The following is a 57,671-nucleotide window of genomic DNA, read 5'->3' on the forward strand; positions in this document are numbered from 1 at the left end:
GTATAGGATTCGACATTTTGGGTAAATCCAGAGAGTAATTGAAAATGAATATAAGCCACTTTATCTGGGTAAATTAATCGACATTTCGTGATGGGACGCAAATCCCCCACTATTAGCTGTTCAAAATGATGCCGATGTAAATTTTGTTGATAGCGATCTATTAATACATTTTCTATATTATCTGAATCGATACTTTTAATTGTAGTGTTTTTTGTTTCTTTATATAAAAAACATGCTTCAAAATTATTTTGTGTCATATTATTAGTTTGTAATAAAATATAACCACTTTCCTCCTCGGCGCTAAACAATGTATATACGCCCCGCTGGTGCGCAAATTTAAGGAGACGCCCCTCACTATGTACGACTAACGACTTATTATTTATTTTTGACTGTTCTTGTATACGGCTAAAATTACCGAGAATGATGGCTAATTTATCTAAATAAAAATAATATAAACGTGCTGATAATTGTGTTTCATGCATCACGCTTGTGGTGTTTTTATAATTTAAGACAGATGATAATACACGCTTTAATACGTCTATTTTTTTATAGCTTTTCATAGAAAATACAGTATGACATTGGCTACATTTTTTACGTTGAGTACCCGACGAGGTAAAACCATGTAGTTTTGATGTGACAGGTTTATTTAAAAAATAATAAGGATGACATTTGGGGCACCCTATTAATTTACGACCAAAGTGTAATTGAATTTTTTCTTTTAAAACTTGACTAACCAGATCATTGTTTATCCATGGGGAATAGCTACCGCAAAGTGCACAACCCGTTGAAACATAACCCAACCTCTCACTTTTGTAACTGTATTCAACATTTCCCGTTTTGCCTAAATTTGCACATCCCACTGTTTTACAACAATTGAAATCTTTTCTAAAGTTTATCAAAGTGATTACCTATCGATTGGTTTCAATAACAAGATACTTAGCCTCTATTTAGACAAAGATTATCATCAATTTCACAAGATTCAATAACCCCGCAAAGAACTTAACCCCCTCCCGAAAAAACACCAACATATTATGTAAACAACCCTAAAATATTATTAATATATCACAAACAAATGTGCTAAATCACACTTTCTTATTTATTTCCTTAATAAAATCGATGCGATAAAATGTGTAATATAAATAACCTTGCCTTTTTATAGAATAAAAAAATAATAAAACTCATTAAATCCCCCCCTTAACTAAGGGTATTAAAGAAGCTTAATATATGAAAAACAATTTAAAAGAAATAATTTCCAGCACCACTAATGCGCGGCATAGGATCCGTTTACTGGCAATTTATCATTTTAATAGTGGTAAAAATCGCACGCAAATCGCACAATATTTACAAGTAAGTAGACATAGTGTTAATGGCTGGGTTAAAAAATATTTAGAACAGGGCCTAACGGCATTAGAAGAAAAAAAGCATCCAGGAAGACCCAATAAATTAAATGAAAAACAAAAAGAAGATATGCTTAATTTTATTGCGGCACTGCAACAAAATCACATCAAAAAGAGCATACAAGCCGATGAAATAAGACTCTTTCTGTTAGAAAAATATTCTGTTCTTTATCAAAAAAGTAATATTTATAAATTACTTCAATAAACAATTTATATAAACAAGTGCGATACCCTTTATAAGGTAACTGATTACACTTTTTACTCAAAAAAAACCTAAATTTAACGCTACCGATTGCACTCAGCACCGAATCTCTTTATGATTGCGCTCAAAAGTTAGATCACTTATTTAACGGATTAAACAAAATATAAACAGAGCAACATATTTTGTTAACGCAAGTTTGAATATGTAACTAAATAGTGTTCTATAGCGTTTGATCACACTTTAGAGTTTACTTAATAATTAGAATTCCATGCGCTAAATAGGCAGTAATGATGATTGTTTTTAATATTGATAATCAATTAAAATGTAACTTGTTATTAACATTGAAAAACTTATGCATATCATTTATCGACAGGTTTTGTTAATGACCTTTAATCTTTAAAATGTCATTAACGAAACTACGTTTAAATGTCATCATGCCTATTAAAGAAATATTATAGCGCCAAGAATCTATTTTTATAAATATAAAATTTTACTAACAACTAAGAATAATGATAAAAATTTTTCTTTAATCAAAAACCAAAATGGAGAGTTAAATATGCAAATTGTTATGGGTTTCGTCGGGATCCTATCCTTAATTTTAATTGCAGTGATATTTTCAAGTAACCGAAAAGCAATCAAGTTAAGAACAGTCTTTGGTGCTTTTTCTATCCAAGCAGCCATTGCGGCTTTTGTAATGCTAACAGATTCAGGCGCTAGTGTTTTAAATAACTTTTCGGGTGGTGTTCAAGCGGTTATTGACAGTGCCAATACAGGAATTGGCTTTCTTTTTGGTGGCCTAGTTTCACCAAAAATGTTTGAACTCTTTGGTGGTGGCGGATTTATCTTTGCCTTTAATGTACTGCCTATCATTATCTTTTTCGCCTCGTTAATGTCTGTTCTTTATTATATAGGCGTGATGCAAATTGTCATCAAAGTTTTCGGCGGAGCATTACAAAAAGCATTAGGTACTAGCCGTACTGAGTCTATGTCAGCAGCTGCCAATATATTCGTAGGTCAAACCGAAGCACCTCTTGTTGTCAAACCGTTCTTACGTTCAATGACACGTTCTGAATTATTTGCAGTAATGGCCGGCGGACTATCATCGGTTGCAGGAGCCGTACTTGTAGGTTATGCATCTTTAGGTATTAGTTTAGATTATCTTATTGCAGCATCCTTTATGGCGGCACCTGGTGGTCTATTAATGGCTAAATTACTAGAGCCTGAAACTGAGACTCCTAAAGATAGTATGAGTCAATTAGATGACGAAGATCTTGTTAATGATTCAGAAGAAAAACCTGTTAATGTTATTGATGCAGCCGCGTCAGGTGCAGCAGCTGGTCTACAATTATCTCTAAATGTTGGTGCGATGTTAATTGCTTTTATCGCGTTGATTGCCCTTATTAACACTTTATTAGGCAGTGTTGGTGGTATCTTTGGTGCAGACGAACTAACGTTACAACTTTTACTTGGTTACATATTTGCCCCCGTTGCCTTCTTAATTGGTGTGCCTTGGTCTGAAGCACTACAAGCAGGTAGCTTACTAGGTCAAAAATTAGTCGTTAATGAATTTGTTGCCTATGTCGATTTTGTAACCTTTAAAGAAACACTATCTGCAAGCACACAAGTAATTATTACTGTTGCACTGTGTGGTTTTGCTAACTTATCTTCCATGGCAATTCTTCTTGGTGGCCTTGGTGTTATGGCGCCTTCACGTCGTAAAGAAATAGCTCAAATGGGTCTTAAAGCTGTATTGGCTGGGACTTTATCTAACTTTATGAGTGCAGCTTTAGTTGGTCTGTTCTTCGCAATGAACTTAGCTTAAATTATATTTCTGCACCTATAGCTTCTATAGGTGCTTTTAACCCCCACAACTATTCAGCAGATACCTGTGCATAATCTCCCCCTTAAACACACAGAAATTGCTTAAAATTATAACGACCTGAGTAGCTTAATAACAAAGGATCAACATAATGACAGATTTAAAAATCGCTTCTAAGCAAGGTATCCAATTTATGGATTTAACCACATTAAATGATGATGACACGGATCAAAAAGTGATCAAGCTTTGCCATAAAGCTAAAACGGTGGCAGGTAATACTGCTGCGGTTTGTATCTACCCTCGTTTTATTCCTATTGCTCGTAAAGCATTAAAAGAGCAAGGCACCCCTGACATTAAAATTGCAACTGTTACAAACTTCCCTCACGGTAATGATGATTTAGAGATTGCACTCGCAGAAACGCGCGCTGCAGTGGCTTATGGCGCTGACGAAATAGATGTTGTTTTCCCATACCGCGCATTAATTGCTGGTAATAGCGAAATTGGTAAAACAATGATCCAAGCGTGCAGAAAAATTTGTGGTACAGACGTCACTTTAAAAGTGATCATTGAATCTGGCGAATTAAAAACAGATGCATTAATCCAACAAGCCAGCGAAATTTGTATTAACGCAGGTGCAGATTTTATCAAAACATCAACGGGTAAAGTACCTGTTAATGCAACACTTGAAGCCACTAAAGTGATGATAGAGGCGATTAAAGCTTCTAATAAAAATGTAGGTTTTAAAGCGGCTGGAGGCGTAAAAGACGCTCAAGCCGCGAATGATTATATGCAACTTGCGCGCTCTATCATGGGTGAGGACTGGGTTGATGTTGCACACTTTCGCTTTGGAGCATCAAGCTTGTTAGTGGGTTTATTAAAAGAGCTAAATTTAACTGAACAAAAAATCGAACAAGGATCTTACTAATGAAACGCACCGTTATCTTATTACTCGATTCTTTTGGTATCGGAGCAACCGATGATGCAGATAAATTTGTCGGCTCGCTTGCAGATGGCAGTACATTTAATGATGTAGGTGCAAATACACTTGCACATATCGCAGAACGTTGTGCGAATGGCGATGCGAATAAAGGGCGCAATGGCCCACTGTCTTTACCAAACATGAATAAACTAGGTCTTGGCCAAGCGTGTTTTGAAAGCTCTGGTATTTTCCCCCTCGGACTTGATGCGGATATTATACCAAGCGCCGCTTTTGGACATGCGAAAGAATTATCTACCGCCAAAGATACATCTAGTGGACACTGGGAAATTACAGGTGTACCCGTTTTATTTGATTGGGGCTATTTCACTAAAAAAGAAAATAGCTTTCCGCAATCTTTACTCGATGAATTAGTTAAACGAGCAGATTTACCAGGTTACTTAGGTAATTGTCACTCTTCTGGTACCGTCATTTTAGAAGAACTCGGCGAAGAGCACATGAAAACAGGCAAGCCTATTTTCTATACCTCTGCAGATAGTGTTTTCCAAATTGCCTGCCATGAAGAAAGCTTCGGTTTAGAACGACTTTATAAACTGTGTGCACTCGCCCGTGAATTAGTTGATGAATACAATATTGGTCGAGTTATTGCTCGCCCTTTTAGTGGCACACATAAACACAATTTTGCACGTACGCCTAATCGCCATGATTACTCTGTACTACCACCGAGCCCAACATTACTTGATAAAATGAAAGCAAGTGGTGGCAACGTTATCAGCATTGGAAAAATCTCTGATATTTTTGCGACACAAGGTATTACTAAAGCGGTTAAAGCAAACGGAATTGAAGCTCTGTTTAATGCCAGTTTGGAAGAGCTTAAAAATGCAAAAGATCAAACCATTATATTTACTAACTTTGTCAACTTTGATGCAGACTTTGGCCATCGCCGTGATATTTCAGGCTATGCCGCAGCTTTAGAGTACTTTGACAAACGTTTACCTGAAATCATCGCGATTTTAGGCAAAGATGATTTACTTATTCTAACCGCAGATCATGGTTGCGACCCTACATGGAAAGGCACAGATCATACGCGTGAACATATCCCACTTATATTTGTTGGTGATAGTGTAAAAGCGGGATCGGTGGGGTTACGAAATACTTTTGCCGATATTGGCCAAACTATTGCAGAGCATCATCAACTGCCCGATTTAGAATACGGAAAATCTATTTTCAAATAATAAACGCCGTTATGGCTTTAACACTTAGTTTAGAGCCATACATAAAATCATTAAATATACTTACAATCTTCAAGTGTATTTATAAAGGAGTATGACATTATGGCAACACCACATATTAACGCAGTCGATGGTGCATTCGCTGAAACAGTCTTAATGCCTGGCGACCCACTACGTGCAAAATATATCGCAGAAAATTTTTTAGATGATGCAGTTGAAATAACCAATGTCCGTAATATGCTAGGTTTCACAGGAACTTATAAAGGTATTCGCGTCTCTGTAATGGGAAGTGGCATGGGTATTCCATCTTGCTCTATTTATGCGACAGAATTATTTCGTGAATATGGTGTAAAAAATATTATTCGTGTCGGAAGTTGTGGTGCAATTAGCAATGACGTCAAAGTTCGTGATGTTATTATTGGGATGGGCGCTTCAACTGATTCAAAAGCTAACCGTATTCGCTTTGCAGGCCATGACTTTGCAGCTATCGCAAGCTATGAGTTACTTGAAAAATCAGTGACGGCAGCAAAAGCCCTCAATATAAAAATACGTATTGGTAATATTTTCTCTGCTGATACTTTTTACACTCCAGAGCCTGCTGTTTTTGACACTCTCGAAAAATACAATATTCTAGGCGTCGAAATGGAAGCTGCGGGCTTATACGGCGTAGCGGCAGAAGAAGGTGCCAATGCACTTTGTATTTTAACGGTATCTGATCATATACGCACAGGTGAAAAATTAAGCTCAGATGAACGTCAAACGAGCTTTAATGAAATGTTAATTATTGCACTAGATGTAGCGATAGCGACTTAAGTTTGGAAAACGACCTAAATGTAATTTAGGTCGTTTTTATAACGACTACCAAGGAAGATACAATGAAAAAGTCTCTTGTAGCACTTAGCGTGCTAGCATTAACATCCGCATCAACTTTTGCTGCGGATTACAGCGACGGTGATATTCATAAGAACGATTACAATTGGATGCAATTTAATTACATGTATTCACTGAATGAATTACCACACGCTAAAAATGCAGACAATAAAGCGCATGATTATTTAGAAATGGAATTTGGTGGTCGTTCAGGGATTTTTGATCTGTATGGATATGTTGATATTTTCAACTTAGCCACCAAAGATGATACCGATAAAGATAATGATTCATCAAAAATGTTTATGAAATTTGCGCCTCGCATATCTCTTGATGCCTTAACGGGTAAAGATTTATCTTTTGGTCCTATCCAAGAAGTGTACATTGCAACCCTTTTTAATTGGGGTGGTGGCTCGCGTGGTGATGTCAACAATAGTTTCTGGGGGCTAGGCTCTGATATTATGGTGCCTTGGCTTGGAAAAGTTGGTTTGAATGTTTATGGACTATACGATCTCAATAAAAAAGATTGGAATGGCTATCAAGTATCAACGAACTGGTTTAAACCTTTTTACTTTTTTGAAAATGGCTCTTTTATCTCATACCAAGGTTACATTGATTACCAATTTGGCATGAATGAATACTCAACCAAAAGTGCCGGTGGTGTTATGTTTAATGGTATTTATTGGCATTCTGATCGTTTTGCAGTGGGTTATGGCTTAAAAGCATACAGCAATGTATATGGCATAAGCGACGGTGAAGATTGGGGTGGAAGTGCCGATTCTTCTGGGCTTAGCCACTACGTATCAGTGAGTTACAAGTTCTAAAGTCGATAATATTAAGTAGTCTCGTTTCTCTGGGCTACTTTCATCCAAGTGATACAGTTCACAATTACCAACCTATAAGTCGTCTACTACTTCCCTATGATTTTTAGCAATTCTTATCCCACAAAATTGCACGCTAGACAATATATTTGTCAGTATAAATAAAATACGGAGTTAAATAATGATATTACTACCGCAAGAAATCATTCGCAGTAAACGTGATGGAAAAACCTTAACTAAACAAGAAATAGATTATTTTATTCAAGGTGTGACTAACAACAGCATAACCGAAAGTCAAATTGCAGCCTTTGCAATGGCAGTGTATTTTCAAGATATGAGCATGGACGAACGCGTTCTATTAGTATCTGCCATGCGCGATTCAGGAATGACTATTGATTGGTCCCATTTACATTTAGATGGACCTATTGTCGATAAACATTCCACTGGTGGCGTCGGCGATGTAACCTCATTAATGCTTGGACCTATGATTGCCGCATGTGGGGGTTACGTTCCCATGATATCAGGCCGAGGCTTAGGTCATACCGGTGGCACGCTAGACAAATTAGATGCTATTCCCGGTTACCAAACAACCCCTGAAAGCACCGATCAATTTCTTAAAATTGTACAAGATGTTGGGGTCGCTATTATTGCACCAACAGGTGATTTAGCCCCTGCAGATAAACGTATTTATGCTACACGCGACATAACCGCAACCGTTGAATCAATTCCTTTGATCACAGCATCTATTTTATCTAAAAAACTAGCATCAGGCCTTGAATCACTTGTTATGGATGTCAAAGCGGGTAGTGGTGCTTTTATGCCTACTTTTGAGAAATCAGAAGAATTAGCTAAGAGTATTGTGGCAACTGCTAATGGTGCGGGTTGTAAAACAACCGCATTAATAACAAACATGAACCAAGTACTCGCAAGCTCTGCAGGCAACGCCCTTGAAGTGCGTGAAGCGGTACAATTTTTAACGGGTGAATATGTCAACCCTCGCTTGCATGAAGTTACCATGGCACTTTGTTCTGAAATGCTACAATTAAGTGGGCTGGCACAAGATGCTCAAGATGCAGAGCAAAAACTACAAGCGGTACTCGATAACGGTAAAGCCGCAGAGGTTTTTGGTAAAATGGTCAGCGCTTTAGGTGGACCCACTGATTTCGTTGAAAATTATGACACTTATCTCCAAAAGTCAGCCATTATCCGCCCTGTTTATGCCTTACAAACAGGCTTTGTACAAAGTATGGATACTCGCGCACTAGGTATGGCCATAGTAAATATGGGTGGTGGACGCTTAAAATCATCAGACAGTATCGATTATGCCGTTGGCTTTAATCAATTTGTATCTTTAGGCGATACAATAACAAAAGACAAACCTCTGGCGATGATACACGTTCAAAATGAAGCTCAATTTAGCCATGCAGAGCGTGCGATACAGCAAGCTATCCATTGCGGTGATAAAAAATATGCAGCTGAACCACAAGTCTATTCGCACATTCGCTTAGACGATATATAATATTAGAAGGTTAGCTTCTTCTATACGAGATTTATTATGGGCTTTGATTGGGTTGAATGGTTTGGGTATCTTGCATCACTCGTTGTATTAGTATCACTTACGATGAAATCCATTGTGAAATTAAGGGTGATCAACTTTATTGGTTGTTTACTCTTTGCATGCTTTGCCTATTTTATAAATTCATGGCCGACCATCGTGATGAACTTAAGCATTGCCTCAGTTAACGTTTATTATTTATATAATATCTACCACAGCAAAGAGAATATTAAAATTTTAAATGCCTCCATGGATTCTGAATATTTTCAACATTTCTTAAGTGTGCATAAAAGCGATATTGCATTACAAATAACACAAAAAGCACTTCTCGAAGCAAATACCGCAATGTATCTGCTTCGCGACAATAATATTGCTGGCATTTTAGTCGGCAACATCGATGCAAAAGGTACCTTTACCATTCTTATTGATTACATCACTCATTCACATCGTAGTTTTCAATTACATTTAAATGATGTTAATGAGCTCTCAAAAGTCCTACAAGAAAAAGGATTTAAAGAACTAAAAATCGAAGCTAGAAATCGTAAACATGCATCTCATCTTCAAAAAGTTGGCTTTACAAAACACACAAAAAATCAGTCTACTTTTTATATAAAAACATTATAAGGTAAAAAAAATGAACTACTTTAATGAATTAAAAACACTGCTCGATTGCTCTTCAGCACCCTATTCCGGATTTAACGTAGCCTCTATCGTTGTCACCAAAAATGGGGCTGTTTTCAAAGGGGTAAATGTAGAATCTGCCGCTTATCCAACCACTAACTGCGCAGAGCGTAACGCATTACAAACCGCTATAACTGAAGGTACTAAATCAGGCGAAATACAAGAAGTGCATGTTCTGGCTCGTAATGCAGAAAAAACATTAGTAAAAGCTTACCCTTGTGGATCATGCCGACAAGTTATTGCAGAGTTATCCGCCAATGAGGCCATGGTCTTTTGCTATGTTTCTGCAACAGAATTTACAACGCACAGCATTGCAGAGCTACTTCCAAATGCATTTTTAGGCGCTGAACTATAATTTATTAATTAACGGTAGAAAGACTTAAGCATGATGATTTAAGCCTTTCTACTATTTATTGCCTCATTCTAATCGCTATACCTATAACGACTAGAATTGCTTTTTTGAACTTTGCCTTACGCCAAAATAAAAAAGGACAATCTATGCTAGAAATTTTTAATATCATCAACGGTTTTTTATGGGGAAAGTTACTTGTCTATTTATTGATTGGTACTGGCGTTTACTTCACCATTCGTCTTGGATTTATTCAAATTAGACATTTTTTACACACATTTACCGTTATGCGTAATAGTCGAAAATCAGATAAAGAAGGCATTTCTTCTTTTCAGGCCCTATCAACCAGTCTTGCTGCACGTGTTGGCACCGGTAATTTAGCGGGTGTCGCAATTGCTATTAGCGTTGGGGGCCCTGGTGCTATTTTTTGGATGTGGGTGATTGCACTTCTTGGAATGGCAACAAGCTTTGCTGAAAGTACTTTAGCCCAAGCCTACAAAGTACATGATGATGATGGCAATTTCCGCGGTGGTCCTGCTTATTATATGGAGAGAGGCTTAAATGCTCGCTGGATGGGCAGTTTATTCGCTGTATTATTAATTATTGCTTTTGGCTTGGTTTTTAATGCCGTTCAAGCAAACTCTATTGCAGCCGCGCTGCATGAATCATTCGGCCTCAATAAAATCAATATCGGCATTACACTTTTTGTCGTCTCTGGTGTCATTATCTTCACCGGTATTCGTGGTATTGCCAGAATATCAGAGAAAATAGTTCCCATTATGGCATTAAGCTATTTGTTAATTGCCCTGTGTGTTGTATTGATGAATTTAAATCAAATTCCTGCAATCTTAAGTTTAATTTTTGATTCTGCATTTGGTTGGAAAGAAGCAACGGGAGGAGCATTTGGTGCCATGGTTATGACAGGTGTACAACGAGGTTTATTCTCTAATGAAGCAGGTATGGGCAGTGCAGCAAATGCAGCCGCTACAGCATCTCCTTATCCACCTCATCCGGCATCACAAGGCTATGTACAAATGTTAGGTGTTTTTATTGACACTATCGTTATCTGCACGGCAACAGCGTCGATAATTTTATTATCGGGGGGAGTTGAATCCTTCACTAATATGGGCGGCGTTGAAATAACGCAGCGAGCATTAGCATCTCAAGTTGGTGATTGGGGGGGGCAATTTGTTGCTATCGCATTAATGTTCTTTGCCTTTACATCCATTATTGCAAACTATTCTTATGCAGAAACAAATTTAATGTTCTTACAACATAAACATTCTCATGGCGTCAATACGTTACGAGTCACTGTTTTAGGGATGATAATGTTTGGTGCGACACAAAGTAATGAGGTTATTTGGGCATTAGCCGATGTTTCTATGGGGTTGATGGCGATAGTCAATTTAATTGCTATTTTATTACTTTCAAATGAAGTCGTTAAACTTGCTAAAGATTATAATCAACAATTAAACGCAGGTAAATTACCGACATTTGATAGAACCAAGATCCCTGAACTCGATAGGAAAATTGCACCCGGCATCTGGGAAAAAAATAAGATTAACGTTTAATAAAAAACAATAAAATGCATAGGGGAAATGTGCGATGCATTTTATTGTTTTTGTATTTGTAACTTAGCGCATTAACAAAGAAATTCTGTAAAAAAATACAAAAATATTCATTAATATCAATAGACCAAATGCAAATCAAAACAGCACAGAAACCTTTAAATGTTTTTTAACGGCTCTCAATACATTCTAATCAATACGTTTAAATAACAAGTCCCAAACACCATGACCTAAACGATGGCCTCTGCTTTCAAATTTTGTTAACGGACGCCAATCAGGTCGTTCTATATAATTGCTTTCACTACAATTTTCAAAACCAGAGCTGGCTGACATAACTTCTAGCATATGCTCCGCATACTCTTCCCAATCCGTCGCCATGTGAATTTTACCACCAAGAATCAATTTCGGACGCATATCGTCAATAAAACTAGTTTGCACTAGTCGACGTTTATTATGGCGCGCTTTATGCCAAGGATCAGGAAAATAAAGTTGGAAAGTAGCCATGCTATTTTCAGGGATCATAAATTCGAGCACTTCAACCGCATCATGATTCATCAAACGCAAATTAGTTAGCCCAGCATCAGCTGCATCTGCAAGGCACGCACCTACACCAGGACCATGCACTTCAATACCAATAAAGTCTTTCTCCGGAGCATTAAGAGCCATCTCAATTAAAGATTTACCCATACCAAAACCAATTTCTAAAACAACCGAAGATTTACGACCAAAAACATCATTAAAATCTAATAGTTCCTTTTTGAAATCAAGACCCATTGTTGCCCATAGTGTCTCTATCGCATTTTTTTGACGATGCGTCATTCGCCCTTCTCGTTTCACAAAAGAACGGATTTTACGCATATTTTTTTGCTCATCAACGGGCGTATCATTGACATTTTCCATTTTTTTTTGTTGTTCTTTCATATTTTTCCTACTTAACATTCTGGCTATATTAACGCTATTATATCGTTAACACTTAGTATTTGTAATTCTAATTTTTTATGTTCTTCTGTTATGCTCTTAACTTAAATTTGTAATAACGAGTAGCACTTGCAAGAAAATACTTTTAATCAACGCATCCTTGATTGGCATACACAATATGGACGTAAGCATTTACCTTGGCAAATAGATAAAAACTTATATAAAACATGGGTAAGTGAAATAATGCTACAGCAAACACAAGTTGTAACCGTTATCCCTTATTTTAAAAAGTTTATGCGAATTTTCCCAAATATTAGCTATCTAGCGAATGCCCCTCTCGATGAAGTGTTACATCTTTGGACTGGACTTGGCTACTATGCGCGCGCACGCAATTTACATAAAGCAGCAATTTTCATTAGAGATCATCATCACGGTAATTTTCCACACGAATTTAACGAGGTTATTGCATTATCTGGCATAGGCCGCTCTACCGCAGGAGCGATACTCTCACTCACTTTAGGTCAAAAACATGCCATATTAGATGGTAATGTTAAACGCGTTCTCACGCGCCATCAGAGTATTCAAGGTTGGACAGGAGAGCGAAAAGTAGAAAATCGTTTATGGACTTTAGCTGAAAAATTATTACCACCACAGAAATCGGATGTTTTTAATCAAGCAATGATGGATATGGGTGCAATGGTTTGCACGCGCAGTAAGCCCAAGTGTGATATTTGCCCCATCGCAAGCGATTGTTCCGGTCTACATAGTGGCTCGCCCACTGATTTCCCTACATCAAAAACAAAAAAGAAAATTCCCATACGACAAGCGATTATGCTAATTGTTTGCACATCCGACAATAAAAAAGTACAACTTATACAACGTCCTGACACGGGGATTTGGGGTGGGTTATGGTGTTTCCCTGAGTTTGAAAACATTGATAAATGCTTGGAATTTATTCACAACAAAGGCATAAAGCACTATACAAAACATGAATTTACTATGTTTCGCCATACCTTTAGTCACTTCCATTTTGATATTACTCCTATTTTGATCCGCGTAACACCCGATACTAACTTACAAGTGATGGAAGATCCCGATGGACTTTGGTATAACTTACATCTATCGCAAAAAATCGGGTTGGCATCCGCCACAAAAAAAATATTAACAACGGTTAATATTACTCTCGAAAAGGATAAATAATGACACACACTGTATATTGTAGTTACTTAAAAAAAGAAGCTCCTGGTCTTACTTTTCAATTAATTCCAGGTAAACTTGGTAAGCGTATTTTTGATAATATCAGCCAAGAGGCTTGGACAGAATGGCAGAAAAAACAAACTATGCTGATCAATGAAAAAAAATTAAATTTAATGCAAGCCGAAGATAGAAAAATAATTGAAGAAGCAATGATAGGCTACTTATTTGAAAATAAAAGTGTCGACATTGAAGGTTTTAAAGAAATACCTTAAGTTCATGTTCACAAATAAGCCAGATACTGCTCAATGTATAAGCGAACACATTAAAAAGTAAAGAAAAGTATAAAAACAGGTTGACGATGGACACTAAAATCGATTTAATACGCCTCGTTCCCAGAACAAAGTAACAACGCTTCGTTAGCTCAGTCGGTAGAGCAGAGGATTGAAAATCCTCGTGTCCTTGGTTCAATTCCGAGACGAAGCATGCGAAAAACAAAAAAAGCCTGCTAGTTAGCAGGCTTTCGTTAATTTAAAAAAATATTAAATTATAGTACGTTGATTGCATTAAGATCAGAGAACGCTTTCTCTAAACGAACAACCACCGATTCTTGGCCTGCACGCAACCAAGCTCGTGGATCATAATGTTTTTTGTTTGGAGCATCTTCACCCGTTGGATTGCCGATTTGGCCTTGTAAGAAATCATGGTTTTTAGCTTCGTAACCACGAACACCATCCCAACATGCCCACTGCGTATCAGTATCGATATTCATTTTCACAACACCATAGCCAATAGATTCTTTGATTTCAGATTCTGTTGAGCCTGAGCCACCATGGAAAACGAAGTTTAATGAATTATCCGCAAGATCATGTTTCTTACAAACAAACTCTTGTGAATCACGTAAAATAGTAGGTGTTAATTTAACATTACCAGGCTTGTATACACCGTGTACATTACCGAAAGATGCAGCAATAGTGAAACGTGGGCTGATTTTAGAAAGTTCTATATATGCATAATCTACATCTGAAGGTTGAGTATAAAGTAATGAGTCATCCATATCAGAATTATCAACGCCGTCTTCTTCACCACCAGTACAACCAAGTTCAATTTCAAGCGTCATATCTATTTTAGCCATACGAGCAAGATATTTTGCACAGGTTGCAATGTTTTCTTCTAGCGTTTCTTCACTTAAATCGATCATGTGTGAAGAGAAAAGAGGTTTTCCGGTTGCTTCAAAATGCGCTTCAGAAGCCAATAATAACCCATCAATCCAAGGTAGTAGTTTTTTAGCAGCATGGTCAGTATGTAGAATAACAGGAACGCCATAAGCTTCAGCCATTGCATGTACATGCTTCGCACCCGTCACCGCACCTAGAATTGCAGCTTCGTGACCTTCAAGTTTTAGACCTTTACCCGCATTAAATACAGCTCCACCATTGGAGAACTGAATAATTACAGGAGCTTTCACTTTCGCTGCAGCTTCAAGTACTGCATTAATTGAATCAGAACCAATTACATTGACAGCTGGCAAAGCAAATTTGTGTTCTTTTGCTACTGCAAATACTTTTTGCACATCATCGCCAGTAATAACACCAGGTTTTACAACATCTAAGATCTTAGTCATGAGATATATCCTATCTATTTTAGTTAAATTAAATTTGGTTTAATTTCGCGCGTAGTTTACACAATTACACAACAAAAAAAAAGGTAAAAAAACGAGGCTTAAGCCTCGTCTGAAATAATTTATTAGTCGTTTGCACGTAGTTCTAACATTGCCACTGCAGGTAATTTTTTACCTTCGACAAATTCAAGGAAGGCGCCACCTCCCGTAGAAATGTATGAAACATCCGCTGTAATGCCGAATTTATCAATCGCAGCTAAGGTATCTCCACCTCCTGCAATAGAAAATCCATCTGAATCTGCGATAGCTTGAGCAATACCTCGTGTTCCTTCCTCAAAGTTTTTAAATTCAAATACACCAACGGGACCATTCCAAAGAATCGTTTTTGCACCTTTAATTATATCCGCTAAGACCTTTATAGAATCAGGTCCTAAATCAAAAATCATGTCATCGTCTTCAACGTCTGCAACATTTTTTATTACTGCTTCTGCATTTTCATCGAAGGCTTTAGCACAAGCAACATCTGTTGCTACTGGAATAGAGCATTTTTCCATTAACTCTTTCGCTTTGCTCACTAAATCTGCTTCATATAATGATTTACCGACATTGTGCCCTTGTGCCGCAATGAACGTATTTGCAATACCACCACCAACAACAAGTTGATCTGCAATTTTAGATAATGATTCAAGTACCGTTAATTTAGTCGACACCTTAGAGCCACCTACAATAGCAACAAGAGGACGAGCAGGTTTATCCATCGCTTTGCCTAACGCTTCTAATTCCCTTGCAAGTAGAGGGCCTGCACACGCAACAGGGGCAAATAAACCAATACCGTTTGTTGACGACTGAGCGCGATGCGCTGTGCCAAAAGCATCCATAACATAAACATCACATAATGCAGCAAGTTGCTTTGATAAAGTTTCATCATTTTTCTTTTCGCCTTTATTAAAGCGAACATTCTCAAGGACAGCAACCTCACCTGTTTTTAATTCAACACCATTTAAATAGTCAGTCACTAAACGTACCGGTACATCTAATGCATCATTTAAATAATCAACAACAGGTTGTAAAGAAAAAGCTGCATTTTCTTCAGCCGAGCCACCTTCGGTTGGTCGACCAAGATGTGAAGTGATCATCAGTTTAGCACCTTTCTCTAGAGCTAACTTGATGGTGGGAATAGAAGCCCTAATACGCGCATCTGAAGTGACTTTACCATCTTTTATTGGCACATTTAAATCTTGACGAATAAATACTCGTTTACCCGTTAAATCTAAATCTAGCATTTTTTTTACTAACATGATGTGTCCTCATTTAATTTTAAAATATAGAATTCTGAACTGACTATCTGTTTATAATGTCGTTGAGCAATGTAACATTTCCCATTACATCTGCTCGCGACTCTCATTATAAACGAAAGTTTTTGCTACATCGATCACAATAAGCATAATTTACCTTTTTAATAGGGGTGAGGTATTTGATTTATATCATTTGTATCAGCATTTTCGGAAAAAACATGTCACTTTTATCAATGATTAAAACAAAAACAGACACCATCCCTTTAAATATATATAAAAATAATTATCTACTGAACTGTTTATTTTTAAATAACATCAGTATGAACATCTAAAGATTTTGACTTACTAAAACAATAATAAAAGACAAAAAAAACCATGGAACCCTGCTTATCCAAGATCTTTAAACAAAAAAGCACATCCTACTCGTTAAAGTACCACCAATACGGGGTAATGTCTTATCAAAGAAATCATCAATGCTCTGTCGAAATTCTTTGTCCGTTGCGAAATACTTATTATTTCTGGCGTACTCATTCATCACTTTCCACAACCGTTCAATCGGGTTTAAATTGGGACTGTAAGGTGGTAAATAATGTAGCTGAATAGCGAGCTTTTTTGCTTTTTTATGACGACTTCACTGCGATGATATTCTGCACCATCAAGTATTAAATGGATGGTTTATTTGTTACGTACTGTTCTTTTATTAACTTGGAAAAATCAATAATGGATTCACCGTTTACTGTATCATATTGTTTAGTGATCGTATCTTGTATATGACCTAATATTATTGGTCCTACAATATTCAATCTGGTTCGAATGCCTGTTGTTTTTATTGGTTTATCTACGGCAGTTTGTATCCAATCACAACTCACTTTAGTTGCCTGTATTGGATGCATTGCATCCATAAATAAGATAGGCTCATCGCTTGCTACCGTATTCTTTAGTTCATGATATTCCTTAAAAAAGCATCCTGTTTTTTTGATCATATTTGTGCGGAACACCTTTAAATTCTGCCCTCTAGACTATTCCACCGCTTCAAATCCGCGACTTTAACATCATATTTCTGTGCGATAATACCTAATGAATCACCTAAACGAACATCATAACTCACCGTGTTTTTGCGTGAACGATTCGCTTCATTGATATAAATTTTTAGTGTTTCACCTATTTTAATATATTCATTTCTAGGTAAAGTATTCCAACGTTTTAAATCGGCCACACTCACCTTATGTTTTTGTGCAATAACGCTTAATGAATCACCACGACGAATATTATAACTAAATAAGCGAACAGGGGTGTATTTAGAGTCGCTAATATATACTTTTAATATGTCCCCATGTTTTATATATTTTTTTTCTGACAGACTATTCCAACGTTTTAAATCAGCCACACTCACCTTATATTTTTGTGCGATAACGCCTAATGAATCACCACTACGAATATTATAGTTTACCAATCGAATATCTTTATTTTGCATTACTTTATGCAGTTCTTTCCAAATCGTTAATTTTTGTCCTACACGCAATGTTTTATTAGATCGAATATGATTCCATCTTTTAATATCGTTACTCGTTACTTTGTAATATCGACTAATATCCCAAAGTGTATCGCCTTCAACCACTGTATATGCAATAGCACGTTTTCTCTTACTCTTTTGCCGTAACGCACGTGCAAATTGTTGAGATTTACGGTACATATCCGATTTATCTAATTCACTTACGATCGGAACCAATAAGGTTTGTCCTATTTTAATCAATGAGCCATTAAGATCGTTAATAGTACGCAATACATAAGACGTCGTGCTATAACGCATCGCAATTACGCTCAAACTGTCCCCATTCTCTACTTTATAACGGTTCCAATGAATACGTTTACTTTTATCACTCTGCGCTAATTTAGTCGTAAATGATTTAACGACATGGGTAGGGATAAGTAATTTATGTGGACCATCTGGCGATGTTGCCCAATGATTAAATGCAGGATTAATCAATAGAATTTCAGCGACTGATAATTCTGCGATTTCTGCAGCATAGGTGAGATCAAGCTGCGATTTCGTATCAACATAAGTTAATACTTTTTTATTCGGGATCACCGGAAGCTCTATCCCATACTTTTTATGATTACGCAAAATATCAACGAGCGCTAATAATTTTGGCACATATTCTTGTGTTTCTTTAGGGAGGTTTAAATTCCAAAAATCAATCGGCTTATTATTTCTCTTATTTTTCCTAACTGAGCGTTGAACTCGACCTTCGCCTGAGTTGTAAGCAGCGATAGCATACAACCAATTATTATCGAGATATTTATATAAATACGTCATATAAGTCAAGGCGGCAGCTGTTGAGGCATAAACATCGCGTCGTCCGTCGTACCACCAATCTTGTTTTAAAGAAAAACGTTTTCCCGTTTCAGGCATAAATTGCCATAAACCTGAAGCATTGGCGGGTGAGTAGGCAAAGGGATCAAACGTACTCTCTATAATAGGCATCAAAACAAGCTCAAGGGGAAGATTTGCCTCTTCTATTTGCTCGACTATTAGATATAAAAAGGGCTCTGCACGTTTTGAAATAGATCTCAGATAATTAGGGTTTCTTAAAAAATAATCACGCTCTTTTTTTATTCGAGCATTGTCTGGAATATCGAAAGTAAAACCTTGCGCTATTTTTAACCATAAATTATCTTTTGATGTCCATACCTTTTGTGGGTTTAAATCTTCAACAGATTCATCGGCGAGGTTTGCAAGCCCTTCTTCTAAGTCTATTTCCTCTGTAAATTCAATATTGTTTTTTGTTTTAAATGTTTCATTTCCTGATATCGCACTAAGATCCGTTGTTTGACAAGCTGTTAGAAAAAAGGTAAAAAAGCAAAGAATAAAAAACTTCATAAATACAACCACTTGTAAGATATTAAAAAAAGCACAGAGTTTAACAAATAAAAACATCTTTGTATCTGCGCAATTTTGTAAAACAATGCAAAGCATCATGGATCTCTTCACCCAATTGAGCCTGCAAGGCATTTTGTAAGGAACGTTGTTCACAACGTAAAAAAGGATTTATTATTTTCTCAATACCCAAAGTACTCGGCACGCTAGCTAACCCCTGTTGACGAAGTTTCGCTACTTTTTGCATGTATAAACGCAACGCATTGTTGTTAGGTTCTAAATGCAATGCAAAAATTAAGTTTTGTTGGGTGTATTCATGCGCACAATAAACTTTTATGCCATCGTCTAATTGAGTTATGCGCTGTAAAGATGTGAACATTTGCGCATAGGTTCCCTCCATCACTCGGCCACACCCAGCAGAAAAGAGAGTATCACCACAAAAAAGACTTTCTTGGTTATAATATGCAACGTGATCTAATGTATGCCCAGCAACAAACATCACGTTAAAAATTAATCTATTCTCAAAAAAAGAAAGTATTTGAGCATCAACAACTCGATTTGAGCCTGAAAATAGTTTATCTTTACTATAAATTGGGATCTCTTTTTTAAAATGCGTTAATAATTCTTTTATCCCTGCAACATGATCCTCATGATGATGCGTCACCAGAATGGCATCCACCGTTAGCTTTTCTTTTTCAAGTATACGTAATACTGGTTTTGCATCTCCAGGATCGACTAAAATACAATGCTGGCTTTGACTATCTTTAATAAGCCAAATATAGTTATCTTTAAATGCCTTGATAGTAATAACATTATGCATAATATTCTCTCTTCTTAGAGGTTAAAAATGAAGTTAGCCAAAACATCTCGAAAACTAAAACAACTGGTAGATTGGCAGCAACTTCCTCATGGTGAGGCATTGTTAAAACAAACTCAACAACGTATTGATGCCTATCTACCTCTTTCTTTCGGTTACAATCTGTTAAAACTAGGTAATTTGAGTTGTCAAATCGATACAACTCGTTCCGCTATACCTACTCAAATCAACTGCACGACACAAGGAAAAGGCATCGGTCTTTATGCTGAATTAGATCAGCTCCCATTACAAGACTCTTGTATTGATCTCTGCATTCTTTCTCATGAACTTGATTTTTCAAACGACCCTCATCAATTATTACGTGAAATAGAGCGCGTCTTAACACTAAATGGTGTCCTTATTGTGAGTGGTTATAATCCACTAAGTGTCTTCGGTTTAAAATTGTTATGTACGCCAAAAAAAGCTCAAAGTGCACGTTTATTTGCACCTAGCCGAGTTATTGATTGGTTACATCTTCTTGGTTATGAAATAAAAGAGCAACAACATTTTAATTTTCTTTCATATACAGGAAAACATCCGTTTCCGATGCATATCGAAAAATTTGCTCAACGTTATCTGCCTTTATTTTGTAGTACTTATTTTATTGTAGCCAAAAAAAGTAGCACGCCGATGACCACAATTAAATCCCACTTTAAATTTCGCCGTAAAATAACATTGCGCCAACCTGTTTCTACTCGTAATGTACACTTGAAGTAATAACGTTTATTTTATCCTTTGTAGCCGACATCCTCTTGTTGCGCGTCATTTTCAGCTGCCATTCTCGCTAAGTTATCGCAACACTCATTTTCTGGATGTCCTGAATGACCTTTAACCCAGTGCCAATGCACAATATGTTTTTCTTGCGCTTTATCAAGCTCTTTCCAAAGATCTACGTTTTTAACCGGCGCTTTAGATGCTGTTTTCCAACCTCTCTTCTTCCAATTATGAATCCACAACGTGATGCCTTGACGTACATATTGACTATCGGTTGTCAGGTCAACTTCACATTTTTCAGTTAAAGATTGTAACCCCTTAATACATGCAAGCATCTCCATTCGATTATTCGTGGTACGTAAATACCCTTCTGCAAGCTCTTTACGGTATTGATTAAAGATAAGTACGACACCATACCCACCAGGACCAGGATTACCTAGACAAGATCCATCAGTATAAAGTTCTATTTTTTTCATAATTCACCCATAACTTTGCTAAACTCAATTTTTAGGCACTATAGATAGAGATGATGATGAACACAAGTAAAGTGAATCGACAAGTCGTTTTAGATACAGAAACAACAGGAATGAATAAAGATGGTGCCATTTATCTTGGTCATCGGATCATCGAAATCGGTTGTGTAGAGATCATTAATCGACGCTTAACAGGTCGTCATTATCATGTGTATCTACAGCCAGATAGAGAAGTTGATCCTGAAGCTGTCACCGTGCATGGGATCACCGATGAGTTTTTACAAGACAAGCCTCACTTCTCCGATATTGCAGATGATTTTATAAACTTTATCAAAGGTGCTGACTTAGTTATCCATAACGCCCCCTTCGATGTTGGTTTTATGGATCAAGAATTCCGCTTTTTAAACAAAAAAACACAACCCACAGAACAAATAGCCAGCGTAACTGATACGCTAGTAATGGCAAAAAAAATGTTTCCGGGAAAACGCAATAACTTAGATATACTTTGCGATCGCTACGGCATTAATACCAAACACAGAACATTACATGGTGCATTGTTAGATGCTGAAATATTAGCCGATGTTTATCTTTTAATGTCAGGAGGACAAAGCAAGCTAAATCTCAGCAATGATCTTGATAATATGAATAGTCATACACGCCGACCAAGAGAATCTTCTCAGCCACTGTGCATTATTCATGCAACTGAAGATGAAAATAAAGCACATATCCAACGTTTGCAATTAATAAAGGACAGTTTATGGCTCTCATAAAAAAAACATTTTTATTAATATTAATTTTCTGTGTAACAAACGTGGCGGTTGCCCATCTTGTTTATGCCCCCAATGATATTCCTTTACTCGATAACCGCTTCCGAATTGATCCCTATACCGATAGCATAACGTTTATTTTAAACCACAGCCAAGGCAAACAACGAGTAATTTTGGTTCGCCCAGACGGGAGTAAATTATCTCAAGAAAAACATCCTGAATCTGTTGCTTGGGTCAGTAGTAAAAAACAAGATATAATTACCATTGAAAATCCTATGGCAGGACCTTGGCAAGCGATAGCCAACCTAGATGGACCTGATCGCATTAAACTTATCAGTAAAGTACAACTTAAAATAAAAGACTTTCCTCTAAAGCTATACGCTCAAGAGTACATCCGTACCCGAGCATCATTGTATTATGATAACAAAGTAATGACGGATCCTAGTTATCTCAAAAATGCATCCTTATCGGTCAGTTTAATAGCTCCTAGCATTAAACTGCTTACGCTTTATAAAGATGATGGACAAAGTTATGATGCCCTACCCTTTGACGGAGATTTAACCGCACATATTTTTATCGATCTGCTGCCTGGTCGCTACCTGATCAACTTTGAAACTAAAAACAATGTTTTTCTACGTGTGGTCAATAAAGATGCGATAGTCTTTCCATCACCAATCACCTATAAAATAAAACCACTGAAAAAGAACAGTAATATTGCAGTATTTAACTTTAAAATTAATACTAAAGAAATAGATCCAAATTCGGTAATTATCAATGGAGTGATTACCGATAAATACCATAATAGAGTTGAAAACGTCATTTTACACAGTGTCGATAATACCCTCATTAATTCTGTTTTATCAACACAACAAAATCTAGATTATCAAAAATATAGCTTTTCAGGGAAGGTGTTTGCAACCACTCTAACTGGACGCGAAATTGAATTGCAATTAAAAAACAAACGCTTTGAATTGATCAGAAAAACTGTAAAGGTTGCCACTATAAAACCTAAAATAAGTGAGCCTATAGTCCCTGAAGCAGACAAGCTCAAGAAACAAAAAAGCCTTTAAAATACGTCAAAGGCTTTTTATTTAAATATTGAATAGATTAAAAAGCAGCACGTAAGGCAACCGTACGATTAAATACCAAATGCTCCGCAGTGGAATCTTTGCTATCCGCACAGAAATAACCTTCACGTTCAAATTGATATGCTTTTTCAGCTTCAACATGAAGTAGACCCGCCTCCACAAAACCATGCACGGTAACTAATGAATCAGGATTTAATGCATCCTTAATATTTTCGCTACTTGCAGGATTATCGATGAGAAATAAACGGTCATAGACACGAAATTCAGCTTTGTTATTATTCTTAGCATCAATCCAATGAATAACGCCTTTCACTTTCCGTCCATCTAATGGGTTTTTCCCCAATGTTTGCGCATCATACGTACACATCACTTGTGTAATATTACCTTCTGCATCCGTTGTAAAATCATGCGCTCGAATAACATAAGCATTACGTAAACGCACTTCTTTATCTAGCACTAAGCGTTTATATTTTTTATTTGCTGATTCTTTAAAATCAGCGCGATCAATATATAATTCTCGAGAGAAAGGTAAAGAACGAGTGCCCATACTTTCATCTTTAGGATGATTAGGTGCCATCAATGTTTCATTTTTATCGACATCATAATTAGTAATAATTACTTTAATGGGGTCTAATACCGCCATTGCACGAGGACTTTTCTCTTCTAAAATTTCACGCACACACGACTCTAAAGATGCCAGTTCTACCGTGTTTTCTTGTTTTGTTATTCCTATACGTTTCGAAAATTCGCGTAAGGACGCAGCAGGATAACCTCGACGACGCATACCTGAAATAGTCGGCATACGCGGATCATTCCAACCAGTGACAATATTTTCATCAATTAATGCACTTAACTTCCGTTTTGACGTTAATGTATATTGTAAATTTAAACGTGAAAATTCAATCTGACGAGGTTTACATTCAATACTAATATTCGCTAATACCCAATCATATAAAGGACGATGATCTTCAAACTCTAACGTACATAAACTATGTGTTATTCCTTCAATCGCATCAGAGATACAATGCGTAAAATCATACATAGGATAAATACACCATTTATCACCCGTTTGGTGATGATGTGCAAAACGAATTCGATAAATAACTGGATCTCGCATTTTCATATTTGGTGACGTCATATCTATTTTTGCACGAAGCATCATACTGCCTTCTGCAAACTCACCCGCTCTCATTCGCGCAAAAAGATCTAAGCTTTGTGCAACAGAACGCTCTCTAAATGGACTGTTTTTACCCGGCTTAGTTAACGTTCCTCGATATTCGCGCGTTTGCTCTGCATCTAGCTCACAAACATAAGCTTTACCATTTTCAATTAACTCAACGGCATAAGCATATAGACGCTCAAAATAATCAGAAGAATAACGAACGTTACCATTCCATTTGAAACCGAGCCACAAAACATCTTCTTTTATAGCGCGCACATAATCTACGTCTTCTTTTAATGGATTAGTATCGTCAAAACGTAAATTACATAGAGCATTCGGATAATCTTCTGCTATGCCAAAATTTAAACAAATAGATTTAGCATGGCCAATATGTAAATAACCATTTGGCTCAGGAGGAAAACGCGTTTGGATCATTTGATGTTTGCCCGTTTTAAGATCGTTATCAATAATATTACGAATAAAATTACTTGGGCTAGTGTCCACCTGAGTCATTGTTCACCTCTAAAATAAAAAAGAATATAAAAAGAGATCAATCATCTTATATTCTGCGGCTAAGCTCAATAGGCAGACAAAAAAAAGACGCTCAAAAGAGCGTCTTTTTTCTTAAAATAGCATTAAACTTATTTAACGCCTTTCATACGGATTGCAATTCCTTCGGCTTGAGGACCGATAATAACTTGTAAATTATTTTCACCCAGTTTTACAACACCCATTGCACCTAAGCTTTTAAGATCAGATTCATTAATAAGACTACGATCTTTTAAAGTTAAACGTAAACGAGTAATACAAGCGTCAATGACTTCTAAGTTATCAATACCACCAAGGGCGGCTACATATTCAACAGCCAAATCATCAGTGCTCTCGATATTTTTTACTTTTGACGGGGCTTCATCATCATCTTCACGTCCCGGCGTTTTTAAATTCAAACCTTTTATTACAGCAAGGAATATCACATAGTACAAGCCAAAGAAAACAAGGCCTTGTACGATTAACATATACCAATCTTTAGCAAGTGGATTACGCGAGGAAAGCATCAAATCCACAAGACCTGCAGAAAATCCGAAACCTGCCATCCATTGCATGGAAGCCGCAAAATACACTGACAAACCCGTTAATAAAGCATGAATAAAGTATAAAATAGGAGCCGTGAACATAAATGAGAATTCAAGAGGCTCTGTAACACCGGTGAAGAAAGACGCCAATCCAGCAGCTAACATGATAGAAGCTACTTTTTCTTTGTTTTCAGGTTTAGCTGCCGAATAGATAGCAAAAGCGGCACCCGGTAAACCAAACATCATGATGGGGAAAAATCCAGCTTGATACATACCAGTTTTACCTAGAATAGCGGTTCCCGCATCAATACCCGACTGCCCACTAAGGAAATTAGGAATATCATTAATACCTGCAACATCAAACCAAAAGACAGAGTTTAATGCATGATGCAAGCCAACAGGAATCAATAAACGATTCATGAAACCATAAATACCAGCACCAATTGGGCCCATGTCCGCAATTGATTCTCCAAATGACTGTAAACCACTAAAGATAATTGGCCAAATAGCCATTAAGATAAATGATACTACGATCATCACCGCTGAGACAAGAATAGGAATTAAGCGACGGCCTGAGAAAAAGGCTAACGTTTTATGTAATTCAACACTTGAGAACTTATTATACAAAGCGGAAGAAATAACCCCGACTAAGATCCCAACAAACTGATTATTAATCTTAGTAAAAGCAAACGGCACATCAGAAATTGGTATACCTTGAATTTGCGCAACGGCGGCTGGCGAAAGTAACGTTGTCACCACTAAAAAACCGACTAAACCAGATAAAGCAGCTGCGCCATCTTTGTCTTTAGACATGCCATAAGCCACACCAACGGCAAATAACACTGACATATTATCTATCACCGCTGAACCAGCTTTAATTAAAAAGGCGGCGAGAGGGGACCCTCCACCCCAGCCATTAGGATCAATCCAATAACCAATCCCCATTAATATGGCAGCCGCCGGTAACACTGCTACCGGAACCATTAAGGCTCGCCCTATTTTTTGCATATAACCAAGAATATTCACTATTAGCTCTCCTATAATATTTACTTATTCATGATAATGGTTTCTTTTCATCGTACCGCCCAATAAAGCGTTTAAACGCGCCACGAAAAAAGAATAAAATCGATAAATTGCAAGTGCATTTCATCAACTGTAGCTATATACTTTAGCGTCTTTATCACCTCAATCAAATAGATACTCCATTTTTTGTGATTAAAATCACTGATATCTTAAATTTCCATAGAAAATACTGGCAAGAGAACATAACTTAATTTACGCTGTGCATTAACAATTAATTAAACTTCTTCTGTGGAGAACCCTATGCGTTTAATTCCTTTAAATAATGCATCTGATGTAGGCCTATGGTCTGCTCGCTATATCGTTAATGCCATCAATAAGTATGCCCCTACAACAGATAACCCTTTTATTCTCGGCTTACCTACAGGAGGCACCCCTCTCGCAACTTATAAGCGCTTAATTGAGCTCCATAATTTAGGCGAAGTTAGTTTTGAATATGTGGTGACCTTTAATATGGATGAATATGTAGTAAATTTCCATAGAAAATACTGGCAAGAGACCACAACTTAATTTACGCTGTGCATTAACAATTAATTAAACTTCTTTTGTGGAGAACCGTATGCGTTTAATCCCTTTAAATAATGCATCTGATGTAGGCCTATGGTCTGCTCGCTATATCGTTAATGCCATCAATAAGTTTGCCCCTACAACAGATAACCCTTTTATTCTCGGCTTACCTACTGGAGGCACCCCTCTCGCAACTTATAAGCGTTTAATTGAGCTCCATAATTTAGGCGAAGTTAGTTTTGAATATGTGGTGACCTTTAATATGGATGAATATGTAGGCATTTCGCCCTCTCATCCTGAAAGTTATCATAGTTTTATGTTTGAAAATTTTTTTGATAAGATTAATATTCGCCCTGAAAACATTAACCTACTTGATGGTTTAGCAAGCGATTTAGAAGTGGAATGTCAGCGTTATGAAGATAAAATAAAAAGCTACGGAAAAATTCATTTATTTATGGGGGGTGTTGGTATTGATGGGCATATTGCCTTTAATGAACCAGCATCATCACTCGCATCACGTACCCGCGTTAAAACATTAACGCCTGAAACACGCCAAGCAAACTCTCGTTTCTTTAACAATGATATCGAGCAAGTTCCAAAGTTGGCACTTACTATTGGCGTAGGGACTCTTCTTGATGCACAAGAAGTACTGATTTTAGTTAGTGGTCAAAATAAAGCATACGCTTTACACGCGGCCGTTGAAGGCTCGGTAAACCATCTATGGACAATATCTGCTTTACAGTTACATCCACGATCAATTATTGTTTGTGACGCACCATCGACTCTAGAGCTCAAAGTAAAAACATTAAAATATTTTAATGACTTAGAAATTGACAATATTCACAATATTTAATGATCACATCGGCTTAGATTAAATTACGCAGAGCACCCTTTAATCTATTCTTTCATGCTCTCGAGGAAAAGAGCTAGCCCCTCCTAATAGAGCAGACTCTAACTAAGGACATTTTATCCATGTACGCACTTACTAACTGCACGATTTATACATCACAAAAGATCTTAAATGAACATGCCATCATTATTGAAAATGATCTCATTAAAGAAATTATCTGTAATGAAAATCTTAAAAAACATATTAAATGTATTGATCTACAAGGTGCGAATATCAGCGCTGGTTTTATTGATTTACAACTTAATGGTTGTGGTGGGGTAATGCTTAATGGAGCAGAAACTGAAAAAACCCTAGAAATAATGCAAGCGACCAATCTAAAGTCAGGAACAACGAGTTATCTTCCCACTTTTATTACGGATGCAGATGAAGGTATCAAACGCATGCTCAAAGTTACCCGTAATTATATGCAAAAACATAAAAATGAAGTATTAGGCCTACATCTAGAAGGACCTTATTTAAGCATTGAAAAAAAAGGCATCCATTGTCCTGAATATATTCGCGAAGCCGATCCTGACATGATCCACCATATCTGCCAAAACAGTGATGTCGTTAGTATTTTAACATTAGCCCCCGAAAATAATTCTAAAGAAACTATTCAGGCACTTTGTAATAGTAATATCATCGTGGCACTCGGCCACACTAATGCCACTTACGCACAAGCCAAAGAAGGTATTGATAATGGAATTAGTTGCGCAACACACCTATTTAATGCAATGACATCAATGGAGGGTAGAGCCCCTGGCGTCATCGGAGCTATTTATGATAATAACATTTATGCTGGCGTTATTGTCGATGGTTTCCATGTGGCTTATGAAAGTATTCGTATCTCTAAAAAAATAATGGGTGAAAAACTTTATTTAGTAACCGATGCCACCGCAGCAGCAGGAAGCAATATTGATTCATTTGACTTTGTTGGCACTACGATTAACTATAAAAGTGGGAAATGCACCGGACCTGATGGGTCATTGGGTGGATCTGCGGTTACTATGATTGAGTCCATTCAACAAATGGTCAAATTTGTCGGAGTTGAATTAGACGAAGCACTGCGTATGGCAACCCTTTACCCGGCTAAAGCTATTTCCGTCGATCATAGACTAGGAAGTATCATGCCGGGTAAGATTGCAAACCTCGCTGTTTTTACCTCTGATTACAAAGTATTGGCTACTATCGTAAACGGTAACTATAACGCCACAATATAAATAGGCTAAAATATTTTATTTTCCTCCGTGAAAACGAAGGAAAATATCAACTAACTGATATCGAGATAGTGAACAATATGCAAAATAATGGCTCACCGAAAAATACTCTTATTGCAAATATTGAGCATATAAAAAATTTAAATTCCGCCACTATCTATAAGATCATTGAGAAAAATGCTCCTATTTCCCGTGTAACAATATCAAAAATAAGCCAACTAGCCCCCGCCAGCGTGACCAAAATCACACGACAATTACTTGAGAAAAAATTGATCACAGAAACCGCACGGCAAGCCTCTACAGGAGGAAGATGCGCGATTTCATTGGCACCAAATTCATCCGCTTTTAACATGCTTTGCATTAAAATTGGACAAAAAAAATTATTGCTGACTTGTTATGACCTAGCAGGACACAAAAACCAACAAACACAAATAGATATATCCCAAAAAAGCGGTGACAAATTATTGCAAATATTACTTAATAGCATAAACGTTTGTATAGAGCATCAACAACAACATCATAAAAAAATAAGCGCAATATCCATTACTCTTTCAGGCCTTATCGACCCAAAAAATGGCCATATTATTTATACCCCTAACAATAAACTCGATGATCTCCCCTTAGTAAAAATACTCGAAGAAAAGTTTCAAATTCCAAGTTTTATCGGTAATCACACCCGTAGCTTGGCACTGGCAGAATATTATTTTGGCGCATCAAAAAATAGTGAAGACTCAATACTTATCAGTATTAATAATGGGGTTGGCTCAGGTATCATCATTCAAGGTAAGTTATTACTCGGAAAAAATTATAATATTGGTGAGATTGGTCACATTCAAGTAAATCCTGCGGGTAATAAATGCCATTGTGGTCATTTTGGATGCTTAGAAACAGAAGTCAGCGACCCTATTATCCTTAATAAAGTAAAACAAGCTATCCTACAAGGAGGTTTAAGCTCTCTTAATTTAAAAGATCTTAATATTGAACGTGTTTATCAGGCGGCTGCCAATAACGACCCTCTTTGTCAAAAAATAGTCGCTGATGCGACTATTTATTTAGGAAAAATCATATCTATCTTAATTAATATGCTAAACCCTGAAAAAGTGATTATTTCAGGGAAAATAATTCGGGCAGATAAAACATTATTTAGAATTTTAAAACAATGCATTGAACATCAGACTCTACCAAACTTTCAACGTGCAGTGCTCATCGAACCAACACAACTACAAGATAACCCTACACTACCCGCATTTTCCTTAATTAAACAAGCGATTTATGAGGGTGATCTACTACAAAAAATAAAGGCATCTTAAATATTCTGAAAGTGAAGATACAATTAACCAATAACACTGCCCAATTGAAAAATTGGCAAGTACATGGCCACAATTAATCCCCCTACTATCACTCCTAACACCACCATAATAAAAGGCTCTAGTAAACTGGTTAATGCATCTACAGCATCATCCACTTGTTGCTCATAAATTTCAGCAACTTTACTTAACATGGTATCTAAATTTCCAGATTCTTCACCAATCATAACCATTTGTACTAACATCTCAGGAAAAACATCCGTCATTTTCATAGCAACATTCATTTGCATACCTCCCATCACGTCAATTCTAATTTTAAGAATTGCATTACGATAGATATAATTCCCCGAGGATCCCGATGCAGAAAGTAATGCATCTATCAAAGGGATCCCAGCTGCAAACGTAGTGGATAAAGTACGAGAAAAACGAGCAACAGACGCTTTTTCTAAAATAGGGCCAACAACCGGAATTTTAAGCAATAATAGATCACATTGATTGCGTAACCTTTCAAATGCAGCATAGGATTTTTTAAAAATCCAAACACTCAAAAATAAAACAATACCCATAATATACCAATACTCTCGAACCAGATTTGAAATTTGTAAGACAAAAAGAGTAAAGGCGGGTAATTCTGCTCCAAATCCAGCAAATATATCTTTAAATTGTGGAATAACAAACAATAATAATAATAGCGTCACCACCGCAGCAACTGCTAATACCGCAGCAGGATAAAACATCGCTTTTTTAATTTTAGATTTTAAGGCTTCTGATTTTTCTTTATAAATGGCAATACGATCATAAATAGTATCTAGCGCTCCAGATTGTTCACCCGCCGCAACGAGATCACAATATAGAGCATCAAAATATTTAGGATGATCACGCAATGTTTTAGCCATGCCTGTCCCCGTAGATATTTCAGTACTCACAACGTTCATTAATTCACGTAATGATGCTTTATTCGTACTTTTAGCAATTAAAGTTAACGTTTGTACTAAAGGTACTCCAGCATCTAACATTGTGGCAATTTGACGAGAAATAAGCGTAATATCCATTGGGTTTATTTTGTCACCAAAAACAAATAAAGGCTTCGGCAGTTTTTTTATGTGCGTAACATTAATCGCCTGTTTGCGTAATTCAGTTTTGATTTCAAGAGCAGAGGTACCGTACAATTCACCACTAACTTTTTTACCCTTCCGGTTTATTCCCTTCCATTTAAAAGTATGAATAGGGCTCATTTTTGTTTTTTTAGGGGCCAGCATCATAAATCCTTTTTAAACGTCTATTTCGTGACTTACACAGATAATGTAAGGTTATGTATATTAAATCCTTTTTAAACGTCTATTTCGTGACTTACACAGATAATGTAAGGTTATGTATATTTTTTAGGTAACACGAGATATTTCTTGTAAACCAATTAAACCCATTAAGGCTTTTTCTAATGCCGATTCACGCAATGTATGCATTCCTTCGGCTCTGGCGATCTTTTCAATTTGTATGGCATTTCCTTTGTTCAAAATAACATTTCCTATTTCTTCAGAAAAAAGCATCACTTCATAAATCCCGACTCGCCCTTTGTAACCATCATTACATTTAGAACATCCCACTGGTTTATAAATTGGTTTTTCCTGTGCTATTTGCTCGGAATTAAAACCAAATTGTTGTAATTGATCCTTACTATACGTCTCTTTTATTTTACATTCTGGACAGAGGAGACGTGCTAAACGCTGCGCAATGATCAAAGAAACCGAAGAGGCTATATTAAAACCCTCGACACCCATATTTAATAGACGAGTTAAGGTTTCTGATGCAGAGTTAGTATGTAGTGTTGATAACACTAGATGCCCCGTTTGGGCAGCCTTTATGGCAATTTCAGCCGTTTCTAAATCGCGAATTTCACCAACCATGACCACATCTGGATCTTGACGTAAAAAAGAACGTAAAGCAGAGGCAAAGGTTAATCCAGCTTTGACGTTAATTTGTACTTGATTTATCCCCGTTAAATTAATTTCTACGGGATCTTCTGCCGTTGATATATTTCGCTCGACGGTATTTAATATATTTAGCCCTGTGTATAACGATACGGTTTTACCACTGCCTGTCGGGCCAGTTATCAATATCATGCCCTGTGGTTTAGCTAATGCTTTAATATATTTATCTTTTTGTTCATCACTGTAACCGAGTTTATTAATATCCAAATTACTTGCGGACGAATCTAAAATACGCATCACCACTTTTTCGCCCCACATAGTGGGCAACGTACTAACTCGAAGATCTACACTACGATTTTTTGAAATTCGCAGCTTAATACGTCCATCTTGGGGCAAACGACGCTCTGCTATATCAAGTTTAGACATTACTTTTAAACGCGCAGAAAATCGATTAGCTAACTTAACGGGGGGAGTTGCGATTTCAGTTAATATTCCATCGATACGAAAACGAATTCGATATTTTTTTTCATAAGGTTCAAAATGCAAATCAGAAGCGCCTTTACGCACCGCGTCGAGTAAAATACTATTAATATATTTTACAATCGGGGCATCTTCATCACCATTTTGAGTTTCATCTAAACGTGAATCTGAATTATCTACCTCAACTTGATCAATATCACTCATAGCCGCATGATCAAATACAAATTCACTGCCACCAATTTTGGTTTCAATTGCTTTTTTTAAAAAATTTTCTTCGACTAATAAAGCTTCGGTATGTATGGAAAAACTAAATCCAAAATCTTCTAATGCATCTAGATTTGTTGGATCAGACAGTGCGATGTATAGTGTATTTTGTTGCAAATAAATGGGCAACGCATGATGTTTTTCTATTAAATTATCATTTATGTATTTTTCTGGAATATTATCCAAATTTAAATCAGTAGAGTCCAGCAATGGAATACCATATTCCATCTCACAAAACTGTGCCAACGCTAAACTCGTAATAAAAGAGTTTTCAACAAGATAAGAAACCAATGATTTATGCTCATTTGCCGCATTATCGGTGATTTCTTGTAGTTGATTTTTAGCGAGCAAGTCATGTGTGGCCAAACATAATGCTAGGCCACTAATTTTATTATGCACTGGCATTTATGACGTAGTAGTAACCTTACACGCTTTCGGACCATATTCATCACTCTTTAGCTCCGCAACACATGTAAACTGACCAGTTGCATCGTCATAGTTAAGCTTAATGGACGTTCCTACACTTGAGTTACTAAATGTACATTTGATGCCTGTTTGATCAACATCATAAGAAGCACAAATTGCAGATTCAGATGACAGCCCAACAGAGGCAACATCGGGTGTTTTTCCTTCACTGACTAATATAATAAAGGAAGATTTAACTCCTGAGACTTCAGCTAACCCTCCTGTTACTTCGGCTTTACGTACATAATTTTGATAAGCAGGTAATGCGATTGCCGCTAAAACACCAATAATTGCAATGACAATTAAGAGCTCGATTAATGTAAAACCTTGTTGATTTTTTTTCATTTTTTTCTCCATGTGCTCTACTTAGTTAAACTTTTCATTTGTGTTTTGTAAAACGAAAAATAAAAAGCTGATGTTTCGTTAAATAAACACGATTATTTACAGTGCATTACCGACACAAACATCAATCAGGATCCCATTTTCATAGTTAAAGAATCATAATAAGAATAGGACACTTATTATTTAAAAGTAAGATAACCAATAAAACTATTTAATCCTTGTTTAGACAAAAACCAACCTTTTTTCATTCCCACAATAAAAACCAAATATTCAATATATATAGGAGTTATTTTTTACTCCTATTTTTGCTAAATTTAAAATGTAGCGTATTGCATCAAATAGATTTTATACTTACACTCTACTATCTTGCATTGAATATTTATCTTACTCATTTTATAATACTAAAAGCACACTCTAACGATGAGTTTCTCTTATGTCTGATTTATTAATGCAACGCGCACATAAAATTTGTGCACAAAAAAAACTACGCTTTACACCTAATCGTCAATTTGTTTTCCAATTAATGGCGAAACAAAAAGGTGCAATCAGTGCGTATGATTTATTAAAAAAACTAAAAAAACATGATAGTAATGCACACCCCCCGACTATTTATCGGGCATTAGATTTTTTATTAGAAAATCACTTTATTCACCGCATTGAATCACTCAATGCTTATCTTATGTGTGATAATTTTGGTTGCGAGCATCCGATGCAATTACTTATTTGTGATCAATGTAAAAGTGTTATAGCATTAAGTGACTCTGTGATTGATGACGCATTTTTAGAGCAAGCCAAACAATCTGGCTTCAAGATAGCTAATAAAGTGTTAGAAGCACACGGGATTTGTTATAACTGTCTTACACCTTGATTTTTTGTTCCGCATTAAAATCATTCCAATTTACTATTACGAGTATAGCTATTATGAATGCAGAATTTGTAAATCCATTTTTATCCTCTTTTATTAATGTATTACAAACAATGGCACAAATAGAAATTAAACCTGGCAGACCAAGTTTAAAGAAAAATGTAACCGCACACGGTGACGTATCTGGCCTAATCGGAATGGTTGGCTCCACCGTAAATGGTTCTTTTGCTATTAGTCTTGAAGAAAAATTAGCACTAAATATCTTTCGTTTAATGGTCGGCGATACACTGAGTAAAATTGATGATGATATTATTGATATGGTCGGTGAAATTGTTAATATGGTTGCAGGTGGTGCAAAACGCCAACTAGGCGAAAAAGGATTCAATTTTGATATGGCAACGCCTATCGTAGTTTCTGGTCCTGCGCACAGCATTAAACATCAAGTTAATGGTGTTAAAGTGTTAATGCCTTTTAGCTCAAAATATGGAAATGCCTTTCTTGAAATATGCTTTAATGAATAACGTTTCATTGAGGTAACCGTACTGCTCTGGCAATAAAATATATATATCCTCCGAGCCTTTAAATATAAATTACCTTTATATGTACACATCTTGAAAAATCTTCTTTCCAGGGAAAATTGCAGGTGATGCTAGGCCGAGAGGATCATATCTCATTATTTTACGATGTGAAGGCTGTAAATATAAAATTCTAGGTGGGCTCACAACCTTTAAAGGTTGTGCGTAAGACAAAGTAAATTTACCCGATGCCTTACGCAGACATTAAGCTACTTTACTCATTTCTTTTTGACTGGCAAGATATTCATCTAACGTACCTTGAAAATCGATTATTTTTTTATCTTTAATATCGATAATTCGAGTTGCTAGAGAAGAAATAAATTCACGATCATGACTCACTATAATCAAAGTACCTTCAAATAATTTAAGAGCATTATTTAACGCTTCAATCGCCTCCATATCCATATGATTAGTTGGCTCATCCATAATTAACACATTCAAGTCTGACATCATTAACTTGCCAAATAATAAGCGATTTTTTTCTCCGCCTGAGCAATTACACGCTTTTTTATTCGCATCATCGTCACTAAACAGTAATCGACCTAACATTCCTCGTACGATTAAATCACTATGACATGCACGACGCCATTGTGACATCCAGTCCATAATAGTGAGATTATTATCAAACAGCTGACTGCTGTCTTGAGGACAATAACCAATGGTAGCATTCTCCGACCATTTTAAGACACCTTCATTGTTCTCTAGCTCATTCACTAAACAACGCAACAGAGTTGTTTTACCTGCTCCATTTTCACCGATAATGGCCAACTTAGCACCTGCTTCCAATATCAAGTTACCTTTTTCAAATAACATTTTACCATCAAAACCATGCCCTATATCTTCTAATACCAGTGCTTGGCGATGCATCTTTTTACCTGCAGAAAAACTGATACTTGGGCTAATTCGACTTGATGATTTGACTTCATCTAGTTTGATTTTATCCATTTTTTTCGCGCGAGAACTTGCTTGTTTTGCTTTGGAAGCATTTGCACCAAAACGGTTTACAAAATCTTGTAACTCTTCAATTTCAGCACTTTTCTTCGCATTACCCGCTAATAATTGCTCACGCAATAAACTTGACTGAGCTAAAAAGTATTCATAGTTTCCAGGATAAATACGCAATTCGCCATAATCTATATCCGCCATATGTGTACAAACAGCATTTAGAAAGTGACGATCGTGAGAGATAATAATCATGGTACATTTACGTTTGTTTAACTCACCTTCTAGCCAATTTATAGTATGAATATCAAGGTTATTGGTAGGCTCATCCAGTAATAATATTTCAGGGTTTGCAAACAAGGCTTGAGCAAGTAAAACTCGAAGCTTCCAGCCTGGTGCAACCTGTTGCATTAAACCGTAATGAAATGATTCTTCGATGCCGGCTTCAAGTAAAATTTCACCCGCACGACTCTCAGCACTGTATCCATCCATTTCTGCAAATTGACTTTCGAGATCTCCAACACGCATACCATCTGCATCAGTCATCTCAGGTTTAGCATAAATACTGTCACGCTCTTGCTTTATTTTCCATAGCGCAGTATCTCCCATAATAACCGTATCAATCACGCTATATTTTTCAAAGGCAAATTGATCTTGACTCAGGGTGCCTACTTTAAACCCTGGAGTTATAGACACATTACCTGAAGAAGGGATTAATTCTCCGCTAAGAATCTTCATGAAAGTAGATTTTCCACAACCATTGGCACCGATTAATCCGTAACGATTACCGTGACCAAATTTAGCAGAAATGTTTTCAAATAAAGGCTCTGGGCCAAATTGCATAGTGATATTAGACGTTGCGATCAAAGTAAGATTCCTAGCGTTATAAATAATATTATATTAATGAGTAACAAAATTGAGATGCGAAAAGCATTTATTTACACCAAAAATAATAAATGTTAAATTTAAGGGAACAATATGACAAACCATAATTATGATTTCGATTATATTTGTATTGGGGGAGGCAGCGGTGGCATTGCATCCGCAAATAGGGCCGCTATGTATGGAAAAAAAGTAGCAATTATTGAAGCGCATGCACTCGGTGGAACTTGTGTAAATGTTGGCTGTGTCCCTAAAAAAGCGATGTGGTATGCGGGACAAATTGCAGATGCCTTACGCTATGCACCCGATTATGGTTTTGATGCTCCACTACAAAAATTTAGCTGGGAAAAATTAATTGAGAGTCGTGAAGCTTATATTGCGCGTATTCACCAGTCTTATGATCGCAATCTCGCTAACAACAATGTGACTGTGATCCATGGCTTTGCGACCTTTATTGACGATCATTGTATTGAAGTTAATGGTCAACAACTACGTGCTCCACACATTAGCATCGCAACAGGCGGCCGCCCGATTGTTCCCTCTATTCTCGGCGCCGAGTTGGGTATTACCTCAGATGGTTTTTTTGCCCTCAACACTCAGCCGAAGCGCGTTGCGGTTGTTGGAGCTGGTTACATTGCGGTTGAAATTGCAGGAGTATTTAATGCGTTACAAAGTGAAACGCATTTACTTTGCCGTAAACATACAATTTTACGTAGCTTTGATAGCATGCTGTCTTCAACTTTAGTTGAAATAATGCAAACTGAGGGACCAAAACTACACACGCATAGTGTCCCAAAATCAGTCACTAAAAATGCAGATGCAAGTTTAACCTTACATCTTGAAAATGCACAATCCATCACAGTAGATTGTATTGTTTGGGCGATAGGACGCTATCCAGCCACCGAGAATATGGGCTTGGAAAACACTCAAATCAAACTAAATAAAAACAAATTTATCCATGTAGATAAATATCAAAATACAAATGTTTCTGGTGTTTATGCACTCGGTGATAATACCGATGAACTACAATTAACCCCTGTTGCCATCAAAGCGGGCAGAGAGCTCGCAGAGCGACTCTTTAATGGCAAGGTTGATGCTCATTTAGATACAACTTTAGTCCCTACTGTAGTGTTTAGTCATCCTCCTATTGGAACAATAGGCCTAACAGAGCAAGAAGCGCTTACCCAATACGGAGAAGATAATCTCACGATTTATACGTCACAATTTACCAGTATGTACACCGCATTAACTACGCACCGCCAACCGACGAGAATGAAATTAATTTGTGCGGGAGTTGATCAACGTGTTATTGGTTTACATTGTATTGGCTTTGCATCCGATGAGATTTTACAGGGTTTTGCAGTAGCAATGAAAATGGGCGCCACCAAAGCAGACTTTGATAGCTGTATTGCCATTCATCCTACTAGCGCCGAAGAGCTTGTCACACTTAAATAAGTTAAATGTAAAGTTTGTTTCTCATGCAAAGATGGAAACAAACTTTATATCTATTTATACCGAAAAGGGATATTTTATTGGTTCATGGCATTGGTAACCAACCACGCTAAAATCATCCATTGTAACCCATGTTTCCAAATCTTCTAAACTCTGGATTTTAGGGTTGATGACAAGTTGTGGCGAAGCAAAGGGTTGACGTGTGAGCTGTACATCACGCATTAATGCTAATTGATCTTCATAAATATGTGCATTAACAATTTTATGATAAGCCATACCCGCCTTTTTACCTGTTATCTGAGCCATTAACGCTAAAAAAGTAAACACTTGAACTTGATTAAAATTAAGACCTAGAGGTACATCACAAGAACGTTGATAACTGGTTAAATGTAACGTGTCTCCTATTAAAGAGAAAGTATGCGTATGCATACAAGGACGTAAACAACCAAGATCAAATTCACCTGGATTATAAAAAGTAATAATTTCAGCGCGATCGTCAATACCTTGTTTAAGATTATCAACCACTTTCTTTAGTTGATCTAAATGACCACCATCATGAGTTCTCCATGAGCGGGCTTGTACACCATAAACTCGCCCCATATCATCTTCACCTTTGCGCACAGGATTGCTAAGCCACGCTTTATTTAAGTTAGCATTAGCATCCCACGTTTTTGAGCCTAAAGCCCTAAAATCAGCAGCATTATCGTAACCACGAATGTAACCTAAAAACTCAGCAATGGCTGATTTATAAAAACTTTTACGCGTCGTTATCATCGGGAATTTATTGTTAGCAACATCATATTCGAGATCTGCATTGATCACGGTTAAACATCGCTTACCTGTACGTTCATTTTTAATCCAACAACCTTGCTCAACAATACGTTTACAGAGATTTAGATATTGTTTCATTTTAATTTAGCCTTTTTTAGATTGATGCTTATTTTTACCTGCTTTTTTATAGACATAACAGATCAAAATAACACCTGAAATTAGCATAGGAATAGATAACATTTGCCCCATCGTTAATCCAAAACTTAAAAATCCCAGTTGCGCATCAGGCTCTCTGGCAAATTCCACAATGATCCTAAATGAACCATAACAGGCTAAGAATAATCCAGTTACCGCTCCAACAGGGCGAGGGCGACGAATAAAAAGAGTTAAAATAATAAACAGTAGAACACCTTCTAAAGCAAACTCATATAACTGAGAGGCATGTCGAGGCAGTGGCCCTGCATTCGGGAATATCACCCCTAAAGGAAAGTCTGTAACACGCCCCCATAATTCGGCATTAATAAAATTGCCAATGCGCCCCGCACCTAGTCCAACCGGTAACAAAGGCATAATAAAATCACCTACAGACAGAATAGAGCGTTTGTTTTTAAATGCATAATAAATAACCGCACAAAAAACCCCTAACAAGCCACCGTGAAAAGACATACCACCTTGCCAGATTTTAAAAATATAGACAGGATCTTCAATAAATCTAGGAAATTGATAAAACAACACATAACCTATCCGCCCCCCAAAAATCACCCCCATAAAACCATAAAAAAGCAAATCACTTGCTTGTTCCTCATTCCATAATCCATGCGATCTTTGACATTGTTTATTAGCCATCCAAAAAGCGAATAGAAAACCAACTAAATACATTAATCCATACCAACGAATATCAAGAGGACCAATACTGATAGCGATGGGATCTATCGTAGGTAATACAAAAGTAGAAGCAGACATTTATTAATTCATCCGATAATGTAAATAAAACGATATAGTAACTGAATCACGCCAAAAGAGTCGAAAACGAGTCACCTATGGATAAGTGAATATACCAATGATGGTTTAATAAAATACATAAATAAATGGAATTATTAATATTGTATTACAAAAGGAAGATAAAATATGAGCGCACCACCAAAATCCTTATTACGACGTTTAAAAACTAGTTTAGTGCTACAAATTATTATTGGTATTATCGCCGGCATTTTAGTTGCCACCTTTTCTCCAGCAAGCGCCCAATCTATTTCTTTTCTCGGTGAGTTATTTATTAAGGCATTGAAAGCCGTTGCCCCTATTTTAGTTTTTGTCTTAGTTACCTCTTCCATTGCCAATCAAAAAAGAGGGACAAGCACCCATTTAAAACCGGTGATCCATCTTTACCTTATCGGTACATTACTGGCTGCGACGACCGCAGTTATAATCAGCGTCCTCTTTCCAACAACTCTCATATTACATGCTACCGATATTCAAGCAACGCCACCTGAAGGAATTATTGAAGTTTTAAATACACTTTTATTTAAGCTAGTTGATAACCCTATACATGCTTTAAGTAGCGGTAATTTTATTGGTATTTTAGCTTGGGCTGCAGGTTTAGGTTTGGCTTTACAGCATGCATCACAAACGACTAAAACCATGATCGGTGATATTTCTAACAGTGTGACTAAGATTGTACATCTGGTGATCCGTTTTGCACCTTTAGGTCTCTTTGGCTTAGTCGCAAGTACCTTTGCTAAAACCGGTTTTTCTTCTCTAATAGGTTACTCGCATTTATTATTAGTATTAATTGGGTGCATGTTTTTTATTGCCTTGATAGTTAATCCCGCGATGGTCTATTTTAAAATCCGTAGAAATCCTTATCCATTGGTTTTTCAATGCTTACGCGAGTCTGGCGTCACCGCATTTTTCACACGTAGCTCAGCGGCTAACATACCGATCAATATGGAATTATGTCGTAAATTACAATTACATGAAGACACATATTCTGTCTCTATTCCATTAGGAGCGACCATCAATATGGCCGGTGCGTCCATCACTATTACTGTTTTAACTCTTGCGGCCGTACAAACTCTAGGCATTGAATTTGATATTGCAACAGCTATTTTATTAAGTATTGTCGCTTCAGTTTCTGCCTGTGGTGCATCTGGCGTTGCAGGAGGTTCATTACTATTAATTCCTTTAGCTTGTAGCTTATTCGGGGTGCCCAACGACATCGCGATGCAAGTCGTTGCGATTGGCTTTATTATCGGGGTGGTACAAGATTCTGCCGAAACGGCATTAAATAGTTCAACTGATGTGCTCTTTACCGCAGCGGCTTGTATCAGTCAAAGTGCTGCGACACAAAAAAAGAATACTTAACAAAATACTTACAAAACAAAAAAGTCACTCGCTTACGAGTGACTTTTTTACAATGACTAACCCTTTACATAAATAAAAATAATAAGATGAATAATAAAAATCATTCACTAAAAAAATATTTATCACTAGGGAATCGCTAATAAGTATTTTTATTATACGTCGAAGAACGTCGATGACGTTTTTCTCTTTTCTTTTCCGAATTACTTTTCATCAGTGAAAATGTAGGGATAGAAAACTCTTTTAATGCTTTACGGTATACATCACATTTAAACTGCACAACTTGACGTACAGGGTACCAATAAGTAACCCAGCGCCAATCATCAAACTCTGGATGCCCACAGGCATCAAATGTAATGTTCTTATCATCTTTTATTAATTGTAATAAAAACCAACGCTGTTTTTGACCAATGCAAATAGGCTCTGGAGCATCCCACCGAATTAAACGTTTAGGAAGTTTATAGCGTAACCAATAACGAGTATTTGCTAAAATTTTTACGTCTTCCGCTTTCAGACCCACTTCTTCATAAAGTTCTCGATACATTGCTTGCTCTGCTGTTTCACCCGTTTTAATCCCTCCTTGAGGAAATTGCCAAGAGTGTTGCCCATAGCGTTTAGCCCATAAAACCTGCCCCATTTTATTACAAATGATAATACCGACATTTGGACGGTAGCCGTCTGTATCAATCACATTTATACCTTTTTTATTATTAGCATCCTATTTGAATACCTTGTTGATATCTTTTTCTCTCTAAAAATAAAGAGCTTCAGTCAGAAGATCGTTTTATCTTTAACTATAGCAAATTGCTATCTTAATTACTTCTTCTATGCATAGTTGTCAGCAACTTATCACTCATTCTAAAAATAAAGAGAACCCTCTATCTAAAGGGTTCTCGATTAAAACAGCTCGTTTTTTATAAGAAAGACGAGTGATAAATAACATTGCATCAATATTTATCTCTCACCTAAAATAATAAATATAAACTAATGAATAAACAAGAATTAATCCACGAAAACTGTGCATAACTTTGTGTATAATTAAATAGACAATTAATCCACAGTATTTAATACTACACAAAATATCGACTTACAAGTTAAATAAAATTAAATACTTAATATATAACAGTAGCTTATGTGGAATAAATTAACAGCAGAAACATTGACTGTGCAAAAAAACAGCATTACTTGTACACATTGCTATGTGCATAAATAAGTCGGTTAAAAAAACAACAGTGCCTGTGATTCATCCTTTTTTTGATGGTAAATTAGACATCAACATCAAAATTCACTAATCTATTCATGATCTTTTAACTTTTGTCAGAGAATTTCTTAGCGTAAAAGAGTTATCCACTAATAACGTGGATAACTCTGTGCAACTTCATTGCAAAAGAGATGCATAACCCTAAATATTCGTTACTATAACACTTGATAACTTTTAAAAAGAGAGCTCTAAATGATAACCCCCCCTCAAACCACAGCGGATTTACTCCACTTATGTGAAAATATCGCAGGCTGTTCGTTATCAGAATTAGCTCAACTTGCCAATATTCCCATGCCTAACGATCTACGTCACAATAAAGGTTGGGTTGGACAACTTATGGAGTGGCATTTAGGTACAACCGCAGGAAGTAAACCCGAGCAAGATTTTAAACATTTAGGCATTGAATTAAAAACAATTCCCATTGATTCTCAGGGTAAAGTATTAGAAACGACTTTTGTGTGTAGCGCACCTATCATTAATATCACCGGTTTAATCTGGGAAAAAAGCAATATTTATCATAAATTAAAATGTGTATTATGGTTACCCGTGCAAGGTGAAAGGTGTATCCCTCTTGCGGATCGTATTGTAGGTAATGCTTTTTTATGGGTTGCATCCGAACAACAAAATAACGCTCTTAAAAACGATTGGAATGAATTAATGGACAAAATTGCACTCGGTGAAATTGAAAATGTCAGCGCTCGAGATGGACAAATCTTGCAATTACGCCCTAAAGCGGCCAATGGGCGCTGCCTTACCGATGCCTATGGCGCCTCTGGCCAGCTTATAAAAGTGAGACCTCGTGGCTTTTATCTAAAAAAGATTTTTACACAAGCAATCATTGATCAAGAATTTAAAATTCATCGATAATAACCTTGCTCTTTACTCATTTAAAACCCCAAATACAATTTCAGCGCCTGCTTTTATAAATATCACTCCCAGAATGAGAGTCATGCAGCGCTTATTAAAAATAAATAAGATCAACTATTTTATGATCCTCTTGCTTTAGTTATACTGTTTTAATTTACAGTGTTTTATTAGGTGATAAACATGAAAAATATAGTCATTCGCGGTGCAAAAACGCATAACTTAAAAAATATACATTTGAGTATTCCTCGCGATAAATTAGTCGTGATAACCGGTGTTTCAGGCTCAGGTAAATCTTCACTCGCATTTGATACCTTATATGCAGAAGGACAGCGCCGCTACGTTGAGTCATTATCCGCTTATGCTCGCCAGTTTTTATCTTTAATGGAAAAGCCTGATGTTGAACATATCGATGGTTTATCTCCGGCTATTTCAATTGAACAAAAATCTACGTCTCATAATCCTCGTTCAACGGTCGGGACAATCACTGAAATTTATGATCATTTACGCTTATTATTTGCTCGAATTGGCGACCCTCGCTGCCCGACTCATCATACAAGTCTCAAAGCACAAACCGTCAGTGAAATGGTTGATGCAATTATAACGCATCCTGGGGGCAGTAAAATGATGTTATTATCCCCAATAGTCAAAGATCGTAAAGGTGAACATGTTAAATTATTAGCAAGCTTAGCGGCTCAAGGTTTTTTACGTGTTCGTATTGACGGGGAAATTTGGGACCTTAGCGATCCTCCCACATTAGCATTACATAAAAAACACACTATTGAGGTCATTATTGATCGCTTCAAAGTTCGTAAGGATATTAAGCAACGCTTAGCTGAGTCTATTGAAACAACATTAAAATTAAGTGATGGCACGGCTATTCTTGCCTTTATGGACTCAAAAGGTAAAGAAGTACTCTTCTCAGCTAATTTTTCTTGCCCTCAATGTGGCTATAGCATTAATGAACTTGAACCTCGTATATTTTCTTTTAATAACCCAGCAGGAGCATGTACAACTTGTGATGGTCTAGGAATTGAACAATATTTTGATCCTAAACTTGCGGTCAGCGATATTAATTTAAGCCTTGCAGATGGCGCAATAACTGGCTGGGGTAAAAAATCAAAATATTACTTTCAATTACTTTGCTCTCTTGCTCAGCAAGATGATTTTTCCATAGAAACGCCCTTTCTAAAGCTCTCCGATAAAAATAAAAAACGCATATTGTATGGCACAAATAATGAAAAAATATCTTTTGAATATTATAATGAGCAGGGTGATAGTGTCATTCGATCACACCCTTTTGAAGGTGTTATCCCAAATCGTATTCGTCGTTATAAAGAAACTGATTCAAATACCATTAGAGAATACCTTGAAAAATTTATGGATCGTCAAACATGCTCAAGCTGTCAAGGATCTCGTTTAAAAATATCTTCACGCAATATCTTTATTGAAAATGTGAATCTTCCCTATATTTGTGCATTGTCTATTGCAGATGCACATGATTTTTTCAAAAAGTTAAAGTTACAGGGACAAAAACAAAAAATTGCAGATAAAATATTAAAAGAAATATTAGAACGTCTCTATTTCTTAATAAATGTTGGCCTTAATTACCTAAGTTTAGAGCGTAGTGCCACAACACTCTCCGGTGGCGAAGCACAAAGAATTCGTTTGGCAAGTCAGATTGGCGCAGGATTAATGGGCGTGATGTACGTTCTAGATGAGCCCTCCATCGGTTTACACCAACGCGATAATGAACGCTTACTAAAAACATTAACCCACTTACGAGATTTAGGTAATACGGTCATAGTCGTTGAACATGATGAAGACGCTATCCGTCAAGCAGATCATATTATAGATATTGGCCCAGGAGCTGGAATACATGGCGGTGAAATAGTCGCACAAGGTACCTACAAGCAAATTTTAAAAGCTAAAAATTCACTAACAGCCGACTACTTAAGTGGTCGTAAACAAATTGCAATCCCAACGCAACGCACCCCTTTAAAAAATGAATGGATAATACTTGATGGGGTTAAGGGTAATAATTTAAAAAATATACAGGTTAAAATCCCAGTGGGTGTGTTTACCTGCATTACTGGTGTATCAGGCTCTGGTAAGTCGACGCTTATCAACGATACTTTATTTCCCCTCGCTCAAAGTAAACTTAATAAAGCACACCTTGAAAAAGTCGCACCTTATAAAACAATCCGTGGTCTGTCTTATTTAGATAAAGTCGTCGATATTAACCAAAGCCCTATTGGTCGAACACCTCGCTCTAATCCTGCGACTTACACCGGTATATTTACACCGATTAGAGAGCTTTTTGCTGCCACACCCGAATCACGAGCACGCGGCTATAAACCTGGCCGTTTTAGCTTTAATGTTAAAGGTGGCCGTTGTGAAGCATGCCAAGGTGATGGTGTCATTAAGGTTGAAATGCATTTCTTACCTGACATTTATGTTCCTTGTGATACCTGTCATGGCGCACGCTACAATCGAGAAACATTATCAGTACACTATAAAGGTAAAAATATTCAACAGATATTAAATATGACTGTCGACGATGCTTTTCATTTTTTTAATATGATCCCAATGATTGCACGTAAATTAAAAACATTAATCGATGTAGGACTCTCGTATATTAATCTAGGTCAAGCGGCAACAACCCTTTCAGGTGGTGAAGCGCAACGCGTAAAATTAGCAAAAGAACTATCCAAACGAGATACAGGGAAAACTTTGTACATTCTTGATGAACCAACTACGGGTCTACATTTCCATGATATCGCTCAACTTTTAAAAATTATCCATACCTTACGCGATAACGGTAATACCATTATTATTATTGAACATAATTTAGATGTTATCAAAACGGCAGACTGGATCATTGATTTAGGCCCTGAGGGCGGAGATGCGGGGGGCGAAGTGATCGCTGCGGGCAGACCAGAGGATATTATCAACGTTAGAGAAAGTTACACGGGCCATTTTTTGAAAAAAAAATTGAACGCTCAATAATGCTTAAATTCGCCCTCATGAATATATTCATTGACACAATTTGACACACCCTTTCGTATAAAAAAGCGTATTATTACGTAATGACCCTACCGAGAAAATTATGCATGAATAACATACATCTACTAATTGTCGATGATCATCGCGAGATCCGTGAATTATTACAACGTTTTTTAAAACAGCACCAATATCGTGTTTCGCTTGCGATTAATGGTAAAGAAATGAAAAAAACACTTAAAACAGCCAATATTGATTTAATTATTTTAGACTTGATGCTGCCTGGTGAAGATGGCTTAACTCTATGCCGTAATTTACGGGCTCAATCGAATATACCGGTGATAATGCTCAGTGCAATGGGTGAAGAAATGGATAAAATCATTGGCTTAGAAATGGGCGCCGATGATTATATAAGTAAACCTTTTAATCCACATGAATTATTAGCACGTATTAAAGCGGTATTACGTCGGGTTAATCAAGTGGGAGAACGAAGCACTGCTGCACAAATCCTTGTTTTTGATCGTTGGACCATTGATATCACCCGTCGAGAAATAATCAATGAAGATGGTATTAATATTATTCTAAGCAGTGCAGAGTTTGATCTTTTAAAAGTGTTTATCGCTCACCCACAACAAGTTCTCAGTCGAGATCAATTACTCGATTTAGCCAAAGGCCGTGATGGTGATGTTTACGATCGTGCGATTGACACGCTAGTGAGTCGTTTACGTAAGAAATTAGAGAAAGATCCAAAGCAACCAAGTTTAATTAAAACAATTTGGGGTGGAGGTTATCAATTAACTTGTGAGGTTAAAAATGTTAAAACTGCGCTCCTTAAATAGTTTAATAGTGCAGATAACAATTGTAATGTTACTCGGTTTAAGTGCGCTCATGTTTCTTTCTTTACAACTCTATTCCTCCGATCGTCAGCAAGCTGTACGCTCTGTTTCAACAGAGAGCACGCTACAACGAATAGGTGCTTTAATTGAAATTTTATATAAAACACCGGATGCCTTGCATCAAGAGATAGTCCTCGTCAGCCAAGGACTACAATTTAAAATTAGCCTTGATACCTCACCACTAATATTTAACAATCAACGTCCTGATCTTAGCGAACAGTTACAATATATGCTACGTGATCAACAGATTAATGATATCCGTATTGTTTCTTACTACAAGAAAAAAGGCTGTTCACATCAACGACATAATAGAAATAGCGGAAGACGTAATCGTCAATTAAGCGGTTCTATTTTATTATCGCCTTCACTTTGGTTAAACTTTGACTCTTCAATTAACGCACAAGTTGAAAAGATTTCATTAAAAACCATTTTTATACTTATTGCACTGACTTTAATCATATTACTGAGTATGGCATGGCTGGTTAAACGCGCTTTAAAACCTATCGCTAAGCTTGCTATCGCGGCAGAAAGAATAGGATCAGAACGAGATTTCTGTGCGCTTGCTGAACAAGGCCCTTCTGAAATTTTACCTACGATCCGTGCTTTTAATAATATGCAGCAACATTTATCCACTTTTATTGAAGATCGTGGAAAAATGTTAGCGGCGATTTCTCATGATTTACGTACCCCAATTACCAGTTTACGTTTACGTTTAGAATTTATTGAACCTAGTCCGGATCAACACCAAATGCTAAATACTTTAAAACAAATGGAAGATATGATCCAAGCAACACTGCGCTTTGCACGCGATGATGCCCAAAAAGAGAAAAAACAACGTTGTGATATTAATACGCTACTCTCAACGATTTGTCAGGAACGACAAGAACAAGGGATCTCAATAAAACTACAATGCCCTGATAATTTAATTTTTAGAGTATGGCCTCTCGCGATACGTCGTGTGATTGAAAATTTAATCAATAATAGTTTAAGTTATGCAAAAGATGAAAATGGTATTGTTAATATTTCAATTTATTGCATTTTAAAAGATGAAAAATTACAGATAAAAGTCTGCGATCAAGGTAAAGGTATTGCTGAAAAAGATTTTGAAGAAGTTTTTAAACCCTTTGTTCGTTTAGATAAAGCACGTGACGTCAGTGATGCTAGTGTAGGCCTTGGTCTCGCTATCAGCCGCAGTATTGTGCAAGCACATGCCGGAACATTGTGTTTAAGCAACAACCCTAAAGGGGGCTTATGCGCCACAATCTGCTTGCCAATACTCGATAAAAATTAAAAATGTATAGCACGTCGAGGGGTGTTTATTAACAACTCGTTATTTTCCTCCTCTTTAGCCTCGGTTTCATACTCGGCAAGTTCGCCTTGTAATACAACTTTTAAATATTGTTCATTAAAATAAACCATATCACCCGCGTACACTTTCTTGCGTTTACGCGTTTCCACATCTCCGTTAAGAAATACATAACCATCTGCAATAATTTGTTTTGCTTCACCCCCACCTGAAACTATATTACCTAATTTTAATATTTTATAGAGTGCAACTGGCTCTTCACGGATTTCTACCAATGTTGCATAAATATCTTTTCCATCTGACATATTACCACTCTCTTTTTCTTTAATGACGATATTAACGTTCAATTTTAGCGTGTAATGGTCCAGATAAACACTGTTCCCAATCTTTCCAAACCACTTCATAACCAAGTTTTTTTACACATTTGGCCATTTCAGCAGGGCTACGTTCATCTGAAATTTCAAATTGTTGTAAAGCTTTGGTACTACTTTTCGCATAACCCCCTGGCTGTGTGCTCGATCCTGCACTTAAGGATGTTATACCCAAAGGAATAACATTATCTCGAAACGTCGCCGATTCTCGCGTAGATAGTGACAGTTCAACTTCTCCATTAAATAAACGATAAGCACAAATTAATTGGAGTAATTGCTTATCATCCATTACTGACTTTATCGTCGCACTCCCCGCACAAGGACGTAATCGAGGAAATGAGATACTATAACGGCTTTTCCAATATTTCTTTTCTAAATATTGTAAATGCGCGGCAACATAAAAACAATCAGTACGCCACTCCTCAAGCCCAATCAAACAAGCCAACCCCATCTTTTGTATTCCAGCGCGACCCAATCTATCATGTGTATCTAAGCGGTATTTAAAGTCTGTTTTTTTACCCTTTAAATGATGCAGAGCATAAGTAGGCTCATGGTATGTTTCTTGGTAAACCAATACTGCATCGACACCGTGCCCGATAAGATCAGCATATTCATCTTGATCTAAGGGCTGAACTTCTAAACTAATATGTGAAATATATTTGCGCACAACTTTTAATGCTTCTTTAAAATAAGGCAAGCCTACTTTTCTCTCTGATTCCCCTGTCACTAACAATATATGCTCGAAATTCATTTTTTTTATGGCAATACACTCTGCCTCTATTTGATCTAAATCCAACGTAGTACGACGAATTTTATTGTGCATTGAAAAACCACAATAAGAACAAATATTACTGCACATATTTGATAAATAAAGAGGAATATAAAATTGCTGTGTTTTACCAAAACGTTGCATTGTCAATTGTTGTGATTTAAATGCCATCTGCTCCAAAAAAGGTGCACCCGCTGGAGAAATTAAGGCTTTAAAGTCCTCTAAATCTAACTTCGATTTTGCTAATGCTCGTTGAACATCCGAAGCTTGTTTCGCGTAAATAGATAAACGAACATCATCCCATTGGTAATTTTTTATTTGTTTGCTAAACGTCATCTTATTCCACCTCTAAAAAAGCAGTTAAAGGACTCGATGCACAAGCAACTTGGCTTTGTCCGCCTAAGCCAGCCAAATAAGCCTCACGACCAGCTTGCACCGCTTTAGCAAAAGCACGACTCATTGCAATAGGGTCGCGAGCAACCGCTATGGCAGTATTAACGAGCACCGCATCCGCTCCCATTTCCATGGCAAGCGCTGCGTGTGATGGGGCACCGAGTCCCGCATCGATAATAACGGGAACGGTAGCCTGTTCAATAATTATTTCTAAAAAATCAGCGGTTTTAATGCCTTTATTTGACCCTATTGGCGCACCTAAAGGCATCACAGCAGCACAACCGACTTCCGCTAAATGTTTACACAATACGGGATCAGCATGTACATAAGGTAAGACAATAAAACCTTCTCTTACGAGGATTTCAGCAGCTTTTAATGTTTCTATAGGATCCGGTAATAAATATTTAGGATCGGGATGGATCTCTAGTTTTATCCAATTAGTTTGTAATGCCTGACGAGCAATTTGGGCTGCAAAAACAGCTTCTTTAGCATTACGTGCTCCCGAGGTGTTCGGCAAAAGTTGCATACCATGTTCGATTAAAGGCGCTAAAATATCATCATTTTTATTTTGCATATCGATGCGCTTTAATGCCATTGTCACCAGTTCAGATTGCGATGCTTGCAATGCACTAAGCATCGTTTTTTGATCATTAAATTTACCCGTACCGGTCAATAATCGAGAAGAGAATACTCTATCTGCTATCACTAAATTATCTTTATACATACTTACTACCCACCTGCAATTGCTTGAAAAACAGAAACAACATCATTTTCTTGAAGCTGATAAGACGCCCATTTCTGACGTTCAATTACTTGCTGCTTAACAGCCACAGCATGCCCGTCAAGATCACATTTTAATAACGAAAATAATTGCTTAATATTTAAATCTATTTCAACATCCATCCGCTGATAATTAACATTTATTATCATGAAATTGCTCCACATACTGCACATTGTAAATTTTTGTTAATAGAAAATGTTTGCCATTCCAATGTCTTTGCATCAAAAAGTTTCAACTTGTTTTTAAGCTCAGAGGGTATACCAACGATAAATTTAATCGCTTCCAATGCTTGCATCGTACCGATAATTCCCACAACCGGCCCTAATACTCCAGAATTACTACAGTTCAAGCTTTCATCGCTGTTTTGCGGAAAAATACAATGGTAACAAGCAGAGTCCGAAAGCTTATTGTCAAAAAACATTAACTGACCTTCCATTCGAATAGCGGCCCCAACTAATAAAGGTGTTTTAGTTTGCACACAGGCAGTATTTATTTTCTGCCTAGAATGCATGTTATCTGTACAATCTAGCACCAAATCGATCATCGACAACTCCATTGAAAGTTGCTCTTGAGACATTTCTTTATTAATACTACGTATGCGTATTTGTGGATTTAACGCCTCTAAACGTTGCTTCATGGCAAGTACTTTATATTTACCTACATCTGCGGTGCTATAAGCAATTTGCCGTTGTAAATTACTCACGTCGAGCACATCAAAATCAGAAATAATCAACGTTCCAATACCTGCAGCCGCTAAATATAATGCGGCTGGCGAGCCTAACCCTCCCATACCAATAATAAGTACCTTGCTGTTTTTTAATTTTTCTTGACCTGTCACGTCGACATCTTGCAATAAAAGATGCCGGCTATAACGTAAAACTTCAGGATCAGTTAACATACTTAGCTTATTTCCATTTGTTTAAATTTTTGAATAACGCTATCAAAGTTGATGGCACGAGTGATGGCGCTAACAACAGCAACACTGCCCACACCTGTTTTATAAACTTGTGATGCTCTCGCAAGACTAATCCCACCAATCGCAACTGTTGGGGTATCCGCTAATAACTCAACATATTTTTTTAAGCGAATTAAGCCTTGCGGAGCGCTCGGCATCTCTTTGGTTTGCGTTGCAAAAACATGACCCAAAGCAATATAACTTGGGTTAAATTGCTTTGCGCGTAAAATTTCATAGTAGCCATGTGTACTGAGCCCTAAATGTAGCCCTGCTCGATGGATAAGCTGAAGATCTGCACTGTCGATATCTTTCTGCCCTAAATGCACGCCATAAGCCTGATGTTTAATCGCCAATTCCCAATAATCATTAATAAACAAACGAGCATTGTATTTTCTACCTAATTGGATTGCTTGTATTATCTCTCCTTCAACTTGCGTCGATGTTTTATCTTTTATACGTAGTTGCACCGTCTTAACGCCACATTTTAAAACTTTTTCAAGCCATGATAAAGAGTCAAGAACTGGGTATAATCCCAAATTAAATATATTACAACGAGGAAAATCAAAAGAAAGAAAAGATGAGATATCTAACGTAAGTTCCTCATCTGTATTTCGACTTAATGTCACAACCTTAGGAAAATAAGACTTGTTTTCAGGCCAACCTGAAACTTGCCCTTCGGCATATCCTTTACTGGTTTCTTTTAAGTAACCATTTAAATACGCTTTCGCAATAACAAAAGCATCTTCTAAAACATATTTAAGCGATAATGCAGACGCCAACGCACAGCTTAAAATATCTTTCTTAGACTGCGTATTAGAAAATGTCAAACGCGGACTGCTTAATGCAATCTCCCGTTGCCCATCTGACCAATAATCAACACAACACCCATCAATAAAATCTGTTTTCCCTCCACATATCAGTACACTTTTACAGCCTTTGTTCAATAAATACTGTGCACTCTGATACAAGGCATTTGGCGTAATAAGCATATGCCCAGAAAAACTAAAAATATCTTTTGCATTCATAATTAATAAATCAATCAGAGGCAAAAGATCTGTTTTAATAAGCGCATTAATCGACTCCTCCTGCGGAATTTCCTCCACCTCGTTCAATTTGCTTGGCGTATATATAATAAAAGCAGGCACGCCCTTCTGTTCTTTATAAGATCGTATCTTTTTGCATAATATATTCACTTGCTCGCGATTAGCGATGAATCCGATTTTTATAACCGATGGCTTCATCTTCTCTAAAACGTTATCGAGTTGCGCACTAAACATCTTATCCGAGACGCTCTCAACAAATACATCTTGTACACTCAGCGCACTGTTAATACGACTAGGGATTGCCCCTAATGCTATAAACGTTTGTATATCACTTTGCACACCCTCGTTCATATTACAATCTGAGTTAGTAATACTACATACCGTATTATTCATATTATCTTTACCCTTAAACTTTACTGGCTATTTTTTTGATATATTTGCGCGCCACTTGCATTAAATTGTAGCGCTTTATCCCGCATTCCCTGTTGCGCAACCTGATTGATACTGGGCTCTAATATTTTGCACGAAATTTCTCCCGATTTTAATTTTTCTGTAAATTCACGTACATCTTGTGTTATTTTCATCGAACAAAACTTAGGTCCACACATTGAACAAAAATGGGCTATTTTACTCGATTCTTGTGGTAACGTTTCATCATGATATTGGCGCGCAGTTAATGGGTCTAAACTCAAATTAAATTGATCTTGCCAACGAAATTCAAAACGCGCTTTCGATAATGCATTATCTCGTATTTGCGCACCAGGATAACCCTTTGCCAAATCCGCTGCATGGGCTGCAATTTTATAAGTGATCAAACCTATTTTAACATCCTCTTTATTCGGTAAGCCTAAATGCTCTTTTGGTGTGACATAACAAAGCATTGCACACCCATACCAAGCAATTTGAGCTGCACCAATTGCTGATGTAATATGATCATAAGCGGGCGCGATATCGGTTGTCAAAGGCCCCAATGTATAAAAAGGCGCTTCAAAGCAATCGGTCAATTGCTTATCCATATTTTCTTTTATCATTTGCATCGGCACATGACCCGGCCCTTCAATTATCACCTGCACATCATATTCCCAAGCGACCTTCGTTAATTCACCTAAAATTTGTAACTCGGCAAATTGCGCCTCATCATTAGCATCGGCAATAGAGCCTGGGCGTAGACCATCGCCTAATGACAAAGCAACATCATATTGCTGACATATTGCACATATGTCACGAAAATGTGTATAGATAAAGTTTTCTTGATGATAGGTCAAACACCATTTGGCCATGATTGATCCCCCTCTTGACACAATTCCCGTTAAACGAGTGGCCGTCATCGGCACAAAGCGCAATAAGACTCCGGCATGAAGGGTAAAATAATCAACACCTTGCTCTGCTTGCTCAATCAAAGTATCCCGAAAAACATGCCAGTTTAAATCCTCGACCACCCCTTTTACTTTTTCGAGAGCTTGATAGATAGGAACGGTTCCTATTGGTACGGGGGAGTTACGTAATATCCATTCACGCGTTTCATGAATATTGCGCCCAGTAGAAAGGTCCATAACGGTGTCTGCGCCCCAAAGTGTCGACCAAACTAATTTTTCAACTTCTTCTTCAATCGAAGACGATAACGATGAATTACCAATATTAGCATTCACTTTTACTAAAAAATTACGCCCAATAATCATCGGCTCGGTTTCAGGATGATTAATATTAGAAGGGATAATTGCGCGCCCAGAAGCCACCTCTTGACGCACAAATTCAGCGCTAATATTGTTAGGTAAGTTAGCCTCAAAATTATGTCCTGCATGCTGACGATGCAAGGCTTCATTTTTAACTCGCTCACGCCCCTGATTTTCACGTATCGCAATATATTCCATTTCAGGGGTGATTATCCCTTGTCGTGCGTAATACATTTGAGTCACACATTTACCTTTCTGGGCGCATAATGCGGCAGGCAGATGTGCAAAGCGCAAGCTATCTAAACTATCATCATCTAAACGTTGCCGAGCAAACTGCGAGCTAGGAACAGGCAGAGTTTGCACGTCTTTACGCCCAGTTATCCATGCTGCACGCAAACGCGGTAATCCCTTATAAATATCGATAACAATATTTTCATCCGTATAGGCACCCGATGTATCATAAACAGGAATGCTTTCATTTTTTTCATATATGGGTGCATCTTTAGAGCCTCCCACTAAAGTATCCTCTTGAATTATTTGGCGCATTGCCACTTTAATAGGGTTAATCTTTGCATCTATAAATATTTTTTCGGAACGGGGGTAGCCTTGTTGATTCAAACTTTTTAAATAATCATCCGCAGCTTGACGTAATTCTCGACGTGATAAATTAGAACGAGAGGTCAGTTCGAGTGTACTTTTGTTTTTTTGAGACATGCAATCTTTACCTTACTTAAGAGAGAGAAGAATGCTTGTCGAATATTTGTGGTAAGTATAAGGTGCACCGAGGCAGTGTGCCTTTGACTTGTTCCCTTCGCAGGTATTATCCTAATCAGGTTCCACGGATCCCACCAATAATAGTGATCTCAGCCCTAAGGCACTCCGACAAGAAGTAATAAGTATATCCTTAAGGGGTAAGCTCAGCAAGATAAATACAGATAGGATGCGTATTGTACATAAGTCGTCGTATGCTGATAACTACCACATGAATGCTAAATAGATCATAAAATGTTTGTAAAAAAAATAAACGCGAATCAAATTTTCATTTTTGTTTTTCCCTTACCGATTAAATCGAATAAATATTATTTTATACAGCAGATTTAGTCGCACAGAGACAAATATTTTTAATAACCTAAAAGACAAAACCGTTTAACTTTAAGCTCATGCCTCATGCCTCAAAATAACACCTAAAATAATTAAAATACGCCAACCAAAAACAGAGTAAAAATAACATACTTATCGGCTAATGATGACAAGCACATTTTGTTTTTTTAGGAACACCTTGTTTTTCATCCATTAATAAATGAGTTTCTAACCTCGCATTTTCAAGTAATACTTCAATGTGATGACGCGTATTTCCTTGCTGTACTTTTATGCCTGCATGCAATAATTTAGCTAAAGTTTTCTCTCCGACTTTTCGTACAATAAGAGTATTACATTGCCTCTCTATCAATAAATTTATCAATGATTTTTTAGCGGCACAGCCTGATATATTTAAGATAGGATTTTTATACACGGCAACTTTACGGTGTTGCGTATTATAAAATTCAAATATTTGTGCTTTGGAAAAACAGGGGGCAAGTTTTCCTTTTGTTATGGCTATAGCGTAATTCATTGTTGTTCTCCATCTGTTGATGGCTAAAACAAGAGCATCACCATTTATCAATGCTGATGTTACTTTTTTACGAGCGACTTTGAGTATATTGGCAAAGGTTTGTCTTGAAACTTGCATATGTAACGCCGCGTTTTGCTGTGCTAAATTTTGTATATCGACTAAGCGTAACGCTTCTAATTCATCGTTTTGTAACACTATTTTTTTTAATTTTGACAATGGAATACCATTAGGTTTAAAAGCGTTAAATGTAGCACCTTGTTTTGGGCAAATATGCCGTTTTATTTTCGGACGCACTTGTATAACCTTTTTATAGCAGAAGACTTACACTACAATAGTTTCTGGCATATGCCAACAATTATTGTAGTGTAAGTAAGAGAGATACCCGTATATTAAATTCAAGTAGCAGAGCCGTAATTTGATTCTTAGTTGCTGTTTTTTATTTTACTCCAAGCTCTCGAAAACGCATTAATGTTTATAATTGTTGTTGATGTATATTTTTACCTTCAATAAATTTTATATCAGGAAGTAATGAGGCTTGAACAATTGCTAATGCATCATTTTTCTGGTTTTGCCTAACGGTATTAACAAGCTTGGCGGAGATAAGCAGAGCTTTATGTCCTAACGCTATTGCTTTTTGTTTCCAGTGATTTGACGTGCCACACGCTTCAAATACAATCCTGAAAGGTTTTGCTTTGACGAGCCACAAAGTAAATTCATTAGCACTCATTTCAGTGTTGGACGTTATTTTATTTTGATAAAACACGCATACTTGTATGATATCCGTTGCTAAATAAACACCTACCGTTGTATTCTTCATTATATTTACTCCTAGGAATAACTTTAGGTTAGACGACTAGGTCTAATTATCTGTTAGCTATTCAAAAATAGTTCAGTATTAATTTTAAATAGCAAGGAAAGAATTATGTCAGTAGTATGCTTTATACAATACAAAC

53 protein-coding genes, 1 tRNA gene, 2 pseudogenes and 1 riboswitch (2 of these 57 running past the window's edge) are annotated in these 57,671 nt (G+C 36.9%); of the genes and pseudogenes, 29 read left to right on the plus strand and 27 right to left on the minus strand.

What is annotated here, in order from left to right; genetic code table 11:
• Positions 1-899, minus strand: partial view of a hypothetical protein gene (locus B8W84_RS06560; protein WP_094752467.1) — the 5' portion only. It extends 469 nt beyond the left edge of the window; the window shows 899 of its 1,368 coding nt (coding positions 1-899); it begins with the start codon at positions 897-899; its stop codon lies beyond the left edge, outside the window.
• Between the two features lie 325 nt (positions 900-1,224).
• Here B8W84_RS06560 and B8W84_RS06565 point away from each other — a divergent pair, with 325 nt between their 5' ends.
• From B8W84_RS06565 to B8W84_RS06610, 10 genes are all read left to right on the plus strand, one after another.
• A complete protein-coding gene (locus B8W84_RS06565; RefSeq protein ID WP_094752468.1) occupies positions 1,225-1,602 on the plus strand; it encodes a helix-turn-helix domain-containing protein in 378 nt (125 codons plus the stop codon).
• Positions 1,603-2,155: 553 nt separating this feature from the next.
• Positions 2,156-3,421 carry a NupC/NupG family nucleoside CNT transporter gene (locus B8W84_RS06570; protein WP_094752469.1) on the plus strand — a complete coding sequence of 422 codons (1,266 nt, stop codon included), beginning with the start codon at positions 2,156-2,158 and terminating at the stop codon, positions 3,419-3,421.
• Positions 3,422-3,569: 148 nt separating this feature from the next.
• Entirely contained in the window at positions 3,570-4,343 is a 774-nt protein-coding gene (gene deoC / locus B8W84_RS06575; protein WP_094752470.1) for a deoxyribose-phosphate aldolase, read from the plus strand.
• A complete protein-coding gene (locus tag B8W84_RS06580) occupies positions 4,343-5,590 on the plus strand; it encodes a phosphopentomutase (RefSeq protein ID WP_094752471.1) in 1,248 nt (415 codons plus the stop codon). The genes deoC and B8W84_RS06580 overlap by 1 nt, the downstream gene beginning before the upstream one ends.
• 99 nt (positions 5,591-5,689) lie before the next feature.
• Positions 5,690-6,400: a purine-nucleoside phosphorylase gene (gene deoD, locus B8W84_RS06585; protein ID WP_094752472.1), complete on the plus strand. Its 711-nt coding sequence runs from the start codon at positions 5,690-5,692 to the stop codon at positions 6,398-6,400.
• A 62-nt stretch (positions 6,401-6,462) separates the two neighbouring features.
• Positions 6,463-7,278 (plus strand): nucleoside-specific channel-forming Tsx family protein, encoded by an 816-nt coding sequence (locus B8W84_RS06590; protein ID WP_094752473.1) that lies wholly within the window; start codon positions 6,463-6,465, stop codon positions 7,276-7,278.
• Positions 7,279-7,459: 181 nt separating this feature from the next.
• The gene (deoA, locus tag B8W84_RS06595) at positions 7,460-8,794 is read left to right on the plus strand and encodes a thymidine phosphorylase (protein WP_180706060.1); all 1,335 of its coding nucleotides are present in this window, start codon (positions 7,460-7,462) and stop codon (positions 8,792-8,794) included.
• A gap of 36 nt (positions 8,795-8,830) precedes the next feature.
• On the plus strand, positions 8,831-9,454 hold the full coding sequence (locus B8W84_RS06600; RefSeq protein WP_094752475.1) for a hypothetical protein: 624 nt from the start codon (positions 8,831-8,833) through the stop codon (positions 9,452-9,454).
• A 10-nt stretch (positions 9,455-9,464) separates the two neighbouring features.
• Positions 9,465-9,866, plus strand: coding sequence for a cytidine deaminase (locus B8W84_RS06605; protein ID WP_094752476.1), 402 nt, complete (start codon positions 9,465-9,467; stop codon positions 9,864-9,866).
• Between the two features lie 143 nt (positions 9,867-10,009).
• Positions 10,010-11,431, plus strand: a complete 1,422-nt coding sequence (locus B8W84_RS06610; RefSeq protein WP_094752477.1) for an alanine/glycine:cation symporter family protein — start codon at positions 10,010-10,012, stop codon at positions 11,429-11,431.
• A 186-nt stretch (positions 11,432-11,617) separates the two neighbouring features.
• On the opposite strand, the gene trmB is transcribed toward B8W84_RS06610, so the two are convergent.
• The gene (trmB, locus tag B8W84_RS06615; RefSeq protein ID WP_094752478.1) at positions 11,618-12,349 is read right to left on the minus strand and encodes a tRNA (guanosine(46)-N7)-methyltransferase TrmB; all 732 of its coding nucleotides are present in this window, start codon (positions 12,347-12,349) and stop codon (positions 11,618-11,620) included.
• A 126-nt stretch (positions 12,350-12,475) separates the two neighbouring features.
• On the opposite strand from trmB, the gene mutY reads away from it, so the two are divergent.
• The 3 genes from mutY to B8W84_RS06630 all read left to right on the plus strand — a co-directional run bounded on the left by mutY (position 12,476) and on the right by B8W84_RS06630 (position 14,026).
• A complete protein-coding gene (gene mutY, locus B8W84_RS06620) occupies positions 12,476-13,546 on the plus strand; it encodes an A/G-specific adenine glycosylase (protein ID WP_094752479.1) in 1,071 nt (356 codons plus the stop codon).
• Positions 13,546-13,815 carry an oxidative damage protection protein gene (locus B8W84_RS06625; protein ID WP_094752480.1) on the plus strand — a complete coding sequence of 90 codons (270 nt, stop codon included), beginning with the start codon at positions 13,546-13,548 and terminating at the stop codon, positions 13,813-13,815. The genes mutY and B8W84_RS06625 overlap by 1 nt, the downstream gene beginning before the upstream one ends.
• A gap of 138 nt (positions 13,816-13,953) precedes the next feature.
• Positions 13,954-14,026: transfer RNA gene (locus tag B8W84_RS06630), tRNA-Phe, on the plus strand.
• Positions 14,027-14,087: 61 nt separating this feature from the next.
• On the opposite strand, the gene fbaA is transcribed toward B8W84_RS06630, so the two are convergent.
• The 6 genes and pseudogenes from fbaA to gloB all read right to left on the minus strand — a co-directional run bounded on the left by fbaA (position 14,088) and on the right by gloB (position 20,154).
• A complete protein-coding gene (fbaA, locus tag B8W84_RS06635) occupies positions 14,088-15,164 on the minus strand; it encodes a class II fructose-bisphosphate aldolase (RefSeq protein WP_094752481.1) in 1,077 nt (358 codons plus the stop codon).
• 122 nt (positions 15,165-15,286) lie between these two features.
• Positions 15,287-16,459, minus strand: a complete 1,173-nt coding sequence (locus B8W84_RS06640; RefSeq protein WP_094752482.1) for a phosphoglycerate kinase — start codon at positions 16,457-16,459, stop codon at positions 15,287-15,289.
• 397 nt (positions 16,460-16,856) lie between these two features.
• Positions 16,857-17,063 (minus strand): annotated as a pseudogene (locus tag B8W84_RS08240) (transposase); the annotation flags it as partial.
• Positions 17,064-17,118: 55 nt separating this feature from the next.
• The gene (locus tag B8W84_RS06650; protein ID WP_094752484.1) at positions 17,119-17,439 is read right to left on the minus strand and encodes a hypothetical protein; all 321 of its coding nucleotides are present in this window, start codon (positions 17,437-17,439) and stop codon (positions 17,119-17,121) included.
• A 17-nt stretch (positions 17,440-17,456) separates the two neighbouring features.
• On the minus strand, positions 17,457-19,337 hold the full coding sequence (locus B8W84_RS06655) for a LysM peptidoglycan-binding domain-containing protein (protein ID WP_257797926.1): 1,881 nt from the start codon (positions 19,335-19,337) through the stop codon (positions 17,457-17,459).
• Between the two features lie 40 nt (positions 19,338-19,377).
• Entirely contained in the window at positions 19,378-20,154 is a 777-nt protein-coding gene (gloB, locus tag B8W84_RS06660; RefSeq protein ID WP_094752486.1) for a hydroxyacylglutathione hydrolase, read from the minus strand.
• Between the two features lie 27 nt (positions 20,155-20,181).
• Here gloB and B8W84_RS06665 point away from each other — a divergent pair, with 27 nt between their 5' ends.
• A complete protein-coding gene (locus tag B8W84_RS06665; RefSeq protein ID WP_094752487.1) occupies positions 20,182-20,907 on the plus strand; it encodes a methyltransferase domain-containing protein in 726 nt (241 codons plus the stop codon).
• An 11-nt stretch (positions 20,908-20,918) separates the two neighbouring features.
• Here B8W84_RS06665 and rnhA read toward each other — a convergent pair whose 3' ends face one another.
• Positions 20,919-21,380 carry a ribonuclease HI gene (gene rnhA / locus B8W84_RS06670; protein WP_219349771.1) on the minus strand — a complete coding sequence of 154 codons (462 nt, stop codon included), beginning with the start codon at positions 21,378-21,380 and terminating at the stop codon, positions 20,919-20,921.
• A 56-nt stretch (positions 21,381-21,436) separates the two neighbouring features.
• Here rnhA and dnaQ point away from each other — a divergent pair, with 56 nt between their 5' ends.
• Complete coding sequence (gene dnaQ, locus B8W84_RS06675; RefSeq protein WP_094752489.1) at positions 21,437-22,147, plus strand: DNA polymerase III subunit epsilon; 711 nt, start codon at positions 21,437-21,439, stop codon at positions 22,145-22,147.
• A complete protein-coding gene (locus B8W84_RS06680; protein ID WP_094752490.1) occupies positions 22,135-23,214 on the plus strand; it encodes a hypothetical protein in 1,080 nt (359 codons plus the stop codon). The genes dnaQ and B8W84_RS06680 overlap by 13 nt, the downstream gene beginning before the upstream one ends.
• A gap of 37 nt (positions 23,215-23,251) precedes the next feature.
• Here B8W84_RS06680 and glnS read toward each other — a convergent pair whose 3' ends face one another.
• Positions 23,252-24,907: a glutamine--tRNA ligase gene (glnS, locus tag B8W84_RS06685; protein WP_094752491.1), complete on the minus strand. Its 1,656-nt coding sequence runs from the start codon at positions 24,905-24,907 to the stop codon at positions 23,252-23,254.
• Between the two features lie 128 nt (positions 24,908-25,035).
• Positions 25,036-26,493, minus strand: a complete 1,458-nt coding sequence (gene nagE, locus B8W84_RS06690; RefSeq protein ID WP_094752492.1) for an N-acetylglucosamine-specific PTS transporter subunit IIBC — start codon at positions 26,491-26,493, stop codon at positions 25,036-25,038.
• Positions 26,494-26,790: 297 nt separating this feature from the next.
• Here nagE and B8W84_RS06695 point away from each other — a divergent pair, with 297 nt between their 5' ends.
• From B8W84_RS06695 to B8W84_RS06710, 4 genes are all read left to right on the plus strand, one after another.
• Positions 26,791-27,057 carry a hypothetical protein gene (locus tag B8W84_RS06695; RefSeq protein WP_257797927.1) on the plus strand — a complete coding sequence of 89 codons (267 nt, stop codon included), beginning with the start codon at positions 26,791-26,793 and terminating at the stop codon, positions 27,055-27,057.
• A gap of 49 nt (positions 27,058-27,106) precedes the next feature.
• Positions 27,107-27,907: a glucosamine-6-phosphate deaminase gene (gene nagB, locus B8W84_RS06700; protein ID WP_094752493.1), complete on the plus strand. Its 801-nt coding sequence runs from the start codon at positions 27,107-27,109 to the stop codon at positions 27,905-27,907.
• A gap of 119 nt (positions 27,908-28,026) precedes the next feature.
• Positions 28,027-29,163: an N-acetylglucosamine-6-phosphate deacetylase gene (gene nagA / locus B8W84_RS06705; protein WP_094752494.1), complete on the plus strand. Its 1,137-nt coding sequence runs from the start codon at positions 28,027-28,029 to the stop codon at positions 29,161-29,163.
• 77 nt (positions 29,164-29,240) lie between these two features.
• Positions 29,241-30,470, plus strand: a complete 1,230-nt coding sequence (locus B8W84_RS06710; protein ID WP_094752495.1) for an ROK family protein — start codon at positions 29,241-29,243, stop codon at positions 30,468-30,470.
• 23 nt (positions 30,471-30,493) lie between these two features.
• On the opposite strand, the gene B8W84_RS06715 is transcribed toward B8W84_RS06710, so the two are convergent.
• The 3 genes from B8W84_RS06715 to B8W84_RS06725 form a co-directional block, all read right to left on the minus strand.
• The gene (locus B8W84_RS06715) at positions 30,494-31,726 is read right to left on the minus strand and encodes a type II secretion system F family protein (protein WP_094752496.1); all 1,233 of its coding nucleotides are present in this window, start codon (positions 31,724-31,726) and stop codon (positions 30,494-30,496) included.
• A gap of 123 nt (positions 31,727-31,849) precedes the next feature.
• The gene (pilB, locus tag B8W84_RS06720; RefSeq protein ID WP_094752497.1) at positions 31,850-33,544 is read right to left on the minus strand and encodes a type IV-A pilus assembly ATPase PilB; all 1,695 of its coding nucleotides are present in this window, start codon (positions 33,542-33,544) and stop codon (positions 31,850-31,852) included.
• Positions 33,545-33,949 carry a pilin gene (locus B8W84_RS06725; protein WP_180706038.1) on the minus strand — a complete coding sequence of 135 codons (405 nt, stop codon included), beginning with the start codon at positions 33,947-33,949 and terminating at the stop codon, positions 33,545-33,547. It abuts the gene before it with no gap.
• Positions 33,950-34,379: 430 nt separating this feature from the next.
• On the opposite strand from B8W84_RS06725, the gene B8W84_RS06730 reads away from it, so the two are divergent.
• Positions 34,380-34,814: a transcriptional repressor gene (locus B8W84_RS06730; protein WP_094752499.1), complete on the plus strand. Its 435-nt coding sequence runs from the start codon at positions 34,380-34,382 to the stop codon at positions 34,812-34,814.
• A 53-nt stretch (positions 34,815-34,867) separates the two neighbouring features.
• On the plus strand, positions 34,868-35,332 hold the full coding sequence (locus B8W84_RS06735) for a chemotaxis protein CheX (RefSeq protein WP_094752500.1): 465 nt from the start codon (positions 34,868-34,870) through the stop codon (positions 35,330-35,332).
• Positions 35,333-35,590: 258 nt separating this feature from the next.
• Here B8W84_RS06735 and B8W84_RS06740 read toward each other — a convergent pair whose 3' ends face one another.
• On the minus strand, positions 35,591-37,195 hold the full coding sequence (locus tag B8W84_RS06740) for an ABC-F family ATPase (RefSeq protein ID WP_094752501.1): 1,605 nt from the start codon (positions 37,193-37,195) through the stop codon (positions 35,591-35,593).
• A 111-nt stretch (positions 37,196-37,306) separates the two neighbouring features.
• On the opposite strand from B8W84_RS06740, the gene gorA reads away from it, so the two are divergent.
• On the plus strand, positions 37,307-38,665 hold the full coding sequence (gorA, locus tag B8W84_RS06745; protein ID WP_094752502.1) for a glutathione-disulfide reductase: 1,359 nt from the start codon (positions 37,307-37,309) through the stop codon (positions 38,663-38,665).
• Between the two features lie 54 nt (positions 38,666-38,719).
• Here gorA and B8W84_RS06750 read toward each other — a convergent pair whose 3' ends face one another.
• Together B8W84_RS06750 and lgt are read right to left on the minus strand one after the other, a co-directional pair.
• A complete protein-coding gene (locus tag B8W84_RS06750; protein WP_094752503.1) occupies positions 38,720-39,571 on the minus strand; it encodes a thymidylate synthase in 852 nt (283 codons plus the stop codon).
• Positions 39,572-39,577: 6 nt separating this feature from the next.
• A complete protein-coding gene (gene lgt, locus B8W84_RS06755) occupies positions 39,578-40,396 on the minus strand; it encodes a prolipoprotein diacylglyceryl transferase (RefSeq protein WP_094752504.1) in 819 nt (272 codons plus the stop codon).
• A 165-nt stretch (positions 40,397-40,561) separates the two neighbouring features.
• On the opposite strand from lgt, the gene sstT reads away from it, so the two are divergent.
• A complete protein-coding gene (gene sstT, locus B8W84_RS06760; RefSeq protein WP_094752505.1) occupies positions 40,562-41,794 on the plus strand; it encodes a serine/threonine transporter SstT in 1,233 nt (410 codons plus the stop codon).
• Positions 41,795-41,930: 136 nt separating this feature from the next.
• Here sstT and rppH read toward each other — a convergent pair whose 3' ends face one another.
• The gene (gene rppH, locus B8W84_RS06765) at positions 41,931-42,482 is read right to left on the minus strand and encodes an RNA pyrophosphohydrolase (protein ID WP_094752506.1); all 552 of its coding nucleotides are present in this window, start codon (positions 42,480-42,482) and stop codon (positions 41,931-41,933) included.
• 762 nt (positions 42,483-43,244) lie between these two features.
• On the opposite strand from rppH, the gene mutH reads away from it, so the two are divergent.
• From mutH to B8W84_RS06785, 4 genes are all read left to right on the plus strand, one after another.
• A complete protein-coding gene (mutH, locus tag B8W84_RS06770; protein ID WP_094752507.1) occupies positions 43,245-43,919 on the plus strand; it encodes a DNA mismatch repair endonuclease MutH in 675 nt (224 codons plus the stop codon).
• 180 nt (positions 43,920-44,099) lie between these two features.
• Positions 44,100-46,925, plus strand: coding sequence for an excinuclease ABC subunit UvrA (gene uvrA / locus B8W84_RS06775; protein ID WP_094752508.1), 2,826 nt, complete (start codon positions 44,100-44,102; stop codon positions 46,923-46,925).
• A gap of 104 nt (positions 46,926-47,029) precedes the next feature.
• Positions 47,030-47,758 carry a response regulator gene (locus tag B8W84_RS06780; protein WP_094752509.1) on the plus strand — a complete coding sequence of 243 codons (729 nt, stop codon included), beginning with the start codon at positions 47,030-47,032 and terminating at the stop codon, positions 47,756-47,758.
• Positions 47,733-49,106 carry an ATP-binding protein gene (locus tag B8W84_RS06785; RefSeq protein WP_094752510.1) on the plus strand — a complete coding sequence of 458 codons (1,374 nt, stop codon included), beginning with the start codon at positions 47,733-47,735 and terminating at the stop codon, positions 49,104-49,106. The genes B8W84_RS06780 and B8W84_RS06785 overlap by 26 nt, the downstream gene beginning before the upstream one ends.
• On the opposite strand, the gene B8W84_RS06790 is transcribed toward B8W84_RS06785, so the two are convergent.
• The 9 genes and pseudogenes from B8W84_RS06790 to B8W84_RS06835 all read right to left on the minus strand — a co-directional run.
• The gene (locus B8W84_RS06790) at positions 49,103-49,426 is read right to left on the minus strand and encodes an RNA-binding S4 domain-containing protein (RefSeq protein ID WP_094752511.1); all 324 of its coding nucleotides are present in this window, start codon (positions 49,424-49,426) and stop codon (positions 49,103-49,105) included. The genes B8W84_RS06785 and B8W84_RS06790 overlap by 4 nt on opposite strands.
• Before the next feature lie 31 nt (positions 49,427-49,457).
• Positions 49,458-50,597 carry a 2-iminoacetate synthase ThiH gene (gene thiH / locus B8W84_RS06795; protein WP_094752512.1) on the minus strand — a complete coding sequence of 380 codons (1,140 nt, stop codon included), beginning with the start codon at positions 50,595-50,597 and terminating at the stop codon, positions 49,458-49,460.
• 1 nt (position 50,598) lies between these two features.
• Complete coding sequence (locus B8W84_RS06800; RefSeq protein ID WP_094752513.1) at positions 50,599-51,378, minus strand: thiazole synthase; 780 nt, start codon at positions 51,376-51,378, stop codon at positions 50,599-50,601.
• Positions 51,379-51,383: 5 nt separating this feature from the next.
• Entirely contained in the window at positions 51,384-51,584 is a 201-nt protein-coding gene (gene thiS / locus B8W84_RS06805) for a sulfur carrier protein ThiS (protein WP_094752514.1), read from the minus strand.
• Positions 51,581-52,333: a HesA/MoeB/ThiF family protein gene (locus B8W84_RS06810; protein ID WP_094752515.1), complete on the minus strand. Its 753-nt coding sequence runs from the start codon at positions 52,331-52,333 to the stop codon at positions 51,581-51,583. The genes thiS and B8W84_RS06810 overlap by 4 nt, the downstream gene beginning before the upstream one ends.
• 2 nt (positions 52,334-52,335) lie before the next feature.
• On the minus strand, positions 52,336-53,826 hold the full coding sequence (thiE, locus tag B8W84_RS06815; protein ID WP_094752516.1) for a thiamine phosphate synthase: 1,491 nt from the start codon (positions 53,824-53,826) through the stop codon (positions 52,336-52,338).
• Positions 53,827-53,846: 20 nt separating this feature from the next.
• On the minus strand, positions 53,847-55,820 hold the full coding sequence (gene thiC / locus B8W84_RS06820) for a phosphomethylpyrimidine synthase ThiC (protein ID WP_094752517.1): 1,974 nt from the start codon (positions 55,818-55,820) through the stop codon (positions 53,847-53,849).
• Positions 55,821-55,895: 75 nt separating this feature from the next.
• A riboswitch (TPP riboswitch) is annotated at positions 55,896-55,998 on the minus strand.
• Positions 55,999-56,346: 348 nt separating this feature from the next.
• Positions 56,347-57,012 carry a DUF134 domain-containing protein gene (locus B8W84_RS08205; RefSeq protein WP_308293001.1) on the minus strand — a complete coding sequence of 222 codons (666 nt, stop codon included), beginning with the start codon at positions 57,010-57,012 and terminating at the stop codon, positions 56,347-56,349.
• A gap of 82 nt (positions 57,013-57,094) precedes the next feature.
• Positions 57,095-57,535 (minus strand): annotated as a pseudogene (locus tag B8W84_RS06835) (IS110 family transposase); the annotation flags it as partial.
• A gap of 105 nt (positions 57,536-57,640) precedes the next feature.
• On the opposite strand from B8W84_RS06835, the gene B8W84_RS06840 reads away from it, so the two are divergent.
• Positions 57,641-57,671 carry the 5' portion of an NIPSNAP family protein gene (locus tag B8W84_RS06840; RefSeq protein ID WP_094752519.1) on the plus strand. The gene runs 170 nt beyond the window's last position, so 31 of the gene's 201 nt are visible here — the first part of the coding sequence; it begins with the start codon at positions 57,641-57,643; its stop codon lies off the right edge, out of view.

This window comes from Psychromonas sp. CD1, from assembly GCF_002239585.1.
Classification (GTDB): domain Bacteria; phylum Pseudomonadota; class Gammaproteobacteria; order Enterobacterales; family Psychromonadaceae; genus Psychromonas.

Bases quoted from the DNA above. Each gene is read 5' to 3' on its own strand.
- B8W84_RS06565 (WP_094752468.1), top strand. From the start codon at position 1,225: ATGAAAAACAATTTAAAAGAAATAATTTCCAGCACCACTAATGCGCGG.
- B8W84_RS06570 (WP_094752469.1), top strand. From the start codon at position 2,156: ATGCAAATTGTTATGGGTTTCGTCGGGATCCTATCCTTAATTTTAATT.
- deoC (WP_094752470.1), top strand. From the start codon at position 3,570: ATGACAGATTTAAAAATCGCTTCTAAGCAAGGTATCCAATTTATGGAT.
- B8W84_RS06580 (WP_094752471.1), top strand. From the start codon at position 4,343: ATGAAACGCACCGTTATCTTATTACTCGATTCTTTTGGTATCGGAGCA.
- deoD (WP_094752472.1), top strand. From the start codon at position 5,690: ATGGCAACACCACATATTAACGCAGTCGATGGTGCATTCGCTGAAACA.
- B8W84_RS06590 (WP_094752473.1), top strand. From the start codon at position 6,463: ATGAAAAAGTCTCTTGTAGCACTTAGCGTGCTAGCATTAACATCCGCA.
- B8W84_RS06600 (WP_094752475.1), top strand. From the start codon at position 8,831: ATGGGCTTTGATTGGGTTGAATGGTTTGGGTATCTTGCATCACTCGTT.
- B8W84_RS06605 (WP_094752476.1), top strand. From the start codon at position 9,465: ATGAACTACTTTAATGAATTAAAAACACTGCTCGATTGCTCTTCAGCA.
- B8W84_RS06610 (WP_094752477.1), top strand. From the start codon at position 10,010: ATGCTAGAAATTTTTAATATCATCAACGGTTTTTTATGGGGAAAGTTA.
- trmB (WP_094752478.1), bottom strand. From the start codon at position 12,349: ATGAAAGAACAACAAAAAAAAATGGAAAATGTCAATGATACGCCCGTT.
- B8W84_RS06625 (WP_094752480.1), top strand. From the start codon at position 13,546: ATGACACACACTGTATATTGTAGTTACTTAAAAAAAGAAGCTCCTGGT.
- fbaA (WP_094752481.1), bottom strand. From the start codon at position 15,164: ATGACTAAGATCTTAGATGTTGTAAAACCTGGTGTTATTACTGGCGAT.
- B8W84_RS06640 (WP_094752482.1), bottom strand. From the start codon at position 16,459: ATGTTAGTAAAAAAAATGCTAGATTTAGATTTAACGGGTAAACGAGTA.
- B8W84_RS06650 (WP_094752484.1), bottom strand. From the start codon at position 17,439: ATGATCAAAAAAACAGGATGCTTTTTTAAGGAATATCATGAACTAAAG.
- B8W84_RS06655 (WP_257797926.1), bottom strand. From the start codon at position 19,337: ATGAAGTTTTTTATTCTTTGCTTTTTTACCTTTTTTCTAACAGCTTGT.
- gloB (WP_094752486.1), bottom strand. From the start codon at position 20,154: ATGCATAATGTTATTACTATCAAGGCATTTAAAGATAACTATATTTGG.
- B8W84_RS06665 (WP_094752487.1), top strand. From the start codon at position 20,182: ATGAAGTTAGCCAAAACATCTCGAAAACTAAAACAACTGGTAGATTGG.
- rnhA (WP_219349771.1), bottom strand. From the start codon at position 21,380: ATGAAAAAAATAGAACTTTATACTGATGGATCTTGTCTAGGTAATCCT.
- dnaQ (WP_094752489.1), top strand. From the start codon at position 21,437: ATGAACACAAGTAAAGTGAATCGACAAGTCGTTTTAGATACAGAAACA.
- B8W84_RS06680 (WP_094752490.1), top strand. From the start codon at position 22,135: ATGGCTCTCATAAAAAAAACATTTTTATTAATATTAATTTTCTGTGTA.
- glnS (WP_094752491.1), bottom strand. From the start codon at position 24,907: ATGACTCAGGTGGACACTAGCCCAAGTAATTTTATTCGTAATATTATT.
- B8W84_RS06695 (WP_257797927.1), top strand. From the start codon at position 26,791: ATGCGTTTAATTCCTTTAAATAATGCATCTGATGTAGGCCTATGGTCT.
- nagB (WP_094752493.1), top strand. From the start codon at position 27,107: ATGCGTTTAATCCCTTTAAATAATGCATCTGATGTAGGCCTATGGTCT.
- nagA (WP_094752494.1), top strand. From the start codon at position 28,027: ATGTACGCACTTACTAACTGCACGATTTATACATCACAAAAGATCTTA.
- B8W84_RS06710 (WP_094752495.1), top strand. From the start codon at position 29,241: ATGCAAAATAATGGCTCACCGAAAAATACTCTTATTGCAAATATTGAG.
- B8W84_RS06715 (WP_094752496.1), bottom strand. From the start codon at position 31,726: ATGCTGGCCCCTAAAAAAACAAAAATGAGCCCTATTCATACTTTTAAA.
- pilB (WP_094752497.1), bottom strand. From the start codon at position 33,544: ATGCCAGTGCATAATAAAATTAGTGGCCTAGCATTATGTTTGGCCACA.
- B8W84_RS06725 (WP_180706038.1), bottom strand. From the start codon at position 33,949: ATGAAAAAAAATCAACAAGGTTTTACATTAATCGAGCTCTTAATTGTC.
- B8W84_RS06730 (WP_094752499.1), top strand. From the start codon at position 34,380: ATGTCTGATTTATTAATGCAACGCGCACATAAAATTTGTGCACAAAAA.
- B8W84_RS06735 (WP_094752500.1), top strand. From the start codon at position 34,868: ATGAATGCAGAATTTGTAAATCCATTTTTATCCTCTTTTATTAATGTA.
- gorA (WP_094752502.1), top strand. From the start codon at position 37,307: ATGACAAACCATAATTATGATTTCGATTATATTTGTATTGGGGGAGGC.
- B8W84_RS06750 (WP_094752503.1), bottom strand. From the start codon at position 39,571: ATGAAACAATATCTAAATCTCTGTAAACGTATTGTTGAGCAAGGTTGT.
- lgt (WP_094752504.1), bottom strand. From the start codon at position 40,396: ATGTCTGCTTCTACTTTTGTATTACCTACGATAGATCCCATCGCTATC.
- sstT (WP_094752505.1), top strand. From the start codon at position 40,562: ATGAGCGCACCACCAAAATCCTTATTACGACGTTTAAAAACTAGTTTA.
- mutH (WP_094752507.1), top strand. From the start codon at position 43,245: ATGATAACCCCCCCTCAAACCACAGCGGATTTACTCCACTTATGTGAA.
- uvrA (WP_094752508.1), top strand. From the start codon at position 44,100: ATGAAAAATATAGTCATTCGCGGTGCAAAAACGCATAACTTAAAAAAT.
- B8W84_RS06780 (WP_094752509.1), top strand. From the start codon at position 47,030: ATGAATAACATACATCTACTAATTGTCGATGATCATCGCGAGATCCGT.
- B8W84_RS06785 (WP_094752510.1), top strand. From the start codon at position 47,733: ATGTTAAAACTGCGCTCCTTAAATAGTTTAATAGTGCAGATAACAATT.
- B8W84_RS06790 (WP_094752511.1), bottom strand. From the start codon at position 49,426: ATGTCAGATGGAAAAGATATTTATGCAACATTGGTAGAAATCCGTGAA.
- thiH (WP_094752512.1), bottom strand. From the start codon at position 50,597: ATGACGTTTAGCAAACAAATAAAAAATTACCAATGGGATGATGTTCGT.
- B8W84_RS06800 (WP_094752513.1), bottom strand. From the start codon at position 51,378: ATGTATAAAGATAATTTAGTGATAGCAGATAGAGTATTCTCTTCTCGA.
- thiS (WP_094752514.1), bottom strand. From the start codon at position 51,584: ATGATAATAAATGTTAATTATCAGCGGATGGATGTTGAAATAGATTTA.
- B8W84_RS06810 (WP_094752515.1), bottom strand. From the start codon at position 52,333: ATGTTAACTGATCCTGAAGTTTTACGTTATAGCCGGCATCTTTTATTG.
- thiE (WP_094752516.1), bottom strand. From the start codon at position 53,826: ATGAATAATACGGTATGTAGTATTACTAACTCAGATTGTAATATGAAC.
- thiC (WP_094752517.1), bottom strand. From the start codon at position 55,820: ATGTCTCAAAAAAACAAAAGTACACTCGAACTGACCTCTCGTTCTAAT.